The 57,671-nt window shown below is 53.0% G+C and carries 52 protein-coding genes (1 of these 52 only partly in view); 35 read left to right on the forward strand and 17 right to left on the reverse strand.

The genetic code is table 11. The features are described 5' to 3' along the window. The first annotated feature begins 62 nt into the window (after positions 1–62). The 4 genes from FD25_RS03890 to rihA all read left to right on the forward strand — a co-directional run bounded on the left by FD25_RS03890 (position 63) and on the right by rihA (position 2,863). Positions 63–407, forward strand: coding sequence for a hypothetical protein (locus tag FD25_RS03890; RefSeq protein WP_057801528.1), 345 nt, complete (start codon positions 63–65; stop codon positions 405–407). Between the two features lie 255 nt (positions 408–662). Beyond that, positions 663–983 (forward strand): hypothetical protein, encoded by a 321-nt coding sequence (locus FD25_RS03895; RefSeq protein ID WP_057801530.1) that lies wholly within the window; start codon positions 663–665, stop codon positions 981–983. 100 nt (positions 984–1,083) lie between these two features. Then, entirely contained in the window at positions 1,084–1,800 is a 717-nt protein-coding gene (locus tag FD25_RS03900; RefSeq protein ID WP_057801532.1) for a class I SAM-dependent methyltransferase, read from the forward strand. Between the two features lie 130 nt (positions 1,801–1,930). Further along, a complete protein-coding gene (rihA, locus tag FD25_RS03905; protein WP_057801534.1) occupies positions 1,931–2,863 on the forward strand; it encodes a pyrimidine-specific ribonucleoside hydrolase RihA in 933 nt (310 codons plus the stop codon). A 116-nt stretch (positions 2,864–2,979) separates the two neighbouring features. On the opposite strand, the gene FD25_RS03910 is transcribed toward rihA, so the two are convergent. Continuing rightward, positions 2,980–4,710, reverse strand: coding sequence for an aryl-sulfate sulfotransferase (locus tag FD25_RS03910; RefSeq protein WP_146999923.1), 1,731 nt, complete (start codon positions 4,708–4,710; stop codon positions 2,980–2,982). Positions 4,711–5,067: 357 nt separating this feature from the next. Between FD25_RS03910 and FD25_RS03915 the strand changes: the two genes are divergently transcribed. Together FD25_RS03915 and FD25_RS03920 are read left to right on the forward strand one after the other, a co-directional pair. Beyond that, positions 5,068–6,312 (forward strand): AMP-binding protein, encoded by a 1,245-nt coding sequence (locus FD25_RS03915; RefSeq protein ID WP_057801536.1) that lies wholly within the window; start codon positions 5,068–5,070, stop codon positions 6,310–6,312. Between the two features lie 258 nt (positions 6,313–6,570). Beyond that, on the forward strand, positions 6,571–7,698 hold the full coding sequence (locus FD25_RS03920; RefSeq protein WP_057801538.1) for a glycerate kinase family protein: 1,128 nt from the start codon (positions 6,571–6,573) through the stop codon (positions 7,696–7,698). Positions 7,699–7,944: 246 nt separating this feature from the next. Here the strand turns inward: FD25_RS03920 and FD25_RS03925 are convergent, their stop codons facing one another. The 4 genes from FD25_RS03925 to FD25_RS03940 all read right to left on the reverse strand — a co-directional run bounded on the left by FD25_RS03925 (position 7,945) and on the right by FD25_RS03940 (position 11,770). After that, positions 7,945–8,739: a hypothetical protein gene (locus FD25_RS03925; protein ID WP_057801541.1), complete on the reverse strand. Its 795-nt coding sequence runs from the start codon at positions 8,737–8,739 to the stop codon at positions 7,945–7,947. A gap of 232 nt (positions 8,740–8,971) precedes the next feature. Then, positions 8,972–9,952, reverse strand: a complete 981-nt coding sequence (locus FD25_RS03930; RefSeq protein WP_371862417.1) for a DUF5776 domain-containing protein — start codon at positions 9,950–9,952, stop codon at positions 8,972–8,974. 91 nt (positions 9,953–10,043) lie between these two features. Beyond that, positions 10,044–10,892 carry a C39 family peptidase gene (locus FD25_RS03935; RefSeq protein ID WP_057801545.1) on the reverse strand — a complete coding sequence of 283 codons (849 nt, stop codon included), beginning with the start codon at positions 10,890–10,892 and terminating at the stop codon, positions 10,044–10,046. Between the two features lie 323 nt (positions 10,893–11,215). Continuing rightward, positions 11,216–11,770 carry a cysteine hydrolase family protein gene (locus tag FD25_RS03940; RefSeq protein WP_057801547.1) on the reverse strand — a complete coding sequence of 185 codons (555 nt, stop codon included), beginning with the start codon at positions 11,768–11,770 and terminating at the stop codon, positions 11,216–11,218. A gap of 169 nt (positions 11,771–11,939) precedes the next feature. Between FD25_RS03940 and FD25_RS03945 the strand changes: the two genes are divergently transcribed. From FD25_RS03945 to FD25_RS04000, 12 genes are all read left to right on the forward strand, one after another. After that, on the forward strand, positions 11,940–12,260 hold the full coding sequence (locus FD25_RS03945; protein ID WP_057801549.1) for a PadR family transcriptional regulator: 321 nt from the start codon (positions 11,940–11,942) through the stop codon (positions 12,258–12,260). Continuing rightward, positions 12,253–12,876 carry a DUF1700 domain-containing protein gene (locus FD25_RS03950; protein WP_057801550.1) on the forward strand — a complete coding sequence of 208 codons (624 nt, stop codon included), beginning with the start codon at positions 12,253–12,255 and terminating at the stop codon, positions 12,874–12,876. The genes FD25_RS03945 and FD25_RS03950 overlap by 8 nt, the downstream gene beginning before the upstream one ends. Next, positions 12,873–13,832 carry a DUF4097 family beta strand repeat-containing protein gene (locus tag FD25_RS03955; protein ID WP_057801553.1) on the forward strand — a complete coding sequence of 320 codons (960 nt, stop codon included), beginning with the start codon at positions 12,873–12,875 and terminating at the stop codon, positions 13,830–13,832. Before FD25_RS03950 ends, FD25_RS03955 begins: the two co-directional genes overlap by 4 nt. A gap of 413 nt (positions 13,833–14,245) precedes the next feature. Continuing rightward, positions 14,246–15,244 carry a tRNA dihydrouridine synthase gene (locus tag FD25_RS03960; RefSeq protein ID WP_057801555.1) on the forward strand — a complete coding sequence of 333 codons (999 nt, stop codon included), beginning with the start codon at positions 14,246–14,248 and terminating at the stop codon, positions 15,242–15,244. A gap of 340 nt (positions 15,245–15,584) precedes the next feature. Then, positions 15,585–16,037 (forward strand): flavodoxin domain-containing protein, encoded by a 453-nt coding sequence (locus FD25_RS03965; protein ID WP_057801557.1) that lies wholly within the window; start codon positions 15,585–15,587, stop codon positions 16,035–16,037. A gap of 18 nt (positions 16,038–16,055) precedes the next feature. Further along, a complete protein-coding gene (locus FD25_RS03970; RefSeq protein ID WP_057801558.1) occupies positions 16,056–16,622 on the forward strand; it encodes a GNAT family N-acetyltransferase in 567 nt (188 codons plus the stop codon). Positions 16,623–17,165: 543 nt separating this feature from the next. Next, positions 17,166–18,530 (forward strand): amino acid permease, encoded by a 1,365-nt coding sequence (locus FD25_RS03975; RefSeq protein WP_057801560.1) that lies wholly within the window; start codon positions 17,166–17,168, stop codon positions 18,528–18,530. A gap of 13 nt (positions 18,531–18,543) precedes the next feature. Beyond that, positions 18,544–19,206: a hypothetical protein gene (locus FD25_RS03980; RefSeq protein ID WP_057801561.1), complete on the forward strand. Its 663-nt coding sequence runs from the start codon at positions 18,544–18,546 to the stop codon at positions 19,204–19,206. Positions 19,207–19,413: 207 nt separating this feature from the next. Then, positions 19,414–20,040 (forward strand): WxL domain-containing protein, encoded by a 627-nt coding sequence (locus FD25_RS03985; protein ID WP_225428546.1) that lies wholly within the window; start codon positions 19,414–19,416, stop codon positions 20,038–20,040. A gap of 262 nt (positions 20,041–20,302) precedes the next feature. After that, complete coding sequence (locus tag FD25_RS03990; RefSeq protein ID WP_057801565.1) at positions 20,303–21,355, forward strand: WxLIP family cell surface protein; 1,053 nt, start codon at positions 20,303–20,305, stop codon at positions 21,353–21,355. A gap of 83 nt (positions 21,356–21,438) precedes the next feature. Beyond that, on the forward strand, positions 21,439–23,148 hold the full coding sequence (locus FD25_RS03995) for a WxL domain-containing protein (RefSeq protein ID WP_235807913.1): 1,710 nt from the start codon (positions 21,439–21,441) through the stop codon (positions 23,146–23,148). A gap of 256 nt (positions 23,149–23,404) precedes the next feature. Continuing rightward, the gene (locus tag FD25_RS04000; protein WP_057801568.1) at positions 23,405–25,534 is read left to right on the forward strand and encodes a WxL domain-containing protein; all 2,130 of its coding nucleotides are present in this window, start codon (positions 23,405–23,407) and stop codon (positions 25,532–25,534) included. 149 nt (positions 25,535–25,683) lie between these two features. Here FD25_RS04000 and FD25_RS04005 read toward each other — a convergent pair whose 3' ends face one another. Then, positions 25,684–26,919: an ArgE/DapE family deacylase gene (locus tag FD25_RS04005; RefSeq protein ID WP_057801571.1), complete on the reverse strand. Its 1,236-nt coding sequence runs from the start codon at positions 26,917–26,919 to the stop codon at positions 25,684–25,686. A 383-nt stretch (positions 26,920–27,302) separates the two neighbouring features. On the opposite strand from FD25_RS04005, the gene FD25_RS04010 reads away from it, so the two are divergent. From FD25_RS04010 to FD25_RS04025, 4 genes are all read left to right on the forward strand, one after another. After that, on the forward strand, positions 27,303–28,250 hold the full coding sequence (locus tag FD25_RS04010) for an ABC transporter ATP-binding protein (protein ID WP_057801572.1): 948 nt from the start codon (positions 27,303–27,305) through the stop codon (positions 28,248–28,250). After that, positions 28,237–29,763 carry an ABC transporter permease/substrate-binding protein gene (locus tag FD25_RS04015; protein ID WP_057801574.1) on the forward strand — a complete coding sequence of 509 codons (1,527 nt, stop codon included), beginning with the start codon at positions 28,237–28,239 and terminating at the stop codon, positions 29,761–29,763. The genes FD25_RS04010 and FD25_RS04015 overlap by 14 nt, the downstream gene beginning before the upstream one ends. 544 nt (positions 29,764–30,307) lie before the next feature. Beyond that, on the forward strand, positions 30,308–31,435 hold the full coding sequence (locus FD25_RS04020) for a vitamin B12 independent methionine synthase (protein ID WP_057801576.1): 1,128 nt from the start codon (positions 30,308–30,310) through the stop codon (positions 31,433–31,435). Positions 31,436–31,606: 171 nt separating this feature from the next. After that, entirely contained in the window at positions 31,607–32,299 is a 693-nt protein-coding gene (locus FD25_RS04025; RefSeq protein WP_057801577.1) for a glycerophosphodiester phosphodiesterase family protein, read from the forward strand. Between the two features lie 57 nt (positions 32,300–32,356). On the opposite strand, the gene FD25_RS04030 is transcribed toward FD25_RS04025, so the two are convergent. Both FD25_RS04030 and FD25_RS04035 read right to left on the reverse strand, forming a co-directional pair. Beyond that, positions 32,357–32,878 carry a GtrA family protein gene (locus FD25_RS04030; protein WP_225428547.1) on the reverse strand — a complete coding sequence of 174 codons (522 nt, stop codon included), beginning with the start codon at positions 32,876–32,878 and terminating at the stop codon, positions 32,357–32,359. Positions 32,879–33,019: 141 nt separating this feature from the next. Beyond that, positions 33,020–33,574 (reverse strand): NADPH-dependent FMN reductase, encoded by a 555-nt coding sequence (locus tag FD25_RS04035; RefSeq protein ID WP_057801579.1) that lies wholly within the window; start codon positions 33,572–33,574, stop codon positions 33,020–33,022. Positions 33,575–33,652: 78 nt separating this feature from the next. Between FD25_RS04035 and FD25_RS04040 the strand changes: the two genes are divergently transcribed. After that, the gene (locus FD25_RS04040) at positions 33,653–34,090 is read left to right on the forward strand and encodes a MarR family winged helix-turn-helix transcriptional regulator (protein ID WP_057801581.1); all 438 of its coding nucleotides are present in this window, start codon (positions 33,653–33,655) and stop codon (positions 34,088–34,090) included. 88 nt (positions 34,091–34,178) lie between these two features. Here the strand turns inward: FD25_RS04040 and FD25_RS04045 are convergent, their stop codons facing one another. Further along, the gene (locus FD25_RS04045; protein ID WP_057801583.1) at positions 34,179–34,583 is read right to left on the reverse strand and encodes a hypothetical protein; all 405 of its coding nucleotides are present in this window, start codon (positions 34,581–34,583) and stop codon (positions 34,179–34,181) included. A gap of 201 nt (positions 34,584–34,784) precedes the next feature. Between FD25_RS04045 and FD25_RS04050 the strand changes: the two genes are divergently transcribed. Together FD25_RS04050 and FD25_RS04055 are read left to right on the forward strand one after the other, a co-directional pair. Next, entirely contained in the window at positions 34,785–36,206 is a 1,422-nt protein-coding gene (locus FD25_RS04050; protein ID WP_057801585.1) for a hypothetical protein, read from the forward strand. Positions 36,207–36,645: 439 nt separating this feature from the next. Continuing rightward, complete coding sequence (locus FD25_RS04055; protein WP_057801587.1) at positions 36,646–37,494, forward strand: aldo/keto reductase; 849 nt, start codon at positions 36,646–36,648, stop codon at positions 37,492–37,494. A 21-nt stretch (positions 37,495–37,515) separates the two neighbouring features. On the opposite strand, the gene FD25_RS04060 is transcribed toward FD25_RS04055, so the two are convergent. Beyond that, positions 37,516–38,115 (reverse strand): hypothetical protein, encoded by a 600-nt coding sequence (locus FD25_RS04060; RefSeq protein WP_057801589.1) that lies wholly within the window; start codon positions 38,113–38,115, stop codon positions 37,516–37,518. A 138-nt stretch (positions 38,116–38,253) separates the two neighbouring features. Next, entirely contained in the window at positions 38,254–39,462 is a 1,209-nt protein-coding gene (locus tag FD25_RS04065) for an MFS transporter (protein WP_057801591.1), read from the reverse strand. A 793-nt stretch (positions 39,463–40,255) separates the two neighbouring features. Between FD25_RS04065 and FD25_RS04070 the strand changes: the two genes are divergently transcribed. From FD25_RS04070 to FD25_RS04095, 6 genes are all read left to right on the forward strand, one after another. Then, the gene (locus FD25_RS04070) at positions 40,256–43,012 is read left to right on the forward strand and encodes an HAD-IC family P-type ATPase (protein WP_057801593.1); all 2,757 of its coding nucleotides are present in this window, start codon (positions 40,256–40,258) and stop codon (positions 43,010–43,012) included. Positions 43,013–43,142: 130 nt separating this feature from the next. Further along, positions 43,143–43,778 (forward strand): HAD family hydrolase, encoded by a 636-nt coding sequence (locus FD25_RS04075; protein WP_057801595.1) that lies wholly within the window; start codon positions 43,143–43,145, stop codon positions 43,776–43,778. Between the two features lie 512 nt (positions 43,779–44,290). Continuing rightward, positions 44,291–44,530 (forward strand): hypothetical protein, encoded by a 240-nt coding sequence (locus tag FD25_RS04080; RefSeq protein WP_057801598.1) that lies wholly within the window; start codon positions 44,291–44,293, stop codon positions 44,528–44,530. Between the two features lie 14 nt (positions 44,531–44,544). Further along, complete coding sequence (locus FD25_RS04085) at positions 44,545–44,784, forward strand: hypothetical protein (RefSeq protein ID WP_057801600.1); 240 nt, start codon at positions 44,545–44,547, stop codon at positions 44,782–44,784. Between the two features lie 92 nt (positions 44,785–44,876). Beyond that, positions 44,877–46,301, forward strand: coding sequence for a C69 family dipeptidase (locus FD25_RS04090; protein ID WP_083484076.1), 1,425 nt, complete (start codon positions 44,877–44,879; stop codon positions 46,299–46,301). 372 nt (positions 46,302–46,673) lie between these two features. Further along, positions 46,674–46,922 carry a hypothetical protein gene (locus tag FD25_RS04095; protein ID WP_057801601.1) on the forward strand — a complete coding sequence of 83 codons (249 nt, stop codon included), beginning with the start codon at positions 46,674–46,676 and terminating at the stop codon, positions 46,920–46,922. 96 nt (positions 46,923–47,018) lie between these two features. Here the strand turns inward: FD25_RS04095 and FD25_RS04100 are convergent, their stop codons facing one another. Next, positions 47,019–48,023: an NAD-dependent epimerase/dehydratase family protein gene (locus FD25_RS04100; RefSeq protein ID WP_057801603.1), complete on the reverse strand. Its 1,005-nt coding sequence runs from the start codon at positions 48,021–48,023 to the stop codon at positions 47,019–47,021. 133 nt (positions 48,024–48,156) lie between these two features. Between FD25_RS04100 and FD25_RS04105 the strand changes: the two genes are divergently transcribed. Then, positions 48,157–48,801 carry a TetR/AcrR family transcriptional regulator gene (locus FD25_RS04105; RefSeq protein ID WP_057801605.1) on the forward strand — a complete coding sequence of 215 codons (645 nt, stop codon included), beginning with the start codon at positions 48,157–48,159 and terminating at the stop codon, positions 48,799–48,801. 77 nt (positions 48,802–48,878) lie between these two features. On the opposite strand, the gene FD25_RS04110 is transcribed toward FD25_RS04105, so the two are convergent. Both FD25_RS04110 and FD25_RS04115 read right to left on the reverse strand, forming a co-directional pair. After that, on the reverse strand, positions 48,879–50,918 hold the full coding sequence (locus FD25_RS04110; protein ID WP_057801851.1) for a heavy metal translocating P-type ATPase: 2,040 nt from the start codon (positions 50,916–50,918) through the stop codon (positions 48,879–48,881). 62 nt (positions 50,919–50,980) lie between these two features. Then, entirely contained in the window at positions 50,981–51,427 is a 447-nt protein-coding gene (locus tag FD25_RS04115) for a CopY/TcrY family copper transport repressor (RefSeq protein ID WP_057801606.1), read from the reverse strand. A gap of 218 nt (positions 51,428–51,645) precedes the next feature. On the opposite strand from FD25_RS04115, the gene FD25_RS04120 reads away from it, so the two are divergent. The 3 genes from FD25_RS04120 to FD25_RS04130 all read left to right on the forward strand — a co-directional run bounded on the left by FD25_RS04120 (position 51,646) and on the right by FD25_RS04130 (position 54,968). Beyond that, positions 51,646–52,911 carry a D-alanyl-D-alanine carboxypeptidase family protein gene (locus FD25_RS04120; protein ID WP_057801609.1) on the forward strand — a complete coding sequence of 422 codons (1,266 nt, stop codon included), beginning with the start codon at positions 51,646–51,648 and terminating at the stop codon, positions 52,909–52,911. A gap of 176 nt (positions 52,912–53,087) precedes the next feature. Continuing rightward, entirely contained in the window at positions 53,088–53,390 is a 303-nt protein-coding gene (locus tag FD25_RS04125) for a hypothetical protein (RefSeq protein WP_057801611.1), read from the forward strand. Positions 53,391–53,912: 522 nt separating this feature from the next. Then, a complete protein-coding gene (locus tag FD25_RS04130) occupies positions 53,913–54,968 on the forward strand; it encodes a glycosyltransferase (RefSeq protein ID WP_057801613.1) in 1,056 nt (351 codons plus the stop codon). A gap of 100 nt (positions 54,969–55,068) precedes the next feature. On the opposite strand, the gene FD25_RS04135 is transcribed toward FD25_RS04130, so the two are convergent. The 3 genes from FD25_RS04135 to add all read right to left on the reverse strand — a co-directional run. After that, positions 55,069–55,926 carry a polysaccharide deacetylase family protein gene (locus FD25_RS04135; protein WP_057801615.1) on the reverse strand — a complete coding sequence of 286 codons (858 nt, stop codon included), beginning with the start codon at positions 55,924–55,926 and terminating at the stop codon, positions 55,069–55,071. 70 nt (positions 55,927–55,996) lie between these two features. Continuing rightward, complete coding sequence (locus FD25_RS04140) at positions 55,997–56,821, reverse strand: phage integrase N-terminal SAM-like domain-containing protein (RefSeq protein ID WP_057801617.1); 825 nt, start codon at positions 56,819–56,821, stop codon at positions 55,997–55,999. Between the two features lie 91 nt (positions 56,822–56,912). Beyond that, positions 56,913–57,671, reverse strand: partial view of an adenosine deaminase gene (gene add, locus FD25_RS04145; protein ID WP_057801619.1) — the 3' portion only. Its footprint extends 279 nt past the window's final position; only the last 759 of its 1,038 coding nucleotides appear in the window; the start codon falls outside the window, past its right edge; it ends in the stop codon at positions 56,913–56,915.

A 57,671-nucleotide genomic window follows, 5' to 3' on the forward strand; every position in this document is an offset into this window, starting at 1 on the left:
GAGATAGTCGTTGAAGCCGTGTGCTTCAGCGGCTTTTTTTGTAGGAAAGGATCTGAACAACGATGGCGCCTAAAAAAATAGCAACCTGGGAATGGGTGGTGGCGGTTCTCATTCTGAGCGGCCCCTGGTGGTTGATTGGCGAAGGAATCGTGGGCTTCTTGACCGCCGATCCGAATCATCCGGACGTAGTGGTGCTTTTAGGAAGTCTTCCGTTAGCGCTATTTAGTCTCGTGGCGGTCCTTAGTTATCGGACCATGTGGAAACGCGCCACCCGACAGGTCCAACCACAGTCTCGCCGCCGATTATGGCGGATTTATTGGGGTAATTTTATCCTAGGCGTGGGACTGACGTGGTTGATGAGTGATATTCCGGATTGGTTGTTACGCTTCATTGGGTATCAACATTAGGCAAGGAGACGGTTAAGTATGTAGCAATGGGCTAGGTTTGGGGAAATCGACAGTTACCTTCTGTTGGCCAGCGGTCCCCTTGGGCTCATCGGTGAAGGGGCGTTGGCACCTTGGTCTTACTCGGGCTTCCGGTGTGGTTGATATTCTTGGGCGTCTTGCCCATTTTTTAAGCAATACTTGGCAGAAATTGCCGTCAACGGGACTTGATGCCTCAGCTTTGGTATGCTGAAGCCATAAACGAGGGGGAACGTTGACGTGAAAAAATGGCAAATCTGCTTAGAATGGGCCTTAAACGTGGGCGCGATTAGTTTACCGTTGCTGATTTTGGGCAGTGGTCTGCGGGGCATTATCACCCAAAGCCCGCTTCATCCGGATGCTGCGGTGGTCCTAGGGGGCTTGGGCTTGGCCATCATCAGTTTAGGCGGACTGCTGGTTTACGGAACTCGGCCAATGCGGCGGGACCAACGCTGGTTGCGGTGGGGGTATGGGGGCCTATTCGTCGTTGGCGTGGGGTTAGGCGGCCTAGCGCTCAATCCACCGGAATGGTTGTTGCGTTGGCTCATTCCGGGATATTAATCAATTAATCATAAATTTCGTTAAATTAATTCTTTAGCCTGTTCACCATCTCTTCCTTCCGGTATACTCAATGGGCAGAAAGTTTTAGGGGAGGAACGAGATGAAACGCATTCGCGAAAATGGGATTGATGGGGTCTTGGGGCTCATCATGTTTTATGGGCTAGGTGTGGTCTGCCTGATTATGTGGGTCGTCACCCGGTTTCAGCAGGGGTGGTTGATCGCCACCGTGATTTACCTAGTCATGGGCAGCTTCTTTTTACATACGACGTTGGTGGGCAAGGAACTGATCTGGGATCGCGTCCTGCGCGACGTTTCGCTGACCAAAGAGACCCGGGCGTTGGACGTTGGTTGTGGTCATGGGTTGGTGATGTTTAAGATTGCCCAGCGGTTGCCCTTAGGCGGCCACGTGACGGGCATCGATATTTGGCGTCAACGGGACCAGACCCATAATTCCCAGGCAGCGGTGGAGCGCCGCTTGGCGGTTTCTCAGCTGACCCAGGAAGCAGCGGTCCAGACCGCCGACATGCGGCAATTGCCGTTTGCGCCCCAGACGTTTAATCTGGTGGTGTCTAGTCTGGCGATTCACAACGTTAAACCCAAGGCCGGTCGCTTACAAAGCCTCCAGGAATTGAGCCGGGTGCTGCGTCCCGGGGGGCAAGTCGTGTTGGTCGATCTCGGGTTTTCCTGTCAGGAATACAAAAAGGCGCTCCAACAGTTAGGCTTTACGGACATTCACGTGACGGGCAACGGGTTAAACGGCTGGTGGGGTGGCCCTTGGATGCCGACCCTGACGTTACGCGCGACTAAACTAAAATAACCGAACATACATGGGGAACCCGCGCTGATTGCTGCGGGCTCTTTGCGTTTCCGGGAAAATCACGCATTCCCACGGCCACGGAGTCTATGGTACGATGAAAGCGTACCCATCATTCAAGGAGGTTCTTCCGATGTCCACTAAAATTATTCTCGACTGTGATCCCGGTCACGACGACGCGCTCGCCATGATGTTGGCGCTGGCCAATCCCGAAATTGACCTGTTGGCCGTCACCACGTCGGCCGGTAACCAAACGCCCGAAAAGACCTTACATAATGCCATGCGACTCTTAACGTTGATGCACCACCAAGAGATTCCCGTGGCGGGGGGCAACCGCACGCCGCTGTTAAAACCACTGGAGACCGCAGGCAACGTCCACGGCAAGAGTGGCCTCGACGGGGCTGAGCTGCCCGAACCGGACTTCGCCGTTCAACCGCTGACTGCCATCGAACTGATCGCCCAAACGTTACGGGCCAGTGCCGACCCGATTACCCTGGTCGTGACGGGGCCGATGACCAACATCGCCCTGTTCTTGCGGGTCTATCCAGAATTAAAGGCTAAGATTACGCAAATCGTCTTCATGGGTGGCGCCATGGGACTGGGGAATTGGACGCCGTCGGTCGAATTTAACATTTACGTCGATCCTGAGGCGGCGAAAATCGTGCTTAACGCCGGGATTCCCCTGGTGATGGCGCCGTTAAACGTGACCCACAAGGCCCAAATCATGAAACCCGAAATCGAGGTCATCGGCCACATCAACAATCCCGTGGCCCACGCCTTTACCGGACTGTTGAACTTCTTTGAGCTTTACCACGAAAATCCTAAATGGGGATTTCAGGGGGCACCGCTACACGATCCCTGCACGATTGCCTGGTTGATCCATCCCGAATGGTTCCAGACCGAAAAGATGGCCGTCGACGTGGAAACGACCGGCGAATTGACCCGGGGCGAAACGGTCTGCGATTACTACGAACTGACCGGTAAGCCTAAAAATACGGAAGTCCTCTTGAACCTAAACCGTGAGGCCTTCATTCAACTGATTGCGGACTCGTTGAAGACGTTTTAGGGCAATACCGGCGTAGGGCGTCACCGCTGTTTTCTAGTAAGTTTAACTCAATTAGAGTAGCTAAAAAGCGCGTAACCATAACGGTTACGCGCTTTTCTAATGGAGAAACTGAACGCTTATTTTGTCGCATCAAATTGGTAATTCCCGTTGTAGAACGGTACCCGGTAAGCCCGGTAGGCGTAGGCTTTAGAACCGGCGTTTTTCAGCGTGACGTTGAAGACTTGTTGACCGGACTTGGTGACTTCGATGACGTTACTTTCTTGGCCGCCATTCTTGAACCCAAAGTCAATCAAGACGTTGCCGTTGCTTTGCTTTTCGGCGTACCCGATGACCGGCGTGAAGTTGGTCTTACCCAACGACTTTCCGTAGGCCCAGGTTTGTTTGATGGTCATGTTCTTGGTATCCACGTGGTACTGAACGGCCTGCGAGTACTTACCCGAAGTCTTCTTGTTCCCGTTGGTGACGGCAATGTTGTTGTCGTAGAGCATGAAGTCTTCGCTGGAGGCCTTGGCCCCGTTCCCGTTGTTCAACAGGTACAACCCGTGTTGGCCCCCGGTGATGGTGGTGCCCTTAGTTGGCTTCAACAGGTATTGCCGGTAGGCTTTCGGCCAGGTTGAAGCCTTCTTGCCACTGTAGATCCACTTGATGTGGTTGGTCTTGTAATCCAGCTTCATGATCATGTCTTGATTACGGCTGGAAATCACGATACTCTTGTCGTTTTTGTCGTAATCGACGGCGTTTTGATGGAGCCAATCGACCTTACCGTCGCCGCCCTTTTTGTAGGTGGACCACATCGACTTAGGTAGGAGTTTCTTCATATCAATGACCTTGACGATTTTACCAGTGTTGTGGTCGACTTCGATCATGGTGTCTTCCTTGTATTTTGACCCGTCGGACACGGTGGCTAAGAAGTTATGGTTCGGCAGTTCGACCAGGTCGTGGTGAATGACCGTAGTTTCGGTGTTGGCCTTGGCTTCCTTCTTGCTGACGCTGGAGGAGTCCGAGCTACTGGTCTTGTTGGCGAACCCGTATTCTTTGTACACGCGGCCCAGGTAGTCGGTTTCGATCAGGTCGTTGTAGACGTCGGAATCGACGTTTTTCTTGGACAGAATCATGATGTGGCCGTTGGACCACTGTTCGATGGTGTGTTGGGAATAGTTGGTATCGTACCAGCGGACGTTCCCGTCGGCGTCGATGGCCAGCGGTTGCTTGGTGGTCCGGTTAAGAATGGTCAGTTTGTTTTTACCGATGCTCATTTTCGATTTATCGTTTTTGGTGACCGTTAGTGTGGCGTCCTTGATGTATTTGGGCAGGGCGCCGGTCTTCATGGACAGGGTCTTAGTTTGCGTTTCCCCGTTCTTATTAGTGGTCGTAATCTTGACCGTGTTGGTGGTGTCGGCGTACAGCCCGACGACCGGCACTTGGTGGGACTTGGTGTAGCCGCCCTTGACCGTGTTGGTGATCGAAGTGTGATCGGTCTTACCCACGACCGTGTAGCTGACCTTCTCGGCGTCACTGGTGGTAAACGTGACTAACGCGGACAACGGGGAGGAGCCGTAGGGGTTAACCTTGACGTACGGGCTATCCAGCGTGTACTTGGTATTTTCGGCGGCGGCCTTATAGGTTGCCGTCAACTTTTTTTGCGCGTCTTGGCGGGTGGTAATCACCTTGACGTCGAGATTTTTCTTGATCTGGGCCGTCGTTAACGAGGTCTTGTTGTCCTTGATCCCGTAAGTTTTAGCTGCCTCGGATTTAGCAGAACAGCCGGCCAGACCGACCGTGACCAGGGCGAGTGAGGCGATGACGAGTCGTCGCCAACGCCGGTGAGTAGTTTGCAAATGAGCCATCTCCTTATAAAATCGCCATAAAAATGGGGGACTGGTGGCGTGAGCCACTTATCCCCCAAGATATGTAACACTTCCAATATATCACGGCTATAAATCAGTAACGTTACAGAATTCTGATGAATTTCCGAAAAAAATGTGACGAAGTTGTGAAGTTCGGTTGGTGACCTGCTAAACCGTGACCCTTTAATTGATTTTTCTAAAGTAATTTTCTAAGAGAATCATATTTTTCCCTTAACAAGCCATCAGGACCCTTGGACGGTTGCGTGCTATAACTAAGGAACACGATAATGACGTAGGTCACCGGTAGCTTGAGGGCACAAACGTCCTAAGAAGCGCCGGGGAAAGGAAGGCATCCCGATGTCCAAAATTACACTAAAACTCACACAACAATTAAAGCAGGCGTCAAACCGAAAATTGATAAAAGATACCACCCTGGAACGGTGGTTTACGGGTGGCGAGTTAGCCGCCGACGTTGACCAATTGACCGACCATTTACGTGGCTTAAAAGTGGGTCACGGGGACGTGGTCCTGGTTTGTCTTCCCAATACGGCGGTTTATCCGGTCTTAGCCCAAGCTATTTGGGAGGTGGGGGCGGTGATGCATCCGGTTGCTGCCACGTTGCCAGCCGTCAAGCTGCAAAGCCTCTTAGGGGCCCACGACTACGTGGCGAGCGTGGTGGCACCGGGATTAGTGGACGCCGTGACAGTGGCCCGGCAGACGACGGTGGCGAAGCTCCAACTAAATACCGCCCCGGAATTGAGCCTGATTCGGGACCTCAACGTCACGAGCCACGCCGCGGCCACGCCGACCGACGAAGACCTGGCGCTGATTCTCAACTCGGTGGGGGCCGCTGGTCAGCTTAAATGGGTGGGCCTGACCCACAACCACTTACGGCACGGTGCGGAAGATACCCTTATCAGTCAGCGCCTGACGCCCCACGACACGACGATGATTGTATTGCCGCTGTCGGGGGTCAACGCGCAGGTGACGTCGGTCTTAGCGACGCGGTTATCCGGTGGGAGACTGGTGATTACCCCTAAGTTTTCGGTTCATCGTTTCTGGCCCCAAGTGCACGCCAATCACGTGACCTGGATCTCCGTGACGCCAGCGCTCTTAGACCGACTTTTACTGGATCCGGCGGCACGTGCAAGTTACCCCGGTCGGACGAATTTACGCTTTGTCCGGTGTTCGACTTCACTTGCCGGCGACAAATTGATGCAGTTTGAACAGCGTTACCAAACGCGGGTTTTAACGGGGTACGGGTTGGCCGAAACGGCGAATCAGGGAACGCTTAACCCGTTTGCCGCACCGAAGATCGGGTCGGCTGGTAAGCCGGTGGGGACTGACGTGGCCATTTGGATCGACGGCCACGTGACCCGTGCTAGCCGAGTCGGCGGTGAGATTGCCGTGCGGGGCGATCACGTGATCCAACGTTATCTGGAGCCACAGCCGGAGGCCTTTTACCACGGCTGGTTGCTGACCGGTGACCGTGGATATTTCGATGAAGACGGGTACTTATTTATTAATGGCCCAAAAAAGGCTATGATGAATAGAGGTGGTGAAGGGATCGCTCCGACACACGTGAACAACGCGTTAGGCTAATTACTGTTCGTCAAGAATCCTTGGTGATACGGTTGTCGAACGACCCGGATGGTGAAGCGAAAATTGTGACGGTAATTAGCTATTCCGAAAACCCAACCAACAACGGGCAGCTTTAGTGCCGGCTGAACGGTTGCAAGGCAGCTTATTCGGTCACGATTATCCGCGCAACACCACCGAAAAAGGCGACCGGCCCCAATTAAAGCGACAATTGATCGCCCAACGGAGCGTCGGCTAATTTGACTAAAGGATCGTGACGACATGACGCGAGTAGTAATTGCGGCGGATTCATTTAAGGGTAGTGCCACTTCTACGGAAGTGAACCAATATTTGGCAGCGGGGGTTAAACAAGCGGCCCCGGACGCAACGGTTCAGACGGCGGCCATTGCCGACGGCGGTGCGGGCACCGTTAAGGCAGTCATTGACGCGGTGGGCGGTCAACTGCTGACCACCTCGGTGTTGGGACCACTGGGCAAGAACGTGGACGCGCAATGGGGGATGCTCGACGACCAGACGGCCATTATCGAGGTGGCCGCGGCCGTGGGGCTGACCTTAGTGGGGGACACGTTAGTCCCGGTTTCATCTAGTACTTACGGTGTCGGTGAATTGATCAGCGCCGCCTTAGACCACGGCGCCACCACGATCTACGTGGGCTTGGGCGACAGTGCCTCCACGGACGGCGGCGCGGGAATGTTGGTCGCTTTAGGGGCGGGCCTCATCGACAATAACCAACAAAAACTCGACTTGGGCGGTGGTAGTCTGATGCGGTTAGGCCACGTCAGCTTCCGGGGCCTCGACGAACGCTTAAAACACACTACCCTGATTGGACTGACCGACGTATCCAACCCGTTAACGGGGCCGGAAGGGGCCGCCGCGGTCTTCGGCCCGCAGAAGGGCGCGCAACACGAAATGATTGCTCGCTTGAACCAAGGATTGGCCCGGTTACGGACCTTCGTGCCGATGCCGGATGGGTTAGCGGCGAGTCGCCAAGCGGGTGCCGGGGCCGCCGGGGGCACTGGCTTTGGGCTGTTGGCTCTGGGTGGCCAGCTGAAATCCGGTGCCCAGACGGTTCAAGTGCTGACCAAGCTCGATGAGCAATTGGCGACGGCCGACTTCGTGATTACCGGTGAAGGTCGGGTCGATAGCCAATCGTTGAGTGGGAAGGCCCCCATTGCGGTGGCGAACCTGGCCCAAGCGCGCCAGTTGCCGGTGGCCTTAGTTGCCGGTAGCGTGCAGGGCGACGTGGCCCCGATTCAGGCCACGGGCGTGACCGATGTCATCGTCTCGACGCCGGAGGGCATGACCGTGACCGATGCCATGGCGCAAACGCCCAATCTGTTAGCGCAGGCGGGGGCTAAGGCCATGTTGACTTACTTAGCAGAACACTAATTTAAGACAATTAAGGGCGACCCAGTTTAATTGGGGTCGCCCTTTATGGAATAAATTTACATTGAAATGCAACAAACGTTGTATTTTTTGAATTTATCTGAATTTGATCACTAACAAAAAATAGAAATGATTCTTTGCAGACACTGCGAAAAAGGACGCCATAAGTAAACTACACCCGACTAATCATAAAGATTGATCATTTAAATTACTGTAATTCCAGAGTTTTAGGCATTAGTTTCTACCCAATCACATATTTTTAAGCAAATCGGTGAATTGTTCCGTGAAAACACGTACTTTAGCTACTAAAGCATCTTTATCATTTTGTTCGGCAAGGCGACTATTTCTGATATCAGAAGCCATAGCGTCTAAGCTAGATTTTTGAGTCGCTGTTCCTGGAAGACGATTCTTCAATAGATCGTAGATATTCATCAAAACGTTTCTATCTTTTTCTGCTCCCTGAAGATCATTGCTACCATAGTCACCGATACTATCTCCGTAAAATGAAAACAGATTCGTAGCCAAACTTGGATAATCTACTAATCGACTGAACGTGTCCCCGTTAATTTGGTCTTGAAGATTTGGGGTCCCATGCATAATCATCTTTCTAACTAAACTTATATCATTGAGAACTGCATTTTTAGTTTTAGAACTATTATTTTTAATTTTGGTGTTTCCTGTAACTTTAGCAGCAGGGGCTTTGCCAGCCATTAAATATTTACTGTAGATCCACCCCTTCTTTTTGCCAGCCGTAATATAAGTCAATGAGACCTTTTTACCATGTTTTTTAACGATGGCTTGCTTAGTCGCATGCCAATTGGTATGTGGATACGACTTCATATGATAACGTTTCTTTGTCAGCTTGTCTGAGCTGTAGATGTTTCCTTTTTGACCGTGATAGATTGCCTTAGCAATTTTAGTAACGGAGAGAACACGTACTTTTTTCGTTGAAGCACTGGCCGTTGTAGAGACTAACAAAGGACTTGCTACACCTGACAAGGTTAACCCAAGGCTTGCGAGTGCCGCGTAACGTTTAAAATTCAACAGAATCGCTCCTTTAGAATATAATTACGGTACAGACCAATCATACTCAGGGCAAAGCACTTGGGACAAGAGGTTAGCTCATTTAAATATTTATAATATGTTGTTATCTTGAATTGCCGTGGATTCACGTAATTTTAAAAATTACCAATTTGTTGTATTTCAGTTAAAGATTTGGCGGATAAAAATAACCCGGGAAATCACAACGATTTCCCGGGTTATTTACGGTTAAATTTTAATTGAAGACGCGGGCGATTCCCGCAACGTCAGACCGTTGACCGTTCTTGATCGGTTGGACCATGATCCGTGGTGGCCAGCTCTCGATGACTCGGTTGTGTCCCAAGTAGAGGGCCACGTGCCAAATCGTTCGGGTGCCAGGTTGGTAATAGAAGACTAAGTCGCCGCGTTGCCGGTTTTGGTAAGCGACGTGCTTAAATTTCTTGCTGGCCCAGAGGTTCCGGGAGTTCCATTCGTTGCCCGGATAGGCGTGGTGAATTGAACTGATGGGAGCCGGGTTGATGCCACCGGCGTATAACGCCTGCATGACTAAGCCCGAGCAGTCGGTGCCGTAGACGGGTTTGGATGAAGAGCCGACCAGGTACGGGTTGCCCTTGTACTTGTAAGCCTGCTTGATCATGGCTTCGATGTGCGCGGAACGACCGTTCCAGGCGTGGGCGCCGAGTGGGGCAACGTAGCTATCGATGCTCTTAAAGCTCGACTTGGAGAAGCCCAGCTTGACCCAGGTCTTTTCGTTGACGTTCCCCGTAACCTTTAGGCCGTGTTTGCGTTGGAAGGCCTTAACGGCATTGTAGGTGGCCTGGTTGTACTTGTTATACCCGTTGGCCGTACCTAAGCGCCGCATGATCTTCCAGGTCTTGAGGCCTTCGTAGTTGCGCTTGACGGTGTAGCCGACCTTGCCGTAAGGCTTGATCTGGTGGTAGTTGACCTGGTAGTAACGTTTCGGGTTTTGGTAGCCGGCCGTTTTGGCGACGAACGCCTTGTTGGCCGTGACGTACTTACCGGTGTTGGTCTTTAAGACCGGGGCCTTACCCTTGGGCGTAACCACCTTAGAAATCTTGGCGTAATGGTCCGCCTTGATGGTCTGCGCCTTTTGGGTCCGCGCGGCGTTTTTGTAGTAAACGACCGTCTTTTTGGTGCGGATGATTTGGGGGTTAGTGGTGTAGTAGTCGCTCTTAGCGGCCGCGGGGGTAGCGATGAGGCTTAGCCCGAAGACGGCGGTCAAGGCGAGACTAGCGGCCCCGATAACTGACTTATGTAACACGTGAATTCCTCCTCCGAAAAATAGATTAATAACTTAATGCCCGGTAGGCATCGTGTTGCCGATGATTAGCCAGACCAACCTGCGTCATGCTGGTCTTTTTGTGAGTCCAGGGGTCGTTGTAGTAAGCCCGGGTGGCACTATAGCCGGAAAGGGTGATGGCGTGGTTGACGAAACCATCCACCCCGGCGACCCAGACGACCACGGGGTGGCCCTGATCGATTTTGGCCTTGAGTTGCTTAAACGACGCGCCGGTCAGATCCTGGGCACTCCCCACGTGGTGTTGCACGAGTTTCAGTAACGCCTTGGGATAGATCCACCAGCCGGACTTCGAATAGGGACTGCCCACAAAGCCCTTGTTTCCGTCATGGGTCTTGGTCTTGGGCATTTCCTTGGCCAGGCTCATTTTGGTGACTTTAGCGCCAGCGTACTTGAGCATCATGGTAGTGGCGGTGATTTCACACCCGGTCGGCAATTGGGGCCGTTGGGCAATTAATGGAACGTTTAATTGGTGGCGACTTTTAACGGTGCCGTTGCGATGGATCCACCCCGTTTGGGTGTGATTGTATGTAAATTTGAGCCAGAGGCCGTCGTTGAGCCGCTCCTCACGGGTGATGTGGACCATTTTGCGAGCGTACTGCCGGCCTGTGGCGATGGGGATCAGGTTCTTCGCACTGGTCTTCGCCCCACCCGTGGCGTAGACCTGGTAGTTGTGCGTCAAATTCGACCCGATCTGGGTGTAATAGTTGACCGTGGTCTTCGCCAGAATGGGCTGGTAGGGGGCAGTGGCGGCCTGAGCGCTGATAGCAAAGGTCAAACCGCCAATCACGGCCAGTAGACCACTCAGGAAACCACGATAGAGTCGGTGATGCGACATAGGAATCCTCCTTTATTAAAATGATGGTTTAACTTCATCATTATAGGGCTAAACGGTTCAAACAACAATGCGGCTGACAACGAGATTGGCCGTTAAGCCAACGCAAAAATTACGAGAGTGGGACAAAAGGCGATTAGCTGGCGAGCATGAACGACGGTTCGTAAGGCGGATAATCCCGAACTTGGATTATCTGACTTACGGGGTTAAGCGGAACCAACTGCCCTTTGGCGCACGTTTCGGCACCAGCTATTCGGAGACACAAAGGGTCTGGGACTTTTATCCCAGACCCTTAATTTTAAGCTCTTAGAAAAATTAATGATGGATTAAACGATTTGGGCACCCAACGCCGTTTTAAAGTGGCGGAGAGCCCAGTCGTGACCAGCCGCATCGAAGCTGGCTACGCCGTTTTGGTGAATCACCAGCTGATAACCCAGGTTATACGCATCGACGGCGGTGTGCAACACACAGATGTCGGTGCAGACGCCAACGAGATGAAGGGTGGTCACGTGGCGTTCGCGTAAGCGTAGATCGAGGTCGGTGCCGGCAAAGCTGCTATACCGGGTCTTGTCGAATTGCCACACGTTGGAAGCCGCTTGGTGTTGGTCATACCAGTCCTTTAAGGGGCCGTATAATTCTCGCCCCCAAGTTCCGCGGACGTTATGCGGCGGGAAGAGCTGACTTTCGGGATGGTAGGGGTCGTGCGGCGTGTGGACGTCGGTCGGCAGTAGGACCCAATCCCCACGAGCCGCCATGGTCTCGGCGAGCTTGACGATGGTGGGCGCGAGGACTTGGCCCGGTTGCCCACAGGTTAAGGCCCCCTTATCCGCGACGAAATCGTTGGTGTAATCGATAATCAGTAAGGCTTGATCGGTTGCCATTGGAAAACCTCCTTCTCAATTGGGTTTAGTATGCGGGGGTGGCCCCGCCCTGTCAACGAGTCGGCTCATCAATTTATTTATAAACGCCAGTTGACAGTGGCCTATTTACCACGCTATACTGTTGATGAATTGATATTATACGTCATATAGTATAGGGGGCCACGAAATTATGGCGATTCAAGTACCCACGGAACTCCTGGACGGTTGTGTCTTGGGGGTGTTAACGCGCCAGGATTTTTACGGCTACGCGTTGACGCAGGAGGTCCGGCAACGGTTACCAATTTCCGAATCAACTTTATATCCAGTTTTACGGCGGTTAAAAAAGAACGGTTGGTTGACGACCTATGATGAACCCTTTCAGGGGCGCAACCGCCGGTATTACCGTTTGACGCGGACGGGCCAGATTCAGCTGACCGTGATTCGTGAGGAGTGGGGCGACTTTAGTCAGGCCGTCACGACTTTGTTAGAGGGGGATCAAGCAGATGACTGAATACATTCAGGCGCTTCAAAAGCTACTTTTACAGCTGACGACCGCCGAACAACAAGACGTGGTTGAGTATTACCGCGAATATTTGCAGGAAGCAAACATCACCACCTACGAGGCGGCCGTGGCCGAATTGGGGACGCCGCAAACGGTGGCGCGCAAGGTTTTGGCCGATTACTCGATTAAGATGACGGAACAACCCGCAGGTCGTCAATCGGCGCCGGCCGGGACTAAGGCCAACGTCAAGATGATCTGGTTGGTGATTTTGGCCCTGTTGTCCACGCCCGTGACCATTCCACTGATCTTAGTGGTCGGCGCGTTGGTCGTGGCTGCCGGGAGCGTGGTATTTGCCGGCGTGGTCACCGTCTTGGCCTTACTGGTCGCCGGTTTCTTGGGCGGGGTAACGGGCGTGGTGGTGGGCCTCATGGCGTTATTTACCGCGCCGTGGACCGGACTATTTTACCTGGGCTTAGGGCTGATTGCGTTAGGCATTAGCTGGCTGGTCATGGTCGTGGTCGTGCGCCTGGTTCAGTGGTTAATTCAAGTGCTTGCAGAAATGGCTAAATGGGCCTATCGCCGGTGGGTCACGGACCGCACAGATAAACGGGGGGATCACGCATGAAACGGTGGAACATTGCAAGTTTAGTGGTCATCGTAGTAGGGATTATTTTAGTTATCTTCAGTGTGGGGCATCACGGGGCTAAGGCGCTGACCTGGAATGCGGGGGGCTTTCAGGTCGATAAACGCGAACGGACCGTGGTGCATCCGGGTGACTACGACAAGTTGGTGGTCAACACCAAATTACCGGTCACGGTCAAACCGGGTAACGTGAATCAAATCACAATTCAACAACAAAGTCTTAACCGGAAGAAGCACCCGGTCACGGCCAAAGTGGCCAACCATACTCTGACCGTTGCGGGGGGCGATAACCGGCAAAATAGTTTCCGAATTCACGGTCTTTCCGTGGGTTGGGACGACGAGGCTTACGATAGTAACGGGAAAATCACCATTGTGGTGCCCAAGACCACCACGGTGAAGACGGTGACGCTCCAACGTAACTGGATCGTGCGGTTAGAAAATCTGACGGTGAAAAACGTTACGGGGTCGCACGGCGGGAGCTTTCAAGCCAAGAACGTCACGTTTACCCAACCTCTGGATTTAAGTCGCGGGGACGCGGATATTTTCTTAACGAACGTGACGACGCCACGGGTGACGGCTAAGACCGGGGATGGCGACATCACGATCAAGCAGAGCCACTTTAAGCAAGCCAATAACGTTTTTCACACGGCGGATGGGGACGTCAGTGTGAAAAATACACACTTGGGGAGTGCGGACGTGACCAGTAACGACGGGGACCTGCATATTGGGCATAATCAAGTGACCCAACGCGTCAAGGCGCACACCGACGACGGGGACGCTTACGGGATCGTGAGTGACACGGCCGGGGTGTCCGTGCAGACGAATGATGGCGATATTCAGTTGATGGGGCGGAGCCGCAAGAGTGGCACGCACCTGCGCCCTAACGCCAAGGTCCAGTACGCCTTTAGCACCGACGATGGCGACATTACCGTGCGTTAAGCCGGCCAGGACTTGACGGTGATGGTAGAATAAAGGGACTTATCGGAGTATTGACTAAGATAAAACTGGTCGCCTTGCGGCGCTCAGGGGCTGGAACGCCTGCGGGCACGATTTGAAGCCCCGTAAAACCCACGGGTCTTCAAACTCGACCTTATGGTAAGCTGACAAAGAACGTCGACTAACCATAATTTCGCGGGCTGAGCCCCTGAGCCCCTGAGCGCCTCCAGGCTGAAGTAAGTGGTGACCACGACGAAATCGTTAATGAATTTAAGCGTGGTAAGGCTTTCCAGTTGCTCAGTGAAATCTTACGATAAGGTGAGTTCTATTTTAATCATATTACGTGTAACTCTTGTGCCGCAGTAGCCAGCACCGTGGCACGGACTATCTTATAATTAAACAAGGAGATTTTTATCGTGTCTGATGTAACCAACTACTGGCAAACCATTGCCGCACACGCCAAGGCCCAGAACCGGCCGTTCTTTTCGTTGGCGCCCATGGAAGCCGTCACCAACGCTATTTTCCGCCGGGTCGTTGCGAAAGCGGCCGCGCCCGACGTCTTTTTTACCGAATTTACCAACGCCATTAGTGTGACCCATCCCAAGGCCAAGTTTACGGTCCAAGGCCGGCTCTACGTGGCGCCGGAAGAGGCCCACATGCCGGTGGTTCAGCTCTGGGGTAACCAACCGGCAGCCTTCGAAGCGGCCGCGGCCGACGTGAAGACCCGGGGTTACCAGGCCATCGACTTGAACATGGGGTGCCCGGACTCTACGGTCATTAAAAACCACGGGGGCAGCGACTTAATTCGTAATCCCGAAGACGCAGCGGCCGTGATTGCGGCAGCTAAGACGGCGGGCTTACCGGTCAGTGTCAAGACGCGACTGGGCTACAGCCGGTTAGACGAATGGCCGGACTGGTTGCGTTTCTTGTTGGAACAGGACATTCCGTTATTAACGGTGCACCTGCGGACTAAGAAGGAAATGAGTCGGGTCGGCGCCCACTACGAATTGATCGACGATATTGTGAAGCTTCGCGATGAGGTTGCCCCCGACACGCTGCTCCAACTCAACGGTGACATCGATAACTACCAGGACGGGTGCGCCTTAGCAGCCGCTCATCCCGGGGTCGATGGGATCATGATTGGCCGCGGGATCTTTACCAGCCCGTTTGCCTTTGAACCCACGCCGCGAGAGCACAGCGTCAAGGAGTTGCTGGGTCTCTTGAACTATCAATTAGACTTATACGATGATTTTGCGGAGCGGTTCGACACGCAACGGTTTGCCTCGCTGAAGCGGTTCTTTAAAATCTACGTGCGTAACCAACCGCACGCCGCGGAGCTGCGGAACGCGATGATGGAAACCCACAGTACCGACGAAGTACGGCAACTGTTGGCGGACTCACCATTAACTAAATGAATTTAGCTCAACGCCGGTCAATCTGATCGGCGTTTTTTCGTGGTCTGAATGTGTATTTTTTGTAACAAGCAAAATTAACAACCCTATCAGCCAAAAGTGGTAAATTAGACTGGCAAGCAAGCTTTTGACCACTAGATTCTGGAAACTTAAACCGAACCAAAACGCGACAGGTCGGGATTAGCGACATGTAAGCGATTTTTATCAATAAGCTAGGTAATATAGGATTGATAAATTATTTGAGTTCAGGTATGATAGCTAAGGATTTTTTTCTGATCCGAAATTACCCCGACCGGCCCACTAATAACCGGGTCGTAACTTAGATTGAGGAGAACAGTGTTTTATGACGCCTACAATTCAGATTATCTTCGCCAGTCTCTCTGGCCGCAACCAAGCTATCGCGATGCATTTACAGGCCCATTTGGCGGCGCACGCGCAGACCGTGGTGACGGAGATCTCTCAAGCCGACGCCTATGCTGCGCCCCAAGCGGATGCGGTGATTTTGGTCAGTTACACCTACCACGACGGTGAGTTACCGGACGAAGCCCAGGACTTTTACGAAGATTTAGCCGCGGTGGACCTGCAGGGGACCTATTTTGCGGTCTGCGGCTCAAGCTCGACGCAACACGTCCATTACGGTCGCGCCGTGGACCGGTTGGCCCAACGACTGACCGAACAAGGTGGGATGGCCGTGGCCCCGGTCTTAAAGATCGACGGAGACCCCAGCGAGGCCGACCGGCAACGGTTGGACGCTCTCGCCGCGCAAGTTTTAACTACTCTAGACTCAGGAAATTAAAGATGAGGTGAAGTCAGCATGTATTTACGGAAAGCAAAAGCAGACGAATTGGATTTAGTATGTGACATTATCGAAGACGGCAAAAAACAATTGGCCGATGCCGGGATTGATCAATGGCAGGATAATTATCCGAACCGCGATACCATCCAAACGGATATCGATTTAGGTCGTGCCACGATTTTTAACAGTGACGACCACGAAACCTTAGGCGTCGCCGCGGTGGTTCAAGCCCCCGACAATTCCTATGACACGTTAATCGGGGACTGGTTGAAGGATACGGAGAAGTACGTCACGGTACACCGGGTTGCCATTTTCTCGCACCATCAAGGGAAGGGTTACGCGTCTAAGCTATTCCAAGAACTCTTCACGTACATCGCCGAACATCACCCAGAGGTTGAAAGCATTCGGATCGATACGCACCGGGACAACACCAAGATGCAACACCTGATCGAAAAGTTCGGGTTCACGAAGGTGGGGCGGATCGTCGGTGTTTACCAACCAACGGACGAATGTTACGTTTACGAAAAGTTGATTAAAAACACGCAAGTGGGCACCGATACGGCTCATACGCCGCACGTGGCCTAACGATTGAAAAAGTTGCTTGTGCGTGATATTTGTCGGCGCAGTCCGGGCAACTTTTTTAGGTTCGCGAAAACAGCAAAATTTAAACCATTAAAAATCTTTTATCATGACGGGTCGTTACCGCGAAATCGCGGTGGACGGCCCGTTTTTTCGTGAGCGGCATTTGAACGGTCCGGGGGCTTGCGCGATAATATAGATTATGTCACGGGGATTAACCCTTGCGTTTAAACGCATAACCGGGTAACCTATGACATAATCTTATTGTTTTATCATAATTGGTGCGCGGCAGATTTCAACGGCGACTAACTGAGAGTCGTCGCTAGCCTGGCAGCAGATCGGTACAACCCCCAATTAGCTAGAGCAAAAAGACATTATGCGTGGTGCGGGTTCGGTCAGACAACGGGACCTGCTCTCGCTGAGGAGGTAGGGCATCGGCGCCTAACCGCTCGGCGGCATGTCGCGTCAGTTTTTTAACTGACGAACGTGCGTCACGCTTCCCATTGACAATTGAATAGCTGACATCGTCAGTAGAAAGAAGGAATTAGATTGCAGAGAAGACTAAGCTCTCGCCAAATGCAGATGATTGCATTGGGCGGAACCATCGGCGTCGGATTATTTATGGGGTCTGGTTCCACAATCAAGTGGACGGGTCCTTCCGTCCTCATCGCTTACATTATTTCTGGTGTATTTCTGTACTTAATCATGCGGGCCTTAGGGGAAATGTTGTACGTCCACCCGACAACCGGGTCGTTTGCAACGTTTGCCTCCGAATACATGCATCCCGTTTTCGGGTACCTGACCGCTTGGAGCAACGTGTTTCAGTTCATCGTCGTTGGAATGAGTGAAATGATCGCGTTGGGCGGTTACTTTCGGTTCTGGTGGCCAAACCTGCCAGACTGGATTCCCGGGTTAGTGGCGATTACCTTCCTGTGTATCGCCAACTTGATTTCCGTGAAGATGTTCGGGGAACTTGAATTCTGGTTTGCCCTGATCAAGGTGGTTACCATCGTCTTGATGATCATCGCCGGACTAGGAGTCATCCTCTTTGGGTTCGGGAACGGGGGTCACGCGGTCGGCATCAGTAACCTCTGGAGTCACGGTGGGTTCTTTACCGGGGGCGCCAAGGGCTTCATTTACGCGTTAGCCATCGTGTTGGCGTCTTACCAGGGAATTGAGTTGATTGGGGTCACGGCCGGTGAAGCGGAGAATCCGCAACACACGCTGGTCGCCGCCATCCAATCAACGGTTGCCCGAATCTTGATCTTCTACGTCGGCGCGATCTTCGTGATCGTCAGCATCTACCCGTGGAACCAATTGAACCAGATTGGTTCGCCGTTCGTGCAGACCTTTGCTAAAATTGGCATCACCGCCGCCGCTTCGATCATCAACTTCGTGGTGATCACCGCCGCACTGTCCGGGTCCAACTCCGGTATCTACAGTGCCAGTCGGATGACCTTCACATTGGCCGAGAATCACCAATTACCGCGGAAGATGACCCTACTGAACCGCCACGGGGTCCCATTTTACTCCGTGCTCGCCATTTCGTTAGGAATCGCGATTGGAATTGTGCTGAACGTGGTCTTGCCGATGTTCTTCAAGGACGCCAGCCAGATTTTCGTGATGGTTTACAGTTCCAGTGTTCTTCCAGGAATGGTGCCGTGGGTTGTAATTCTGATCAGTGAGATCGAATTCCGCAAACAAAATCAACAGCACATGGCGGAGCACCCGTTTAAGATGCCGCTATCGCCGTGGTCTAACTACGTCACGTTAGCGTTTCTCGCCATTACGTTGCTGTTCATGTTCATGAACCCCGAAACGCGAATCTCCATTCTCGTCGGGGTGGTCTTCTTGATCGTGATGACCATCGTCTACTTCAAGAAGTACCAACCGCGTGAAGCGGCGAAGAAATAAGGGGGACTGCAACGTGAGTCGTCCAGGAAAATTTGCAAAGTCCAGTCGGGTAAAGCAGTTGCGGCAGTTCAACCGGCGTAAACAACAGCAAGCGGGGGCCACTATCGCTTGGAATCGGGTGACCGACTTCATGCTGGGACGCTACCAACTGACTCAGGGACGGAAATTACCGGCAACCGTGGCCGCGACCATTCAACGCTTCTTCAGCGAATGGCTAGCAACGGCTCAAGCCGCTGGCGTTCAACAGGTCCAATGGTCGGTTACGGCCTTCACCACGGCCACGCTCAAACGAATTGGCAATCAGGTGCCGTGGCAGTTTTACGCGGTGCTGGTAACGCAGTTTGGCGCCTGGCAACGGTTTATCCGGCGTGAAGGCCCGGTACTGCCGATCGAACCCCGGCGGCAAATCGTGGCGTTGTGCGAGCCAGCGGCCGTGCAGCAGCTCGTGGCCCGGCAATTAGCGGTTAACCTATTGGCCGTTACCGCCACACCGGTGACGGCGGAGCAGGAAACCCAGCTAGTTCATAGCCTGCTAGATGGTGACCAGGTGAACTGGACAGCCGTCAGCGCGTTATTTACCCCGCTAGGCTTCCAAAACACCGCCGAAAAACGGAGCGACACTTATCAGTGGCTCAACGATTTACAAACGTTAACCGTGAGCGACTTCCACCACTAAATCCCTAGATACGAAAGGTCAGCTAATCGCTGGCCTTTTTTTGTGGGGCCGACTACTATCTAAAGTGAATCACCGGTTCAGGTGAAACTTTTGGAATAAGTTAGTTTTTGATTATGCTTTGGAAGATTTTACGACAGATTAATAATTTACGTGCAAACGCGCAAATCATGAGATCTGAACTTCATTTAAATTATAGGAGTTGAGATTATGAAGCGCACATTACGTGTTAGCTTGTTTAGTGGTATTGCGGCGTTGCTATTAGGTGTCGGTGTCGCGGTTCCCGCTTCTGCGGCAACCACAACGACTGGGACAACCCAATCAACAACGAACGCAACAACTGATTTTACGCCATCAACGCAACCTTTGAATCTGGATTCGGCGCCTAACATTACCTTCGCGGCAACGACGGTTCCTGATACTAAGGCTAACGGTAGCTACGAACCAACTACTGTTGATAATCCAGTCGAAGTTTCTAATCCTGGGTTAGCTAGTGGCTGGAACGTCAAGGTCGCAAACTCAGAATTTAAGAATTCCGATACCACGGCAACGGCCGGTGACGGGACTGTGCTGGGTGGCGCGGTTTTGACGTTACCTGCTGGTTTAGCTTCAGCGGCGAACGAAGGTAACCCTTCCGTAGGTCCAACTGGGTCTTCGGTTAAGTTGGATGGTTCCGGGACTAGCCAAGAAGTCTTGAGTGCCGGTGCTAACGACGGTTTAGGTGTTTGGGATGCAACCTACGCACCTGCCGACGTTAACTTAGCGGTACCAGCTGGGCAAGAACCAGGGAACTATACGTCAACGTTGACTTGGACGTTGGGCAACACGGTTCAATAAAATCGCGCACCAACATCGAGGTTATCTAGATGAACCGGCGATGCGAAAGGCCGGTACCATGACTCATGGTACCGGCTTTTTGGGACCAAATAATCATTATTCCCATTAATGATGAACTGATGTGACGAAACTCGGGTGACCGAGCATGGGCACGATCAGCGTGTGGTCGCTGGACCGATGACGTGCTGATTGGTGGGCAAATCCGGCAACGCTTCCTTTCGGGAGTTCATCAGGACGGGAATCGGAAAATGGAGGCAGCAACATGAGAAAGCTTTTGAAATGGGTCGTCATTTTAGGTGGCTTACTCTGGGGCAGTCTGCAAGGCGTCCCAAGCGCACACGCCGCTAAAATCAACCCCGCGGTTGCCGGGGCGGGTTACACGGTACAGATGGTCAAACCCCGTAACCAGATGAATACGGCTTTGGGGTATTTTAACCTCAAGGTCCAACCGGGTGAGCAACAGCGATTAGTTGTGATTCTTCATAACTTGCAGGCTCAGCCGCAGAAGCTGACGTTATCCGTGAACCAGGCTTACACTAACGCCGACGGGGTGATCGACTATGATTTAGCCACCAAGAAACCGGACCCAACGTTACAGGTTCCGTTGAAGCAACTCTTTAAGACCCCGCAACGGTCCATTACGTTACCGGCCAACGGCACCGAACGGGTCGGGTTATCCTACGAAGTTCCGGCCGATCCCTTTAAGGGCACCACGCTGGGTGCGGTCTACGTGTCCCAGACTAAGCCGGGAAAGAAGTACGGTAAAGGAAAAATTACCTTGCAAAACCTCTACGCCTACGCCATCAGTATTGAAATGCGGGAAAGCTTGAAGGCAATTCAACCGACCATGCTGATGCATCACGTAGGGATCGGGCAAGTTGACCGGCAAAATATGGTCACGGCTAACTTGCAAAATTCTAAGCCAGCCGTTATGGAAAAGTTACGAACACAGGCGGCCGTTACCAAGCGGGGCTCTGCGACGGTCCTGATTCACCAGACCAAGCAGAATATGGCCATGGCCCCGAACAGCAACTTTAATTATCAGATTCCGTGGGGCAAGACCACGTTAAAGCCGGGCCAGTACACGTTACATCTCAGCGCTCAGGCGACGAAGGGGTCGTGGCACTTTACCAAGAACTTCACGGTCACCCAGAAGCAACTGAATCACTTAGCTAACCTGGCCAAACAACCACGACCAAATTACTGGTTATACATCTTATTAGCCATCGTGATTGCCTTGTTGTTGGCGTTGGTAGGCTATCTGATTTACAAGAATCACAAGAATAAGCAAGCGTTACAAGCTCAGCAAAAGTAACCGCAGGAATGGTTAGCAACAAGTTGATTGAATGAACAGGGGGCAGTCATTTGCTCAAACGCTGGTTAAGTGTTGGTGTTGTCATGTTAATCATGGGTCTGACTAGTGGTGTGACTGCACATGCCGACAGTGCTGAAGATCACGCACTAGCCACGGCCCCGGCTGGAATGACGTTGACGGGGGACGACGCATCCTTGACCACGTCCGACCAAGCGGCCAATCAGGCGGGATTTGTGCCAATCCGGCACGGTCAAGCCGTGGCCCTGACCACGGGCGAGGCTCAAGCCGGTGCGGTCTGGTCGACGAACACCCACGCCTTTCATTTGACGCAAAATCAAACCATTGCGGCGTGGGTCTACCTCGGGTGTGGTCAGCAAGCCAGTGACGGACTGGCCTTTGTTCTGCAGAACGATTCACGGATGGTCAACGCCACACCGCAATTTGGCGCAACGCCCATCGGGGAAACCCTGGGTGTTTGGGGCATCGATGCCGATCCGTTTCCGGCTACCGCGACGGCGCTTAGTCGCACGGCGATTCAAAATAGCTGGGCACTGGCGTTATCGACCGGACGGCACACGCAGGCCAACGCGACCGCCCCGGGCCAAGCCAACTCGTTTGACTTAGGTGCAACGACGCCCTACCTGGCGGCCGGTTATCCGGGCAGTGGCACGACCTATCAACGCCACAAGGTTTCCGGCACGCTTGGCGGCTTGCTAACACCGAACCGTTACTACTATAGTTTGGCGTTACAGGGACGCTTAGCGGTTCCCAACTTGGCTAACGGTCAGTGGCACCACGTCACGTTGCGGTGGCGAGCAGCTACGCACACGATGACGGTGATCGTCAACGACCGTCAGGCCACAACGAATGCGGCCGAGTCCGGGACTCGGCGGACTGTTAACGTTGACTTAAATCGGGTTGATCCCAACCATACGGGGTATGCGCGTTGGGGACTGACGGCGGCGACCAGTACGGGAGTTACCGCGCCCACTCTGGCCGTTTTGACGCAGAGTCCGCGTCAACCGAAGCAGGTGACCTCGGCGGTTAAACCGCAGTCGAAGCCTAAAATGACCACCCGTGCGACCAACGCCCACGCTGCCGTAACCGTGACGAGTCACCGGTCCGTTCAAGTACCGAGCACGCACCCCACGACCGTCACGGGTCGGGTGACGCCGACAGGGACGGCGTCGGCCCGGCCGACCGTGCAGGTCACGTTGAACGGCCAGCGGTTAGCGACGACTAAGCCGCAACCCAACGGAAAGTTTGCCGTGACGATTGATGCGGCTCAGTTGCGGCCCGGAACCGATCGAGTCAAGTTAGTGGCTCAGACGGCGACTCGCCGGACCGAACCAACGACCGTCGCCTTACACGTTGCGGGAAAGTTAACGTTTGCGGCCTTATCGACGGCGCCGGGGTTTCAAAAGATGCCGGTGGCGACCAAGAACGAACTGGTTACGCGGCAACCCGGCTGGCAGATTGTGGTGCAAGATACCCGGGGAACCGGGAGTCGATGGACGTTATCGGCGCAGTCCGGGACGTTTGTGAACGAGACAACCGGGCGGCCGATGGCGGGCGCACCGGTCTACGTGACGGATGGCACGATGACGCCGTTGAGTCGGGTGCCGACGACCATCATGACGCACACCACCAACGATGCTCAGGCCGATGGGAAGACTAACGTGCTGGCCCAGTGGTCGGCGAAGACGGGAATTTTACTACACGCCCAGCCCGGGACAGCGGCTGGGCGGTACCACGGCACGATTACCTGGACGTTAAATAATGCACCGGAATAACCAGGTGCGCGAAAAATGGTCTTAAATATTGATTTTAATTGCGTTAAGTCCGTAATTAAACTTGAACGCGCTATGATAAGAATTGTGATTAGTTTACATGATCGGCGGTTGCCATTTGGAAATCGTCGCACAAGCCGGTTAATCGACCAATTGGCCGGTTTGGCGGGCAACAGATGTTAAGTATGATAATTAACCCGGACACTGCCGTGAGCAACGGAACGCTTCGGGCGGATTGATGAAGAAGGGGGAATTAGAAATGCTGAAACGGTGGTTATGCGTTGGCTTAGCAGCCATTATGGTGGGACTCGCTGGTGGCAGCCAGGCCCACGCCGATACCGACTTTGATCAGGCCTTAGCGACGGCCCCGCAAGGTATTTCGTTGAATAAAGCTAATTCGATCATCGCCTTGGGAACGGCTCCCATGAGCACGGCGTCGGTGGATGACGTGACCAATCCGGATTCACCGGGGACCCAGGCGGTCGTCGTCAATACCGCCCCGTATCAATTTGGGACGGCGTGGTCGACGGATGAGAATTCCATTGACCTGACTCACAATCAAAGCATTGGATTCTGGTTTTACTTTGGGAATCAGGGCATTAATGCTGGTGACGGCATGGCCTTTGTTCTCCAGAACGATCCGAAAGGGATTGCCGCAACGCCACAGTTTACGGACCGACCAATCGGTGAAACGTTGGGGGTTTGGGCCGTGGATACGGATCCCGATCAAGCCTACGTCAGTTCCTTTGCCAAGACGGCGATTCAAAATAGCTGGGCTTTGGAATTCGATACGCACTACAATGGCTTGTCCGGTAAGAGTGCTTTAGGAACGGCGAACGCCTTTGATATTGGTGATCCGGCCGTGCATATTGCCTCGAACTATCCGGGCAGCGGGGATACCTACGTCAAGCGGACCGTTTCCGGTGGGTTGCTGGGCAAGGATCACTACTATTACAGCATGACTCATAACGGGGTCATCTCGGATAGTAGCCAGCCCAACTTCCTGTCAAATGGGCAGTGGCACCACATGACCTTGAAGTGGGATGCCTCGGCGAAGACCATGACTTATACCTTTAACGACCGGAACCCGAAGACGGGAGTCGCCCAAAGTGGGACTAGCCAGACTGTCCCAATCGACCTCAGTAAGATCGACCCCGACAACACGGGGCACGCACGGTGGGGCTTTACTGGGACCACGGGTCAGGACTACGAAAATAACCTGATTGTACTGGATAACACGCCGGGCCTGGTAGACGGGACCGCGGACGCCAGTATGCAGGATCTGACCCACAATCACGCTATTACCAAGGACAGCCAGATTGTTAGTGGCGACCAGGTCGAGTTGGACTATAAGTTACATTACAATGGCGGGCGACAATCTTGGTCGAACATCAATAGTCGGTTGAATCTGCCGAAGGGGATTACCTATAAATCGGCCGAAATCGATTACGCTAAGGGGTCGAAGCAGACCTTAAACGTTAGTGATATGAGCAATAACAAGTTGACCATGACGTTGGCCCAGTCACTAGACAGTCAGAATAATGAAGCGACGGTCAAGTTACTCGGTCAGGCGAACGACGTGCCGGAAACGGTCTATAATCCCGCGTTATCGAGTACCTTCTCGTCTAACGCGTTGGTAACCAACGCTGATACACCATCGTTTGCGATCAACCCCAACGTTGACTTGGATTTGAAAGTCACGTCGGGTAATCCGGTGACCTTAAAGACCAAGGAAGACACGACCGTTACGGGGAACGTGGCCATAACCACGACGGCCAGCACCAAGCCGACCGTTAACGTGCAAGGCAAGCTGAACGGTCAGGCGCTACCGGATACGCCGGTTGCCAGCGATGGCACCTTTAAGTTGAACCTGACGGCGGATCAACTGCAAATGGGGACGAATACGTTAAAGTTGACAGCGACGACGCCCCACGGTGATACGTCTAAGACGGTGACGGTCTTGATTACCGTGGTGGGCACCCTGGAATTTGGGGACGTTGACGGGACCAGTAGTTTTGTCACGAGTACCTTGACGGGGACCCAGCAGCTGGTTTCGCGGAACAAAGATTGGGGTATCGAGGTCAAAGATACCCGGGGAACCGGGCAGCAATGGTCGTTAAGTGCCCAGAGCACGTCCTTTACCGACAATTCGGGCCACACCCTAAGTGGCGGACCGGTGTACGTCGGAAGCTACGGCACGCAGCCACTCAATGGTCACGCCGTGCAGATCATGACGCACACGACCAACGACAGTACCGACGATGGTCAGGTGAACGTGGCCAATGACTGGGGAGACCGTAGCGGGGTTTTGCTGGACGTTGGTGGTGACACGTTATCCGGGACGTACCACGGCACGATTACCTGGACGTTAGCCAACGCGCCGAGCTGAGTCGTTTAAATTTGAGAAGCGTAACTGACTAAAATAAACGTTCCGTACCCGGTAGTGACTGAGTAGGGAATATTAAAAGAGCCTGGAATGATCTCCAGACTCTTTTTTAGGTTCATTAGTTAGAAAAATCAGTAATTTAGGAAGCTAACTTAGGATAACAGCCGGGTAACCATCCGTTCATAGATGTCGATAAACCGGTGATACATGTCGAGGTCGACGTATTCGTTGACCTGGTGCGCGGTGATGTTGCCGGGTCCAAAGACGACCACATCGATGTCGGGATTGCTGGCGAGGAAGGACGAGGCGTCGGTCCCCCCGGGAACCCCAACCATTGGCAGAGCTTGTTCCAAAACGGCCTTGCCAATCGTGTTGGCGGCCTCGATCAGCGGGGTGTCTTCGGCGGTGTGCATCGGCCGAAAGTCGCTAATCATTTCAAACGATAATTCGGCGCCCCCGGCGTTGAGCTCCGCGATGATGGCCTGAATGGCCGCCGTGATCTTGGCGTTGGGCAGTTCGGGGATGGTCCGAATCTTGACGGACATGTCGGCGCTGGCCGGGACCGTATTGACCTGTTCGCCGCCCTTAATCATGGTCACCACGGGGGTGACGGGACCGAGGACTGGGTTATGGTAAGTCTTAATGGAATCGAAGTAGGCTTTTTCACGTTCGTAAAAGGCCATGAGGGCGTCGATGGCGTTCTTGCCGATTTCGGGCATGGAACTGTGGGCGGCGACCCCCTTGGAATGAATCGTGAAGGTCAAAGAGCCCTTGTGTGCTAATTCAATAAAGTGTTGTTCGCGGGTGTGATTGACGGCGGCGAGTTTAGTGGCCGCATCGCCATCGATGGCTAACATTTGTTGAAGCTCGGGTTTTTGCAGTAGGCGTTTGTCGGCCCCACTGGGTTCGCCGACGATGAGAGCGGTGAGGTCCTGCGCGTAACCGGCGTCGGCGAGCTGCCGGGCCCCGTATTGACCGTATTCTTCACCCACGGTGGCCATGAACCGGAACGTCCCGTGAAGCGGGACGCCGGCTTCCTTGAGCCGAATCATGGCCCAAGCTCCGGCCATGAGACCGGACTTCATGTCGGAAGTGCCCCGACCATACATGTTATCGTCGTCGATGGTGCCAGACAGGGCGTCAACGCGCCACTTGGTGGCATCACCCAGGGCGACCACGTCTTCGTGACCGTCAAAACCGATGACGGGGCCTTGGCCGTCACCAATCTCGGCAACTAAGCTGATCCGATCGGGCTTGTAGGCCAGTTGTTTGCAGGTAATTCCGTGTTGTTCAAAAAGTTTAACTAAGTAGTCGGCGACTAATTTTTCCGTGCCGTTAACGGTGTTGAGCTTCACCACATCTTGAAGTGTTTGCACGACTTCATCCATAATTGTCCACCTCGTTTGGTTTATCAGCTCAGTTCGGGGCTGGCCCCCGGATGAACCGCTTACCTTGATTACAGCACTTTTTAATGAGGGGGTCAAGAATTGACACGGGGGTTAATCATTCCCTGACTGGTTTAAAGGCGGCACGACTTTGGCGGAAGTCGTTTTGGTAGGTAATTAGCGGAGAAAACGTATAATTGTAGGTGATTACCGCCGTTGGTAAGAAAATTATCAATCGGAAATCGAACAAACGTTCTGCAAAAGTGATAGACTTAAAGAACCACTTTTTTAAAATTGTTGAGTATAATCAGTTCCTTTTACAGGGGAAATCGATTGTGGTAAAGTATTACTTGTAATTTATAAAGTTACTTGTCAGGAGGCTCTCAATGATAACGTTTGAACACGTGCAAAAACAGTATACCGATAAGCTGGCCTTAGACGACCTGAATCTCACCATCCCCACCGGAGAGTTCTTCGTGCTGGTGGGCCCCAGTGGGAGTGGCAAAACCACGACGTTAAAGATGATCAATCGGCTGATCGAACCCACGGCCGGTGTCATTAAGGTCGATGGTAAACCGCTGCAGGACTATGATTTGCGGGCTATGCGGTTACGGATGGGCTACGTTTTGCAAAATATCGCCCTGTTTCCTAACCTGAACATTCAAGAAAACATCGCGATTCAACCGGAATCTCTTGGCTGGTCGCGCAAACAGCGCCTGGAACGGGCCCGAGCGTTACTGACCCAGGTGGGGTTAGCGCCCGACCAGTACGCGACCAAGCTGCCCCACGAGCTTTCCGGGGGCGAACAGCAACGGGTCGGTATCGTGCGGGCCTTAGCCACCAAACCCAACGTGGTGTTAATGGACGAACCGTTCAGTGCGCTGGACCCGTTGTCGCGTAAGCAACTGCAGGATTTAGTCTTGCGGCTCCACCAGGAACTGCAGATGACCTTCGTGTTCGTGACCCACGACATGGGGGAGGCGTTGCGCTTGGGGCAAACCATTGCGGTGATGCGTAACGGTCATATTCAACAAATCGGGACGGGGACGGATATCATGCAACACCCGGCCAACGATTTCGTGCGCGGCTTTTTTGAAAATCAGAAAACGCCGCGGGTCGAAACGGTGCAGAACTTAGTTTCCCAAGGGTACGGGACGAGCACCACGGCGGCGGCCAGCCTGCAGGCCACGGCCACGGTCAGTGCGTTAGCGCAAGCCTTACAGGGACAATCGCCGGTGGTCGTGGCGACGGCTCAGGGACAAGTCGCCCTGAGTACGGCGGACTTACTGGGCTATTTAGCCGCAAAGGAGGCGACGAGTCGTGCAACAGATTAACCACATCCTGCAAACGCAGGGCGGTGAGATTGTCCAGTCGATCGGCCAACATATCGGCTTGTCGCTGATTTCGTTACTGATTGCCGCTATTATTGCGATTCCGTTGGCCATCGTCTTGATGCCCCATAAACGGGCGGCCAACGTGGCGCTACAGGTCACCAGTATTCTCCAGACGATTCCTAGTCTGGCGTTGCTGGGAATCCTGATTCCCCTCGTGGGGATTGGGACCGTGCCATCGATCATCGCGTTGGTGATTTACGCGGTGATGCCGATTTTTCAAAATACTTATTCGGGATTGACCACCATCGACCCCGACCTCGAAGAAGCCGCCGAAGCCTTTGGGTTGTCGCGGCAAAAGAAACTGGTCCGAGTCGAACTGCCGTTGGCCATGCCGATGATTATTTCCGGGATTCGAATCGCCATGGTGATGATCATTGGGACCGCCACGCTGGCCGCTTTGATTGGCGCCGGGGGCTTAGGGACCTACATTCTATTAGGGATTGAAACCAACAATAACGCGTTACTGATTATCGGGGCCGTCTTGTCGGCAGCCCTGGCGCTGCTCTTTGGGGCGGCCATCGATTGGCTGGGGAAGCTGTCGTTCAAGCGCGCCGGCATCGTTTTAGGGGTCGCCGTAGTTTTAATTGGTGGCGTTGCGGGGTACCAGAAACTAGTTCGACCGCAAACCACGATCACCGTGGCCGGTAAACTGGGCGGCGAACCCGAAATCCTGATCAACATGTACAAGGATTTAATCGAGCAGGATCACCCCAACATTAAGGTCCAGACTAAGCCAAATTTCGGGGCCACGACCTTCCTGTTTAAGGCCCTCCAATCCGGGTCGATCGATATCTACCCCGAGTTCACGGGGACCGTCTTGGAGTCGTTGGTCAAGGGCCAGTCGAGTGCCAATCACAACCCGCAGGTGACTTACCGGCGGGCTGCCAAAGCGTTAAAGACTCAGTATCAGATGACGTATTTAAAGCCCATGGCCTATCAAAACGGATACGCGATTGCCGTGACGCGCCAGTTTGCTCAGCAGTATCATTTGAAGAAAATTAGTGATTTACAGCGAGTTGCCGGCAAAGTCCACGCCGGGTTCGACCCGGACTTTTACCAACAGAGCGCTGGTTATCCGGGCTTGCGCAAGGCGTATGACTTTAAGTTTGGCACCATCAAGACTATGGAGCCGTCGATTCGTTACCAGGCCATCGCGAACAAGCGCGTTAATCTGGTTGACGGCTACACCACTGATCCGGAACTAAAAGAGTATCACTTGGTCGTCTTAAAGGACGACCGGCACTTCTTCCCACCGTATCAGGGCGCGCCGTTGATGACCGAGAAGTTTGCCACGGCGCATCCCGAGGTCCGCGAGTCGTTAAACAAGTTGGCGGGGAAAGTCACGACCGCCGACATGCGGAAACTTAATTATTTGGTGACGGTCAAGCACGAAAAGGCTGCCACGGTGGCCCGGCAGTATCTGCAACAAAAGGGGCTATTGTCCAAAAATTAACCAGGTACGCTTGACAATTCTGTGAATCACGCTTAAGATTACCCTTAATTTCTAATGCATTTGTCATAAACAGCTAGGAGAAGAGTAGTGGTGCCTGGACCGTCACAGAGAACCCGGGTCGGTGGAAGCGGGTCGATCGCGGCACCATGAAGATGAACTCCCAATAGCTATCAAGCGGTCAACGCTGCTTGGTCGGTAGGAACCGTTAACTTTCCGGGTATTGCGCTGCAGTACCGTTGAGGCCCTTCGTGTGAGCGGATGGCGAATTAGGGTGGTAAAACGACGCGTTCGTCCCTAGAACTAAGTGATTAGTTCTGGGGACGGGCGCGTTTTTTATTGGCCGGCAAATGGGTTAGAAAAATAATAAGGTGTTTAGCCGTCGCCCTCCGGTGCTCAGGGGCTGGAGATGGTGAGCATTGAGTTTTTACCTTGTTGAAGACTGGCAAGTACCGTGAATAACACAAGGTACGTTTCCTGAAGTCAGTAACGGGATAGCCATTTTAATCAAATCAATCGAGTTTTAAATTTTAGGAGGAATTTTATTATGACAACCACTACTCAAACTGTTTATCCTTACCGCTACGACGTTGTGGGGAGTTTATTGCGGCCCGCTGCTTTGAAAGATGCCCGGGGGAAGTTCTCCGCCGGCAAGATTGGGGCCGACGAACTCGCCGCCGTACAACACGACGAAACCAAACGCGTGGTCCAAGAACAACTGAATTTAGGTTTAAAGGCCGTGACCGACGGCGAGTTTAACCGGAGTTGGTGGCACCTGGACTTCTTGTGGGGTCTGACCGGCGTGGGGCATTACGACTACAAGCAGAGTTATAAGTTCCACGGCAGCAAGACCCGGACCGACAACGCCGACCTGGTGGGTAAGATTGCCTTTAACCCGGATCACCCGTTCTTTAAGACGTTTAGCTACTTACAAACGCTGGTGCCGGATGACGTATTGGTCAAGCAGACCATCCCATCACCAACTATGTTGTTCCGTGACAACCGCAGTGATAATTGGTCCCAATTCTACGACAGCTGGGACCAATACCTAGACGACCTGGCCAAGGCCTATCACGAAACCATCGAACACTTCTACGCGTTGGGATGCCGCTACCTGCAATTAGACGACACCACCTGGGCCTTTCTGATCAGTAAGCTCAACGAAACGGCTGACGACGCCACGGCCCACGCCAAGTACGTGAAGTTGGCCGAAGATGCCGTCCGGGTCATCAACCAATTGCTGGCTGGCTTACCGGAAGACCTGACCGTGACCACCCACGTTTGCCGGGGGAACTTTAAGTCGACCTACCTGTTCTCGGGGAGCTACGATGACGTGGCCGACTACTTAGGACAACTGCACTACGACGGCTTGTTCCTGGAATACGATAGCGACCGGGCCGGAGATTTCACGCCACTCAAACGCATCTGGCACAACGACAGCCATAAGCGCATCATCTTGGGGTTAATCACGTCCAAGTTCCCCGAATTGGAAGATCCGGCGGCCATCAAGGACCGTATCCAACAAGCCAGTCAGTACGTCCCGTTAGACAACTTAGGGTTATCGACGCAGTGCGGGTTCGCCTCGACCGAAGAGGGGAACCAACTAACTGAAGACCAACAATGGGCCAAGTTGAAGCTGGTCAAGCAGATTGCGACCGACGTCTGGGGCCACTAACCTTTACCCAATTTTTACCGAAAATTAAGCGTGACGCGACCTGCTTTTGCTAGACTGAAGATGGTTTAGTGACCAGTGAACCGACCGGAAAATGTGGGCATTCCGGTGGCAAAAAGGCTACACTGAGGTTAACAACTAGGCCGGAACTTTCCGGCGAGGAGGGAACGCGTCATGACGAAAACAACCATGGTGTTCGGGCACCGCGGGTATCCGGCGAAATTTCCGGAGAACTCGTTAGCCGGTTTTACGTACGCCGTGCAGCACCACATTGAAGGGTTGGAGTTTGACGTGCATCTGACTAAGGACAACGTGCCGGTCATCATGCACGACGAGAAGATTAATCGCACCACCGACGGTAAGGGCTACATTCGCGACTATACGTTGGCGGAATTACAACAGTTTAAACTGGCCAACGGCGATAGCCTGCCGACGCTTGCGGCGTTCTTGCGGGTGGTCGCTAACCAGGACGTCCATCTAAATTTGGAGTTTAAGACCGATAAGATTCAGTATCCCAACATCGAAAAAATCGTGTTGGGGATGGTCCACGCCACGCCGCTGGTCCACCCGGTGATCTATTCGTCGTTTCACCTGCCGACTTTAAAGACCTGTCAGACGTTGGCACCGGACGAAATCTATTGTTGGTTGACCGATAAGCGGGTTAAAAACGCCGCATCCTTTGTGAAGAAAGAGGGGCTGGCGGGCCTGCACCTGAGTCACTACCAGGACGATATTCCAGTAGTCGAGCGTATCTGGACCGTCGACAGCGTCAAACAGGCCACTAAGTTGTTCAACGACCACGTGGCGGGCATCTTCACCGATGACTTCGAGACCATGATGGCGTTGAAACGGCAATTACAGGGTTAACTAAAAAAATCGTCATCATCCGTTACGGACGATGACGATTTTTGCTCGACTGTGAAATTAGTTAGCCGCTTTTTCAGTTTTCTTGTTAAAAATGAACCACTTGGAGAAGAAGTAGTTCCCGAAGATGGCCAAACCATGCCCAATCACCTTGGTAATCGTGGCGTGGAAGGACAACAACGAAATCCCGACGTACAGAATTAAGGCTTCCAGCACGTAGGTGAAGACCCGGGTGCCGTAGAACTTGCCCATATCACGGAAGGGGTGGGCCGAGGCGTGTTTGAAGACCAACTTCTTATCGATCCAAAACGACGCTTGCACACTGAAGACCCAAGCAATCAGGTTAGAAATTTGGTATTCCACCCCGAAAATGTTGTTGAAGAGGTAGAAAACGGAGATGTTAACGACCACGCCAAGCGAGCCCCAGAGGAGATAGCGCTGAATTTCTTTGTGCGCTTTTTCCTCCACCGCGTCGAGTTGTTCGGCAAATTCAGCTTCCGTTTCGGTGAGTTCGGCTTCGTATTCGGACTCCGTTGCGGGGTAATGATCGTGTTGTAGGGGCGTATGATTTTCGATTTCCATAAAATCCGCAGACCTTTCTTAGTGCAGGTAATGCCTTAATTATAGCGTTTTTAGGAGGGCCTGCAATGGTGTGGACCAGTTTTTTAGGAGGAAAAAAGACCAGCCCATGCCGGTGAGGGGCACGAGCTGGTCTTTTTAAGCTTAACCCAACACGTGGGTGAATTCGGCGCTGAGTTGCCGGACGTCAAACTTGTACGGCGCCAGTGACTTTGCGGGGTCCTTGAACTGTCCCTTATCGTCGAGTTCGGCGGCGGGCAGACTGATTTCCAGGTTGTTACTCAGGCGGTTAAATTTCAAGCCGCGTAAGACTAACGACAGGGCGAGGGCGGCTTGATACCCACCGCGACCGCCGTAAGAAACCATGCTGACTGGCTTACCGCGCCATTCGCTGTAAAGGTAGTCCAGCGCGTTTTTTAACGGTGCTGGGTAACCCCAGTTATATTGGGGGAAGAGCAACACGAAGCCCTGGTAACCCTGAATCAAGTTGCTCCAATCCTTGGTGTGTTTGAGTTCATAGTGACCATCGCTGGGCATGTGCGTTTCGTCCAGGAGGGGCAGGTTGATTTTAGCTAAGTCGATGATGTCGACGTTTAGGTCGGCCGTTTGCAAATTTTGTTTTAACCAAGTCGCGATACTGGGTCCGATCCGGCTAGGCCGGGTCGAGCCGATGATGATGCCAATTTTGGCGACACTCATAAATTCGTCAGCTCCTTATTTGAGAAAACAATTCGTGCAACGTGCACATGGTAGCATGCCTCTGCTATAATCACAACTATGGATAACGATATTTTTGAGGCCTTATTTGAAGTGTTGACGTTCTTCCATCAACCCCAGGACGAACGGCAGCAGTTGCGCCAAGCGGGGACGGCCTTGGAGCCGGCCGCGATGCCGATCATTGTCCGCGCCGGCCAACAGCCCGGTGTCAGTGTGGGAGAACTGGCCGGCTGGATTGGCCGGAACCATTCGTCGATTAGTCGGCAGGTGGACCGGTTGATCAAAACGGGCTGGCTAACGGAAGTCGAACGGGATGATCAACGGATTCGGCGCATCAAACTGACAGAAAAGGGTCAACGCGGGTTGATGCAATTAAAGGTCGCACGTGAAACTGAATTTAGCCAACGCATTCAGGACTACACGCCACAACAACGGGCAGATTTATTGCGGACGTTACGGCTACTGGCCAAGACGTTACGACGACCGAAGGAAGACTGAGACGTCATTGGAAATGATTAAGGACGATAGAATTTTAAAAATGGTCCCTCTGAAGAAAATTCGGAGGGCCACTTTTTAGGTTGATCCGTTATTTATAGTAATAATGATATGAATAAGGATGGGCGTAATTTCCAAGGTTACTAATCTTTTGAAGCATAACGGTGCGGCCGTGTCGTTTAGTCCGCTTGAATAATCCGGTATTATCTGTAAAGTTCTCGCCAATCGTCCAGTAACCGTGGTATTTGTGTTTGCTAACGTAAAGCTGTGAGCCGTTCAGATAATCACCCTCTGGACCGACAAACTGTTTCTTACCACTAAATTGACCGAATCGATATTTAGTGACTTTTAATTGGTGACCGTTGCGGTGCCAAGTTCCCCGTAATGATTTAGGGGTCGTAGTGTAGTGCCAAGCATAGGCCGTTGTGGTGTTGAAACTAATTCCCCCAAGAAAAAGCGCCATACACCCGATAATAATTAATCTAATTTTAGTCATGTTGATCTCCTCCTAGTTTTGATTATACAGAAAGATGATCCTAGAAAGAAAATTTATATGAATTCTTTACATGATGACCACCCAGCATAATTCAAATCCTAAAATTTCATTAACCTCAGGCTATTTTTAAGGTTCAGACGGTACAACTAAGCTAAAGCAAGCGCACGGCGCCTGCTGACTGATGTAAAGGGAGGAATTTTTATGTTAACCACCAAACGAAACATCACCATTGCTTTAGCTAGTACCATCGTCTTAGGGGGCCTAGTGGCGGCGCCCCAACTGTTAAGTGACCAATCCGGTACGGGTAACCCGCCGCAAGCGCAGGCCAAGACTAAGCCGAGTGGTAAACCGGGGAGTAAACCGAGTGGCACCGCAGCGCCGGGGCAGACCAGTAGCAGTAGTGCGAAACTTTCCGGGGCCAAGACCGTGACGAGCACCAAAAGTCTGACCAACGCCACGGTTAAATCGAGCACGGCCAATCAATCGGCCGTTTACGTGAAGAAGGGCGGGCGGTTAACCCTGACCGGTAGCCAGGTCACTAAGAGTGGCAACACGACCAGCACCGATAACAGCAATTTCTTCGGCCAAAACGCTGGGATTTTGGTCACCAAGGGTGGTAGTGCCACGATTAATAAGTTGACCGAAACCACGAATTCAATTGGATCGAACGCCATCTTCGCAACCGGTAGCAATGCCAAGGTTACCGTGAAAAATTCGACAATTAAGACCAGTAAAAGTTCTTCGCGTGGGTTGGACGCGACCTATAAAGGTAAAATCACCGCTAGCAACGTGAACATCACCACCAAAGGCAGTCACTCCGCGGCCTTAGCGACCGATCGGGGCGGTGGGACCGTTAGCCTCAACAAGGGGACCCTGAAGACCGCCGGGGATGGCTCACCCGTCTTATATTCGACGGGGGCCATTACGGCCAACAACGTGACCGGGACCGCCACGGGGGCCGAGGCCGCCGATATCGAAGGGTCGAACAGCATTACGGTTAAGAATTCAAAGCTGACCGGCGAGAAGAATAACGGCGTCATGCTGTATCAAAGTATGTCCGGAGATTCCGAGGTTGGCACGTCGGTTTTCACCATGACCAACGGGAGTCTGACGTCTAAGGTCAAGAGTGGCTCAAAGGGGACCTCTAACCACACCGGGGCCTTATTCTACGTCACCAACACCACGGCCAAGATGAACCTGACCAACGTGAAACTCAGTAACGCGTCCAACACCTTGATTCGCTTGTCCGGCGACCGGTGGGGGACCAGCGGCAGTAACGGTGGGAAGTTGACCTTTAACGCCAAGAATCAAACCTTGAAGGGCAACATTTTGATTGCTAAGGGTAGCACTCTAAAGCTGAACTTAACGTCCGGTAGCACCCTGACCGGGGCCATCAACAGTGCTAACACGGCCGGTAAATCGACGGTGACGTTAAAGGGCAACAACCGGTGGAACGTCACCAAAAACTCACACGTGACCGCGTTGATCAGTACCAAGAGTGCCCTGAAAAACATCCACTCTAACGGTCATAACGTGTACTATTCTAAGAGTAACAGTGCCAATAAATGGCTCAACGGTAAGACCTACAGCCTGACGGGCGGTGGCAAGCTCATTGCGGAATAGGGCTCATTAATTGCCCATTAAAAAATGTTCGGTTACCCCCATCATCGGGGAATAACCGAACATTTTTGTTGTGGTGGCCGTTAGAGCGCAACCAACAATTAACCCCATTGAATCAAACTGGGATTTAGTCTGATTCAATGGGGTTATGGACATGATCACCGGTGAACGTCGTGGTAGTTTCCGGGTACCACGGGGTCGGTCATCAAAAAGCTTTAGTTTGTCGTCTGTTTGTTAAGCAATCTTTACGACAGATTTATCATAACAGAGAAATGGCTAAATTTGGGCGTTCTGGACGATTTGTAATATTACAATTTTACCCGCCGGAAAAATAACCCTTGACGAACAATAAAACTATTTGTGAAGCCGTTACCAAAATCCTTGCCTTCCAGTGGGGCGAAGGGACTATACTAAACACAAGTCACAAATTGGAGGGTTATCAATGTCAGTTTTAACGGATAAGTTTAGTTTAGCTAACGGAACCAACATTCCGCAAGTTGGGTTTGGCACCTGGCAGATTCCGGGCGGGCAAACCGCCTACGATGCCGTGGCCAACGCCTTGAAGACCGGTTATCGGCATATTGATACCGCGAAGGCTTACGCGAACGAATCGAGCGTGGGTAAAGCGGTAAGGGATTCCGGCCTCGATCGTAGCGACGTCTTCGTGACGACCAAGTTACCGGCCGAGACTAAGTCCTATCAAGGGGCGTTAGCCGATTTCAAGACCACGCTGAAGAATCTGGACCTGGACTACGTGGACCTGTACCTGATTCACGCGCCGTGGCCGTGGAACGAGATTGGCAAGGACTGTGACGCCCAGAACTTGGAAGTTTGGCAGGCAATGGAAGAAATTTACGCGTCCGGTAAAGCCAAGGCCATCGGGGTTTCGAACTTTAACGTCCATGACTTGCAAAACATCCTCCACCACGCGCAGGTAGCGCCGATGGTCGACCAGATTCAATACTACGTTGGCTACACGGAACCGAAGATCACCAAATTTGCTCAGGACCACGACATGTTGGTGGAAGCTTATTCACCACTAGCGACCGGGGACATGTTGAACAACCCGGCCATTCGCGAAATGGCTAATAAATACCACGTTTCGCCGGCCCAGTTGGCCTTACGGTTCTGCCTGGAAAACGGCGTCTTGCCGCTGCCAAAGGCGACCCATCAAGACCACATCGAAGCGAACGCGCAACTGGACTTCTCAATTAGCGCTGCCGATATGGTGACGTTGAACGGGATGGCCGACACCGCGGCGAACCACTTCCACAACGGGACTCAAGGCTAAAACCTGATTAAAAAAGGACGCTTAGGCGTCCTTTTTGTTTACGGCAAGGTGTTGATTAAAGTGAGCCAGTTCGGCGGCGTCAACGTAGACCATCGTAAGCGATTGTGCGTGGTCCAAGGGGCCTTGACGGCGATACAGGGGGATCACCAGTAAGGTTTTAGCCGGAACGGCGGTGGTTAGCGTGCGGACTTCGCTGGTCTTGAACCGTAACGCTTGCCGGTCCAGGGTCAAGAGGTTGAGGTTGGCCGCTAAAACCTGACTGTGGGCGGTGCCGGCAGGAGCGTCGGGTTGTAGGCTAGCGACCAGTTGCCGGACGAACCGGCGTTGCCTGGCGCGCGGGGCGGCTTGGCAGATGACGCCGCCGCCTACTAAGACTAAGGCCAGAAAAGTCAGCAACAGGATCAGGGCTTGGGGTTGAGCCAAAACGAGGCTGAGCGGTAGGCCGCTGAGCCGTGTGACGTCGCCCAGGACGAAGCCAATCAGGCCTAATAAAAGTAAGGTTAAGAGAATGTAGAGATTACGATAAAGTGCAAAGCGCCGACCAAAGATGGTGCGCAATAGGGGACCTTGAGCGTGAACGTCGTGTTCAACCAGCGGCGTTAAATCGGGGGCGGGGGTCATTGGAATCTTCCTTTCAAACGTGAATGGGTTAACCTTAGCATATCTCGTGGTAAGACACCATGACGGCTTGAACGAGAACGACGACGCGGGGCAACTTAAAACCGCCACCGAAATTTTTCCGGTGGCGGCTAGTTTGAGCTATTTCACTTTTTTAGTTGCCAGGTCACGTTGTCCTTGGCGTTGTTCCAAGCGTTGCAGGATGACCGCCACGCCGATTCCTAAGACCAGCATCCCAATCCCCAACCACGGGGTGTTCACCAGCTGACCTTGGGCCACGGCTTGACCGCCCAACCCGGACCCTAACATGATGCCGATGTTAAAGGCCGAGATGTTCAGCGCGGAGGCTAACGACACTTCGTTAGGCGTGTAGGCTTCCGCCAATTGAACGATGTAGAGCTGTAAGCCGGGAACGTTCATGAAGGCAAACAAGCCCATGATGACTACGGCTAGCAATCCCCAGAAGTGCAGGTTGACGGTCAAGCGCACCAGTAATAATGCGATGGCTAAGCCCGCAAACATCTTCATGATGGCCGGTAACGGTTGCCGGTTCGCAAACCGACCGCCTAAGGTGTTGCCAATCGCTACGGCAACTCCGTAAAAGATCAAAATAACCACAATGGCACTGGTGGACCAGCCCATTTGCTGGTTCAGAATCGGGGTCAGGTAGGTGTAAACCGGGAACGTTGCCCCGTAACCTAAGGCCGTGATGATTAAGATTAACAGGAGTTGGGGTTGCTTTAAAATTCGCCAGATGCCCTTAACGCTGGTCGGGTTCGGTAAGGGTAGATCGTTAGGGACGACCAATAAATTAGTCACCAACCCGATCAACCCCAGGAGGATAAGGAAGACGAAGGACGCACGCCAACCCAAGGTTTGACCGATAAAGGTGCCCAGCGGAACGCCGGTCACCGTGGCCAGCGTCAGGCCGGTAAACATCACGGCAATCGCGGAAGCCCGCTTTTCGGGAGCCACCACGTCCGCGGCAATCAACGACGCAATCGCCATGAAGATGCCGTGGGCCAAGGCGGCCAAGACCCGTCCGGCTAGTAAGATGCCGAAGGTCGGGGCCGCCGCGGCTAACAGGTTTCCTAATAAGAAGGTCACCATGATGGCAATCAAGAGTTTTTTACGGTTCCAGCGGTTGGTGACCAGGGCCAGAATCGGGGTGCCGACCGTGATGCCGGCGGCGTAAAGCGAGACGGTCGCGCCACCTTGGGCGAGGGAGATGTCGAAACTCTGGGTTAACAAGGGCAATAAGCCAACACTAATAAATTCGGTGGACCCGATGGCAAAAGCGCTAATGGCTAATGAGAAGAGAATCCAACCTGATGAAATGGTACGCTGCATAATGGCGTGACCTCCTTTAAATGATTAATTGATGTTGCTTAGTATACGGGCCTGGCGTGTCGCTCACAAGACGGCACTTTAAAGTGCGCTAGGCACCTGGAGGTAACCTTGAGGTGTGCACTTCCGGATCAGTCAAAAACGGGCTGGAACGGGGTGGGCACGGATTTGAGCCCGAAAACCAGGTCTCAAATACCGACCTTTGTCTAGGTCGGCTAAAAAACGCCGGCCAAGACAAATTTCACTCCTGAGCCCATTTTTGACTGGTCCTCCAGTTGAGAGTGACTGCGTTGCCAGCGCTACTCATGTATTAGGCATTATTGAATGGTTATCATTTCGCATGAGTTGACGGTTTGGTAACTTATAAACGGGTGATTATTGTGTTGCCACTAAAACGATTGTAATTTGATTCGCTAGTGTTCAGCCTGGAGGCGAGCAGGGGCTCAGCCAGCGAAATTATTCTTAGGTGGCGTTTTATGCCGCCTTAGAATAAGGTCGAGTTTTGAAACTCGTGATTTTTGCGAGGTTCAAAATCGTGCCCGCAGGCGTTCCAGCCCCTGATCGCCGGAAGGCGGCCAGTTTGATTCTGATGGAATGGTATATGCTAAACCCCATAAGTAATTGTGAAGTTTTCAAGACTTTCAGGGTCAGATTGTGCAGAGAGTGAACAAACCTGATAAAATAGGTTTACTCAAACTAAGTAAGGGGGTGGCCGTCTTGTACCACGGTTACGAGACCTTCCGCATACCAGACCGCTAATTCACGAGTTTTAAATTTGAAAGGATGATTTTTATCTATGGCAGAACAGCCGAATCAAAGTAACACCCCAATTTCCGAAACACCCGACCCCGGACCGGCCACGCCACTGTGGCAGCGTAGCACCGCGCAACTTCAGACCGACTATGACACGGACGTCACGACCGGTCTGAGCGCAGCCGAGGCGAAAGCCCGTTTGGCGCAAAACGGACCCAACGAGCTGACCGCTAAGCCGCAGTCCAACCTGTTGCGGTTTTTAAAACAATTCAATAACAGTATTATCTACATCTTAGCGGCCGCCGCCATCATGACGTTCTTCATGCACCACTACTCCGACTCAATCGTTATTGGGTTAGTGATCGTCGCTAACGCCTTCATCGGCTTTTTCCAGGAACGTTCCGCCGATAATGCGCTAGCGAGAATCAAGGCGTTGCTGGTGTCCGAAGCCGTCGTGATCCGGGACGGACAGAAACTCACGATGCCGTCGCGCGACGTGGTCGTCGGCGATCTCGTGCAACTGGAAGCCGGGGATACCGTCCCCGCCGACTTACGGTTAGTGGACGCGGACAATCTGAAGATTCAGGAATCCGCGCTGACCGGGGAAACCGACTCCGTGTTGAAGGGCGAAGACCCGTTGACTGCCAGTGACCTGGCGTTAGCCGATCGGTCGAACCAAGCGTTTGCCTCGACGGCCGTGACGAACGGGTCTGGCCGGGGAATCGTGACGGTGACCGGAGCACAAACCGAAATTGGGACCATCCAGCAACACGTCGCTAAAGTGAAGGCCCAACCCACGCCGTTAATGCGGAACTTAAACCGTTTAGGCCTGGGCTTGTCACTGGCCATCCTAGTGGTGGCGGTCTTGCTGTTTGTTTTAGGGATGATTACCCACGTCTACAGTCTCCCGACCTTGCTGATCGCCGTGATTACCATGGTGGTTGGGTCGATGCCGGAAGGCCTGCCCGCTAGTACCTCGGTGGTGCTGGCGATGGGTACCCAACAGATGACTAAGCAAAACGTCATTGTGAAGACCTTACCCGCGGTTGAAACGCTGGGGGCTGTGGACATCATCAACACCGATAAGACCGGGACGTTGACTAAAAACGAAATGACCGTGACCGACGTGTTGACCCCCAAAGCTACCTACACGGTGACTGGGGTGGGCTACGACGCGGCCGGTCAGGTCCAAGACCAGCAGGGACAGACCGTGGCCTGGCAAGACGATGCCAACCTAGAATGGTTGGTCCAGATCGCCGGACAGACCTCCGACGCCGAATTCCACGAGGAAGACGGTCAGTGGGTCTTAACTGGGGAACCGACCGACGGGGCGTTGACCGCGTTGTATCACAAGTTGACCGGTCAAGACCCCGACCCGCAAGAAATTGATTCGTTACCGTTTGATTCGGCGATTCGGTATTCCGCACGACTGGTCGACCACCGCAACCAGCGTTGGTTACTGGTCAAAGGGGCACCCCAAACGTTACTGCGTCTGATGCAAGATCAGGGCCAGACCGTGGATACGGCCGCCTGGCAGGACCGGTTGTCGCAACTGACCCGCCAAGGAAAACGGGTGGTAGCCTTAGGGTACCAACCCGTCCCCGCCGATGCGGACGAAGTCGACGATTTACCAATCGGTCAAAATTTGCATTTAGCCGGAATGACCGGGATCATCGACCCCCCACGTCCCGGGGTGGCCGACGACGTCAAACAATTGCGTTACGCCGGTATCAAGGTCAAGATGATTACCGGGGACGACCCGGAAACCGCCGCGGCAATTGCGGCACAGCTAAACTTGGCCGAACAACCCAAGGCGATTACCGGACCGGAATTGAACCAACTGAGCGACGCCGAACTGGTGGACAAGATCGACCAGTACACGGTGTTTGCCCGGACTACGCCGGCCGATAAACTGCGGATCGTGCAGGCCCAACAGAAACGGGGCCACGTGGTCTCGATGACCGGGGACGGCGTGAACGATGCGCCGGCGTTGAAGCAGGCCGATATCGGGGTGGCCATGGGGATTCGGGGAACCGACGTCGCCAAGGACTCCGCTGACATGGTCTTAGCCGACGACGATTTCACCTCGTTACTGGGCGCCGTACGGGAAGGCCGGCACGTCTTCGATAACATCCGCAAGACGATTCGCTTCCTGTTACCGACCAGTTTTGCCGAAGGCCTGATCGTGGTGCTAAGTATCCTGATGGACCAGACGTTACCGCTGTTCCCGACACAATTGTTGTGGATCAACATGGTCTCGGCCCTGACGATTCAGTTTGCCTTCATCTTCGAACCCGCCGAAAGTGGCATCATGAAGCGGGGTCCCCGGGACGTCACCAAGGGGATCTTGGGCAAGTACGACATCTTCGAAGTGGTCTACGTGTCGTTACTGATCTCGGGACTGGGGATGTTTGCCTACGACCTGTTGACGAGTCAGGGGCTCAGCGCCGTGGTCGGCAGTACCATGACGTTAAACGTGATCATCTTCGGCAAGATTTTCTACCTGTTCAACCTGCAAAACGACCATCCGGTCCTCTCGAAATACTTCTTTAGAAATAAGATGAGTTTCGTGATTGTCGCCATCTTGCTGGCGTTACAAGCCATGATTATCTACTGGCCCGCCATGCAAGGCGTCTTCCACACCACCAGTGCGAACTTCACCTACGGCTGGGGCGTGCCGATTCTTGCCGGCATCGTGGTGCTTGTGGTGACCGAAATTGCCAAGGCGTTACGCCACCGGTGGCAACACTTGGTGCAGAATAAGGAACAACGCGTGACGGCCGACCGTCAGGCGGATTAAGTCACGTAAAAACACGCCGCCAGTTAGGGGCGTGTTTTTTATATGAGCTTCTAAAAATTCTGTTCAGGTTAAACCACCGTACTGGCGTTGAACCGGCACGACAGAGTACACTAAAACCCGAGGTGATGACATGCAGAACTTTTTCTTCGATTTTGATAGTACCTTAGCCGATACCAAGCGGGTCGCCGTGGTGGCCACGCAACAGGCCTTCTTAACTAAGGGGTTGACGGCGCCCGCCGCCAACGTAGTGGTGAGCTACATGGGCGTGCCCATCGAGGTGTCGTTTGCCAAGATGGCGGACCGTCCGTTGACGCCCGCGGACTTAGAGCCGTTATTTCAGGAATTTCGGCGGCAGTACGCCTTAGCCGACGGGGAGATTCAGCCGTTCGATGGTATGTTAGACACGCTGGCCGCCCTGAAGACCGCCGGAAAACGGCTGTTCGTGGTCTCCAGTAAACACTCGACGCCGTTACGCCGGAACCTGGCCCAGATTGGGATGGAGACCACTTTTGAGGCGTTATGCGGGTCCGACATGGTGGCCCACTACAAGCCGGCGCCCGACGGCATCTTGAACCTACTGGACCGGTTTGAGCTAGACCCGGCGCAAAGCGTGATGATTGGCGATGCGATTTACGACATTCAAATGGGGCAAAACGCGCACGTGGCGACGGCGGGCGCGCTGTGGGGCGCAGCTGATCCCACGGCCGTAAAAAATCAACAGCCGACTTACTTACTCCGGCACCCAAAACAGCTCCTTATCATTTGATAAGTGCTAAATTTTAAGTTGAATTTAAACAAAAATATAGTATGATGTGGTTACAATCATTTGGGATGCAAATTATTATTAAATTAATAAATCGTGTCCAACTGGCTTTAAATTTAACTTAAAATGGTCTGACAAAGGTTGGGCCACCGTTTGAAAGGGAGTATGCCCCATCAAAACCGAAGATATCCAGACGTGGACTGCCGCTGAATTAACGCGTCGCGGCCGCGATGCTAGTAAGTGGCAGTTGTTTGCAACGTCTGCTGAAAAAGACGTCTATTTGTTTCGTAATCCCATCAAGAATGAACAGATCACGGTGTATCAACATGCCGATGGTCAACGGATTATGGGCAACGTGTGGGGTTCTTAAGACTACTGTGAAGTTAACAGTTTAACGACCGATTCACCGAACTTTTCCGGCGAATCGGTCGTTTTTAGATTGTACTAAAAGCTGTAATGCGGGTAAACTGATTAGGGAATATCAACGTCAGGGGAGACGTGGGAGGAAGTTGATCATGAAATTACGAACACACGTGGACCGCACGCATTATTCGCGGTGGTTTCACTTTTGGGACCAGTACAAACGACTGACCAGTTGGGAACAACTAATTGTGGTCTTAGTGGCATTTGTTTATCATCCGTGGTGGTTACTGGTGATCATCGGCGTGGGCGCTGGTTGTGATGTCATTTGGATGCTGAGTATGGTGGTAGAAGACTGGCGGCATCACCGAAAGGATGACTTTCGGTACCGTTAAAGGAGGATGACTCGATGCAAACTAAGGGACGCGTTAACCGCGAACATTACTCGCGGTGGTTTCGCTTTTTCGACTGGTGTGAACAACCGGTCTCGTGGATTTTTCTGGTCGCGCTGGTGGTGATGGTCTTCGCCAACATTGGCTGGTTAGCCATCGTGGTTGAGGTCAGCTTCGGGTTTAACCTGATCTGGTTGATCTCGTTAGTGGTGGAGGACCTGATTCATAAACGCCGGGGAGATTTTCGTTATTATTAGTAAGTCACCAACCTTTTTACCGAATTTTACGGAAGTGGCTGGTCAGGGTCGGTTCTGACTCCTATACTATTAAACAAAGGGGGCGGAACAGTTTGAATAACAAGAGTTCCGATTGTACCGAAATTTTAGTAGGTAAGGCCGCCAGTATGGACGGTTCCACGATTGTCGCCCGTAACGAAGATGGTTACGGTCCGGTCAATCCGATTAAGGTTGTGGTGCACGCCGCAACGGATCAACAGAATGCGTCATTTACGTCGATCACCACGGGCGTCCACGTCCCGCTGCCGGATCACGCGTACCGCTACACCGGCACGCCGCAAGCTGACCAGAGTGATGGTCAGTACGAAGAAGCCGGGATCAACGAATTTAACGTGGGCATGAGCGCCACGGAAACCACGGCGACCAACGCCCGCGTTCTGGGGTACGACCCGTTAGTTAACGACGGGATCAACGAAGAGGCCATGGTCACGCTGGTCTTGCCGTACATCAAGAGTGCTAAGGAAGGGGCCCAACGTCTGGGTGCCTTACTAGAAAAGTACGGTACCGGTGAAAGCAACAGTATTTCCTTTAACGATAAAAATGAAATCTGGTACCTGGAAACGGCCGGTGGTCACCACTGGGCCGCGATGCGGATTCCGGATGACTGCTACGCCATCGCGCCGAACCAGACGTTGATGCAAGAAATCGACTTGACCGATAGTGCCAACTTTATTGGCGCCAGCGATTTGAGTGACTTTGTGGCGCAACACCACCTGAACCCCGAACCAGGACACTTCAATTTCCGTGAAATCTTTGGGACCCACAGCGAAGCCGACGCGTACTACAACACGCCGCGGACCTGGTACGGCCAGAAGCTGTTTAATCCCGAAATTGAACAGGTGCCAACCAGTCAAGACATGCCGTTTACCCGTAAGCCGGCCAAGAAGATTGCCATCGAGGACGTGCAGTTCTTCCTGTCGTCGCACTATAACGGCACCGAGTACGACCCGTTTGGCACCTACGCTTCGGGCACGGCTAACCAACAACGGAAGTACCGGCCAATCGCCATGGACCGTAACCAGGCCTCGTCCATCCTGCAGATTCGTAACGGGGTTGATGACGCGCACGCCGCGATTCAGTGGGTGGCGTTAGGGTTCTTCGCTTACAGTCCGTACATGCCGTTCTTTACCAACATCAACGACACGCCGGAAGACTACAAGAACACCACGACCACGGTCTCGACCGACAACGTTTACTGGTTGGAAAAGACCTTATCCGTGATCATCGAACCGCACTTCCACGAGTACGTTGAAGCCATCAACGCCTACCGCGATGCTTGCCAATCCTACGCTCGTGGTCGGGTTGAAGCCACGGATAACGCCGTTGCCGATGCCACGGACGTGACCGAATTTCTGACTCAGAGCAACGCCGAGACCGCCGGAGAGATTTCCAAGCGGACGCACGCGTTATTCGACCAACTGGTCAAGCACGGGTTGAACCTGTCACTGACGGCTTGGGAAAAGGGTCAAAACCTGTAAGTTAACGATCTCATCAATTAAAAAAATAAGCGTTGCCCCGCAATTGTGGGACGACGCTTATTTTTGCGGCTTAGTGGTCAAGCGGCAAAATTTTCTTACTAACGTTACTGACCAAACTGGTGGGGGGTTCCGGGAGTTGGTGGGTAAACTGTAGGAAAGATGTGAACTTTTCTTTTCCATCTTTAATGATCAACAAATTTATGAGACGGGTTATTCGACGGCTACCATCAAGCTTTGAATCCCTTCTATCATGAGTGTTGAGCGGGTCTTCGCGTTGGTGCGAAGGCCTTTTTTATTACGGAGCTTGTGAAAATTGGGATTGACGGAAGATGGTTAATCCGCTGTAATGTTAGACAGGGAGGGGAAGAGGGAATGGCAAAGGAGTCGGAAAACCTAAATTACGATCACGCAAAACGAACTGCTCAGGCCTTCGTGACGCGGCACGCTCAAACGCGAGATTTACGCGCATTACGCACGATGATCAATCATCGGTTACGGGGACGATGGCGGTGGCGCTTCGCAACGTTGCCAAACGAATCATTGGTCATGGTGATTGCCGCCTTGTTAGCCGCGGTAGTGACCGTCGTTCAGATCGTCATGTTTTTAACACTGGATGCCTAGTGTTAGGCGTGATACTTAGCGGGTAACGGTGGCCTTATTTTAAGCCGGAGTTCGGACGAGTCGTCGGGACTCCTTTTTTGTCGGGTAAGTCAGGGATTATTGAGCCAACCCAAATTTCTGTAGAGCCCGTGCGGCCGCTAACACCGTGTCTTCCGGTCGGTGTTGAGTCCACCCCAGGTCGTGTTCTGCGGCTGCGGTGGTGTGGTGATATTGCCGGTCCAACATGGGCACCAGTGAGCGCATATTGGGGATGAACCGCGCGGCCAACTTGGTGCCCCAGTTAGGAAGGGCCCGTACCTTGAGGTGGCGTTCGGGGAAGTGAGCCTGGAAAAGGCGTTCCACGTCTATCATTTGCAGCGTCTGGGAGGCGGCGAGGTAACGGTTTCCCACGGCAACGGGCTGTTCAAAGGCCAAACGGTGTAAATGCGCGAGGTCTCTGACGTCCGAAATTTCTAGCGGAACGTGGGGAATCAGGGGCATTCCCTGCAGTAATTGTAAAATGATTCGGTTGGAGCTAACGGCCTGTGGTGAGAGGATGGGCCCAAAGATGGCTCCCGGTAAGATCGTGGTGAGTGCGAGGTCGTTGGCGCGTGCGTAGTCCCAGGCCGCCGTTTCGGCCGCAACCTTGGAGCGGCGGTAGGGGTCAAGGTCGGGATTTTTAGGGTCGGTCCAAAAGCTTTCGTCCAGCGTTGCGGTAGTATCGCGTAGTGGGGTTGAAACGGCCTGGGAACTGGTCATGACCACGCGTGAGACGTCCGCAGCCTTGGCCGCCTTGAGAACGGTCAAGGTACCGTTTTGGGCGACGGTAACCAGTTCGTTGACACTTTGCGTGCCGTTTCCCATGGGGGAAGCCACGTGAATGACGCCGTCCGCGCCACGAAGGTTGGCCACCCAATTGTGGTCACTCGTGAGGTCGGCTTCAAAACAGCTGAAGTGCGCTAACTGGGTCGGCGTCACGGCCGTGGCAATTTCGGCGGTCAGGGCCGGTGCCTTCTTGAGCGACCGTACGCTGGTCGCGACTTGATACCCCGCTTGTAAAAATTCGACAATGACCCATCCGGCAACAAACCCGGTGCCCCCGGTAATAATTACTTTTTTCATGAAATCAGTCCTCTAATCGATTTAGTTAGACAAATAAAACGTAAAAGTGTCTATTTTTAATTTAGACAAATCATACTATTTATTGTCTATTTTGTCAAAATAAATGGTATAATTAATTTCGAGGAGGTGGCTCATGGACCCCAAAGAAGACTTAACAATTAGGTTAAATCACATTATTTTAAGCCAAGGGTTTCGACAGCTTTCCATGGTGGATTTAGCCAAACAGGCCGGTGTTAGCCGGGCCAAATTATACATCTACTTTAAGAATAAGGACGAAATTGTGGCGGCGGTCGTGGGACGGCGGTTACAATTTCTGCAGAAATATCCGGTACCGACTCAGGCAACCGCCACCACGCTGGTGCCGACCATTTTGAACGCGTTATTGCTGATGGGCTCGACCACGACGCGGTTTGAACGAGAATTGTTGGCGGTGTACCCGCAACAGTACCGAACGTTTATGCACGCCTATGAGACCTATCACCGGCAGTTAGTGGACTTTTATCAAGACGCCCAGGCGCACCAATTGTTAGTGGCGGATTTGTCGGCGGAGTACCTACTGTTTCAAAGTCAGGTCAGTGTTCGGGGGATTTTGCAGGGCGTGCAGACGGGCCAATTAACGCTAGATCAGGGGGAACGGTACCTGCGTGAGGGGTTCACCTTCCAGCTGCGGGCGCTCCTGGTAGATTCCCAATTGGCGGTGACACCGGAGACCCGGGCGTTTGGTCGGGTGATTATTCAGGAGTATTACGATACCTATGCCCGGACTCAAGTGAAATGAAGATTAACGCAAAATCGGCAATTATTCCTGGATTTGGAATAATTGCCGATTTTATGACCCGCTAGTTATTTTTTAATCTAAGCGGTCTTCTTTAAGTGTAACGTCATCGCGTTAATCGCGACAATCACGGTACTTAACGACATCACGATCGCGCCGACCATGGGATCCAGCATGAAGCCAATCGGCGCCAGAATCCCGGCGGCCAGAGGAATCGCAATCAGGTTATAGCCGGCTCCCCACCAGAGGTTTTCGGTCATCTTCCGGTTGGTTGCCCGGGCTAAACTTAAGAATTGAATCACGTCACCGGGTTCACTGGCGACCAGAATCACGTCGGCCGCTTCAATGGCCACGTCGGTCCCGGACCCAATTGCCATGCCGATGTCCGCCCGAGCGAGGCTAGGGGCGTCGTTGACCCCGTCACCGATGAAGAGCACCTTCCCTTGGTGTTGATACTTCTGGACTAAGCGTTCCTTGTCCTCGGGTAAGAGGCGGGCTTGGACTTGGTCGATCCCAACGGCTTGGGCGACCTTCTGAGCGGTTTCTTGGTTATCCCCGGTCAACATGACGGGGGTAATCCCGTGTTGCTTCAGGTAGGTGACCAACGTTACGGCGGACGGTTTGATTTGATCGCCTTGGGCGACGACCCCTAAAACTTGGTCACCGCTGACCAGGTAACTCAGCGAGTTTCCTTCGGCGGCTAACGTCTTGAACTGGTCGTGGTCGTAGTCTAAGTGGTGTTGTTCCAGGTAGTTGACGGCAACGACCCCGTAAGTGGTGCCATCAATGGTCCCAAATTGCCCCATTCCGGTCACTTGATGGGGATCACTGGCGCCGGTCACGGTCAAATGAGCCCCGTTCGCGGCGGTTAAGATCCCGGTAGCCAGGGGGTGACTGGACCCATTTTCCAGGTCGGCCATCAGCTGTAAAATCTGTTGGTCATTATACTGAGAATCTAGGCTTAAGAGGTGGTTAACCTTGAAGTGGCCTTGCGTTAAGGTCCCGGTCTTATCCATTAAAGCGAATTTCAACGTCTTGACCTGTTCGACGGCGTCTCGGTTACGAATCAGTAACCCGTTTTGGGCGGCAAGTGCCGTGCTACGGGCAACGACTAGTGGAACGGCCAACCCTAAAGCGTGGGGGCAGGCGATCACGAAGACCGCCACGGCCACGGGCAAGGCGACCGCCAGACTAGTAATATTTAACCAAATAATGAAGGCTAAAATGCCGACGAACAACGCCGCGTAGAAGAGGTACCCTGCGACCCGGTCGGCCAAGTTTTCGGAAGCGGACTTGGCTTCTTGGGCGCTTTGAATCAGGTCCATCACCTGAGCCAGATAACCGGAATCCCCGGTCCCGGTAACGGTCGCGGTGAAGGTCCCGGTCCCGTTGACGGACCCCCCAATTACGGCATCGCCGACCGTCTTTTTAACGGCGGCCGCTTCACCGGTAACTAGGGACTCGTTCACGGCGGAGTTCCCGGTTAAAATGGTGGCGTCGGCCGGAATCTGTTCTCCGGCCCGAACAACCACTGTTTGCCCGGTTTGGAGGGTATCCAAACGAACGTCACTGACGTGTCCGGCCGCATCCTGAACGTGGGCAACTTGCGGTAATAATTTACTTAACGCGTCGACGGCGGACCCCGCGTTCATCACGGTGTTCATTTCAATCCAATGCCCTAACAACATGATGTCGATCAACGTGGCCAGTTCCCAGAAGAAGTCGGTCACGACCGGCGTTACGTGGAAGAGGTTATTAGCGATGACCGCGTAGATGCTGTAAATGTAGGCGACACCGATCCCCATGGTGATCAACGTCATCATCGCGGGTTTCTTGGTTACCAGCTCGCCGCGCGCACCACTGAAGAATGGCCGGCCACCATAGAAGAAGAGGACCGTGCCAATCACCGCAACGACCCAGTCACTGCCCGGAAAGGTTAGTTGAAAGGGTAAACGCATTCCCATCATGGGGGACATCAAAATAATTGGAATGGTGAGAATCAAAGATACCCAGAATTTTTGTTTAAGGTTGCCCATGTGCATCATTTGACCGTTCCCCATGTCCATGTCGCCCATGGTATGGTCCTGATGTTGGTGCGGCGTTGGGGCCGTTTGATGCATCGGCATTGGCATCCCGGCCATTTCGTGGTCGGTCATCTTCATCGTTGACTTCTTATCAGTCATTATGCCTCACAACTCCCTTCGCAATCGTCGGGCAAGCAATCACACGGAACGCTTGCCGGGGCGGTCGCCAACTGTTGTTCTAAATGCGTAATTAAGGTTTGCACGTCGGCGTGACTCAACTCGAGTTGGTCCACCACGTGCGTGAGCGCCGTGCCCCGGTGCATCGCACACATCTGGTTGAGTTCGCCTAACAAAGCGGCGTCCATCGCGGCCTGCTCCTGAATTTGGGGGGTGTAGATGAACTGGCGTCCCTGTTTGGTGGTGGCCAGGGCCCCCTTCTTGACCAGACGGCCAATCAAGGTTTTAATTGTAGGGGCCTTCCAATCGTGTTGCTTCTCCAATAGGGCAATGATGGTGCGACTATCGGCTTGTTTTAAGGTCCAGACTACGCGCATCACCCGCCATTCAGCGTCGGAAATTGTCGCGGTAACTTCGGTGGTTGCCATGTAACTCACACCCCTTTACTGACTACAAGTGTAATCTTAATTTCTGTACCTAGTCTACAACCCATTCTTGGGGGTGTCAAGCAACACGATGACGGTTATGACAAATTATTCTTTAATAGGTTAAAATTTCAGCAAGATTCAATGAATTTACGCTATCATCGGGTACACTTTGTATAATTAGAAGGAGTTTTTGATTGATTGAAAGGAGCGTTTGACTCGTGAAAAGTTTAAAACGCTGGTTAGTGCGGGTCAGTCTCGGACTAGCCGTCTTGGCGGGATTCGCGCCAGCCCTCACCGCGCAAGCCGCTAGTGGGGTGACCAAGGTCCCGGCCCGAGCGGCCTACGTGATGGACGCGCAAAGCGGGCAAGTACTGTACCAACAGAATGCTAATAAACGTTACCCCATTGCTTCATTAAGTAAGCTTTTAACGGTCTATCTGACGGTTAAGGCCATTGATCAGGGGAAAATTAAGTGGACGGATCAGGTGCCCATTGATCACAACTTGATTCGGTTAAGTCACAATTCCGTTTTTTCATCGTTGCGAATGAAGAGCAGCGATCAATTTACGGTTAAGGAGCTGGTCGTGGCCGCCATGGTCGCTTCTTCGAACAGTGCGGCGTCGGCGTTGGGTAATTACGTGGCGGGCAACAATGCCGCGTTCATCCAACAAATGAACCAGCAGTGTGCGGACTGGGGCATTAACGCCCACTTTATCAGTTCTTCGGGATTAGATAATTCCGATCTGAAGAGTTACGGTTATCGGCTTCCCGGGACCGGGGCCAGTGAGGAAAACTTAGTTTCGGCTAAGGCCATTTCAATCGTGGCCCAACACCTCTTACAGGCCGATCCGGAAATTACCCAGATTGCCAGCAAGACCGAAGCCACGGTTAACGGGACCACGATTTATAATGAAAATAGTTGTTTACCGGGGAAGTCCCAGTATAAGAAGGAAAGTCAAATTGATGGGCTAAAGACGGGGTATACGGAGAACGCCAAACTCTGTTACACGGCCACGTTTTGGGTGAACGGTGAACGGATGATCGCAACCATCTTGGGCGGCGACACCACCTTTTCGGCGATGAATAAGCTGATTAAGCAGGTCAAACAAACCTACCAGTTACAGGCGACGGCTTTAAATAGTCGCAACGTGGTGTTAGTGAACGGTGCCTCGGTACTCGCGGCACCCAAGACGGCCCAGGTTGGGTCGTGGACGCAGGGGAACCAGACCGATACGGTGACCACCCAGTTTAAGCCCCAACTGACCACGACTGAACTGCAGACCGGTCAGGTGCAAAGTGGCGATCCGGTGGGCGTGATGACCGTGGCGGACCAACAGACCGGTATCACCCAGCACGTGACCTACTACGCGCAAAGTGACGCCACGCTATTCACCAGTTACCAGGCCTTCCAACCGGCAGCGACCCAACCGGCAGCGTTACTGAAGACCTTAACAACGCAAACGGCGGTCTTTGACGCGAATTAGTCGGACTGGTACACTAATGATGCAACATTATTTGAGATAAACCTGTTATAGCGTTGAGAAGGGGGACCGTTGTCGCGGTCCCCCTTTTTGTCGGGTTAAAGGTAGTCGATGACCATTGACCGGTAGCGTCGTTGCGTGATAGACTGTCTCCCATTTGCGAAAAAGGGGGTGACGAGTTGAAGTGGTGGCAGGCACGCCAGCAAGCCTTTGCGACCCAGCTAAACGACCGAGAGTTACGTTTGGTTCGTTACATATTGATGGGGTTAGTGATCGCCAGTGTCGGTTTAGCGGCGCTACATCGAACCGAACTCAGTAGTGGCGCCGTGGGGGTGTGGATGCTAATGGTCGGTGATTATTGGGCCGTTCGGTTGGCCCAACGCCGCGTGAATTTTTTAGTGAGCCTCTTGCTTGGTTACCTGGGCGCCTTGGTCGGGGGCCTGGGTTTATTATTGGGCCTGGGATTGATCTTTCGGTGGTAAATCGGAGACTTCAAAAAGACACGGTCGGGAAATAAACCCTCCTGACCGTGTCTTTTTAGGTTGCCAACCGCTGAGGCTAAAACGTGCAACCAAGGTAGCCGGTCGCACTTATCCCGCCGGACCTATTCTGGTGCCGGAATTAATGCCGAAACATGAAGATTCCTCGAACAATTTCGCCGCCAATCAACAGTAACATGACGGTCCAAGAGACGATGGTTAACGTGCTTCCCATTTGAAAGGCCTCCTCGTGAAATTAATAACTATATAAGCTTAGTTTAAGCTCAATCCCAGTTTAATGCAATAGGAACCGCTTACAAAAAAACAATTATAGTGGGTCCCGGTTGGGTATGATATGTAACTAATCCATCTGACTAATTTCGAGGGTGATTGATTGTCGGGCGACATGGGTGTCGCTATAGTGAAGATAATCCGAGCTAGGCTGAGGGCCTCCACATGACGTAAAGGGGGCGTCGGATGACCTGAGCGCTAGTCCTAAAATCAGTTGGTAGGGGGAATTTTCTCATGAAAAAATGGATTACGGATATCGTTCAAGAACAGACTTACGACGCCACGCGCCAGGCGAAGTTCGATATTGCCACGATTGGTCAGTCGATGGGGTATCAAGTGGTGAACCTCTTTCGCTACAACGATCTGAAAGAATCTAACCAGGCGGTGCGTTCCCGGATTGACGGCATCACGGAGGCCGTGGCGGCCGGTGATTTGTTAGTGTACCAGTATCCATCTTTGAATAGTGGGCGGTTTGAAAACTTTTTTGTAGAACGGATGCATCAACGTCACGTGAAGTTTGTGTGCCTAGTGCACGACGTCGAAACCCTGCGGGACCAGCGCCCGCCGAAGTGGATTGACGAGGTGGCCTACTTTAACAAGTGTGACGTGCTCATCGTGCACAACCACCGCATGGCGGCCAAATTGCGGGAGATGGGTGTCACCACGCCGATGGTCTACCAATACCTATTGGACTATCTGGACGACAACCACGCCCCGGACCGCTACGTCGCGACCCCCGAGACGTTTAAGCGTGGCGTCGTGTTGGCGGGCAATCTGATGAAGTCACGCTACATTGCCCACTGGGACCACGCGACCCCGATTACCGCGTTTGGCAACGCCAGTCCCGAAGTTGAAGAGGAATTTGAAGCCAATCCTCAAGTGGACTACCAGGGGAAGTTTTACCGTTGGGAATTAATTCAGCGGTTACCGCGGACTTTCGGGCTGGCCTGGGATGGTGACACGTCGATTTACCGTTACGACGACTATACGCGCTACAACCATCCCCACAAGGTCTCCATGTATTTGTCTCACGGGTTACCGGTGATTGTCTGGCGGGATGCCGCCGTGGCCAAACTGATTGTGACCAACGGGTTGGGGATTGCGATCGATAGTTTGAGCGACATTGACGCGGCAATCCAAGAGATCAGCGACCACGAGTTGGCCCAAATGCTGAGTAACGTGAACGCGTTTGGGTACCTGATTCGGGACGGGTGGTTCACCCGGCAGGGGCTGCAGGCGGCCGAGCAGAAGATTATGTTACCGAACTTTAAAATTCCACAAGACGATTAACCAAAAAATCAGTTACCACCATAAAAATGGTCGTAACTGATTTTTTAGTCGCCGTTAAAGTGGCATTCGGGCGGTTGAGTTCCCCAATTGGTGTGAACCGTTAGGAATTGGTGACTTGAATCAAGGTAGCAAAAGTGGCGGTGGTCATGCCCGGTGTGATCCGTAGTCGTTCCAGGTTGTAGCGGCCCTGGCTCATCTGGGCCAGACCTTCCTGGGTGGTTAAGGCCAATTTATACCCGGCCTGTTTCGCTAATTTACGCGTGGTGGCATCCGCTCGGCCGGCTGGGTAACACAACATTTGCGTGTTCTGGTTCAGCTTTTGGTCCAACCATTGTTTGGACGCCACTAACTCGGTCTTCTGTTGGGCCGCGGTCAGTTCGTTTAAGTTTAAATGTTGAACCGTGTGGCTGGCGAAGTCGACGTGACCGGTCCGCTGCATGCGCGTCATCTCGGCTAATGAGAGGTGATTGGACTTATGTGTAAAGCCGGTGATGACGTTGATGGTGGCGTGCAGGTCGTAGCGCTTAAGAACCGGTAACGCCTTGGTCAGATTGTCCTTGTAGGCGTCGTCAAGTGTGATCCAGACGACCTTTTTCTGGGGCACACTGTTGGTTTCTAAAGCCTTGATGGCCTCGGCCGTGGTCAACGTGCGGTAGTGGTGGGCCTTGAGGTAGGCCATTTCCTGCGCAAACTGGGCTTGCGGTACCCGCAACTGATTTCCCGTCGAAATACTATGGTACATCAGGATCGGTAACTTTAATTGATGCTTGAGCTTGAGCCATTGCGGCTGCGTGACCGGCTTAGCCTTGGCCTTGGACGCGGAACTAGCCGCGGACTTGGTCACTTTAGTGGTGCGGGGAGCAACGGTCGTGCGGCGACTTTGCCGCCAGACGACGCCCCCGAAGATGGCGATGATGATGAGCAGACAGCTTCCCCAAATGAGTCCTTTGCGTTTCATGATAATTCCCCCAACTTTTTCGGATAGTTCCATTATAGTATAGGGGGTTCAACTTAACCGACAATTAAATTTAATCGGCGCGCTGAGCTAGCCGTCGATAGTAATCAATTGAGTCGGGTTCGAGGTGTAACGCGGCAATCACGTCGCGGTCGGTCAATCTGGGATGGCGGCGCAGATAGTTAACTAAGTAACCTTGGTACAGGACGGTCGGGCTCAACTTGAAGTTGGTGACGGCCTCATCGGGACGAAGGTATTTGTGCAGGCCGGGGAGGGTCAGGTGCGGATCGGCGGCGGCCCGTTGTTTTAAGAACCAATCGGCACACTGAAAGCGGGATTGTAAGGGCGCCAGAAAGGCCCGAAATTGGGTTAGGAATTGCTGCTCGGCGGCGGGCCAGGCGGTCGTATCGAGTTGGGCCGTGAAGTTGGGCTTGAGGTAGACCTGAACGGGATAGCCCTTGGTGGTCAGCAGCATGGCGGCCCGGGTATAGACGTGTAACCGGTCGTCGGCTAACCAGGTGGTCAGGTCGTCAACCCACCGGAAGTTCACCGGGCGAGTAGCGGCCTTAGGCTTACTTTTAAGGTCGAGCGTCGGGAGGTAGGGCGTCCAGTTGTGTGAGAATAGGAACTTGAAGTAGACGTTGAGGTGGGAGAGTACCTTGTTGTAGGTTTGGTTTTGAATCTCCCGACTATTAGTCAGCATGGCCAGGTACTGTTCCACGTCGGGGGTCTGGAGCTGATTCACGCGGTGGTCGGCCTGATAGGTCGGGTTAAAGTTTTCCAAATAATGGAAGAAGTCCTGCAGGGTGGTGGTATATTCGTCGCGGGTTGCCTGGGCAATGTCGCGTTTAGAGAGGTCCCGTTCGAAAGCGTCCTGATAGGGATAAAGTATTTTCATGTGATGACCTCCTGACAAGAGTTACTTTAACCATAACATGCGCCCCCGGTAAAGTAACCGGGGACGCACGTTTAATTCAAGTTTATTCGCGTTAATTGTTAACGTGTTCTTTAGCCCGCACCTGTTGGCGCAAAGCAGTTTTTTCCTCTTCGGAGATGAAGGCGCCGTTAATGGCGTTTAACGTTAACTGTTCCATTAACGACCAGCCGAGGCCGTAATGGTCGTGCAAGGCCATAAATTCGCCGGTCAAATCAACGTCGGATACCGTCCGGTCGTCGGTGTTGATGGTCACACATAATCCGGCGCTGAGAAATTCGCTCAACGGGAAGTCGTCGTAACCAGTCACGGCCTTGGTTTGAAGGTTACTAGTCAGACACATCTCAATCGGGGCGTTGGCCGCTTTGGCCTGGGCAATAATTTTAGGATGCCCGCTCATGTGGACCCCGTGGCCAATCCGGCTGGCACCGAGGTCGAGGGCCTCGGCCACGTTACTGGCCGGACCGGCCTCCCCGGCGTGAAATGTGAAGGGTAATCCCGTGGCTAACCCGGCGGTAACGGCGGGAGTTAGGTCGTGAGTCGGGTGGTTGTATTCGTCACCAGCGAAATCAAGACCGACGACACCTTGATCGGTAAACTCGGCAGCCGTTTGAAAGACGTCAATGCATTCGGCTAACGGGCGATCCCGCATGGCACACACGATGGCGTTTACGGGAACGCCGAATTTTTGCGTCCCGCGATGGAGACCGATCAGGACGTGATTGAGTGCTTCTTTAATGGTTAATCCCTTGGCCGTGAAGATGGCGGGCGCAAAGCGGGTTTCCATGTAAATTAAACCGTCTTTAGCGGCCGT

It is taken from the genome of Levilactobacillus acidifarinae DSM 19394 = JCM 15949 (assembly GCF_001434835.1).
Taxonomy (GTDB): Bacteria; Bacillota; Bacilli; order Lactobacillales; family Lactobacillaceae; genus Levilactobacillus; species Levilactobacillus acidifarinae.

Bases quoted from the DNA above. Each gene is read 5' to 3' on its own strand.
- FD25_RS03985 (WP_225428546.1), top strand. From the start codon at position 19,414: ATGAAGCGCACATTACGTGTTAGCTTGTTTAGTGGTATTGCGGCGTTG.
- FD25_RS03900 (WP_057801532.1), top strand. From the start codon at position 1,084: ATGAAACGCATTCGCGAAAATGGGATTGATGGGGTCTTGGGGCTCATC.
- FD25_RS04075 (WP_057801595.1), top strand. From the start codon at position 43,143: ATGCAGAACTTTTTCTTCGATTTTGATAGTACCTTAGCCGATACCAAG.
- FD25_RS03970 (WP_057801558.1), top strand. From the start codon at position 16,056: ATGTATTTACGGAAAGCAAAAGCAGACGAATTGGATTTAGTATGTGAC.
- FD25_RS04100 (WP_057801603.1), bottom strand. From the start codon at position 48,023: ATGAAAAAAGTAATTATTACCGGGGGCACCGGGTTTGTTGCCGGATGG.
- FD25_RS04070 (WP_057801593.1), top strand. From the start codon at position 40,256: ATGGCAGAACAGCCGAATCAAAGTAACACCCCAATTTCCGAAACACCC.
- FD25_RS04085 (WP_057801600.1), top strand. From the start codon at position 44,545: ATGCAAACTAAGGGACGCGTTAACCGCGAACATTACTCGCGGTGGTTT.
- FD25_RS03910 (WP_146999923.1), bottom strand. From the start codon at position 4,710: ATGGCTCATTTGCAAACTACTCACCGGCGTTGGCGACGACTCGTCATC.
- FD25_RS03940 (WP_057801547.1), bottom strand. From the start codon at position 11,770: ATGGCAACCGATCAAGCCTTACTGATTATCGATTACACCAACGATTTC.
- FD25_RS04060 (WP_057801589.1), bottom strand. From the start codon at position 38,115: ATGACCCCCGCCCCCGATTTAACGCCGCTGGTTGAACACGACGTTCAC.
- FD25_RS04105 (WP_057801605.1), top strand. From the start codon at position 48,157: ATGGACCCCAAAGAAGACTTAACAATTAGGTTAAATCACATTATTTTA.
- FD25_RS04135 (WP_057801615.1), bottom strand. From the start codon at position 55,926: ATGAAACGCAAAGGACTCATTTGGGGAAGCTGTCTGCTCATCATCATC.
- FD25_RS03890 (WP_057801528.1), top strand. From the start codon at position 63: ATGGCGCCTAAAAAAATAGCAACCTGGGAATGGGTGGTGGCGGTTCTC.
- FD25_RS04130 (WP_057801613.1), top strand. From the start codon at position 53,913: ATGAAAAAATGGATTACGGATATCGTTCAAGAACAGACTTACGACGCC.
- FD25_RS03950 (WP_057801550.1), top strand. From the start codon at position 12,253: ATGACTGAATACATTCAGGCGCTTCAAAAGCTACTTTTACAGCTGACG.
- FD25_RS04115 (WP_057801606.1), bottom strand. From the start codon at position 51,427: ATGGCAACCACCGAAGTTACCGCGACAATTTCCGACGCTGAATGGCGG.
- FD25_RS04095 (WP_057801601.1), top strand. From the start codon at position 46,674: ATGGCAAAGGAGTCGGAAAACCTAAATTACGATCACGCAAAACGAACT.
- FD25_RS04080 (WP_057801598.1), top strand. From the start codon at position 44,291: ATGAAATTACGAACACACGTGGACCGCACGCATTATTCGCGGTGGTTT.
- FD25_RS04050 (WP_057801585.1), top strand. From the start codon at position 34,785: ATGTTAACCACCAAACGAAACATCACCATTGCTTTAGCTAGTACCATC.
- FD25_RS04025 (WP_057801577.1), top strand. From the start codon at position 31,607: ATGACGAAAACAACCATGGTGTTCGGGCACCGCGGGTATCCGGCGAAA.
- FD25_RS03920 (WP_057801538.1), top strand. From the start codon at position 6,571: ATGACGCGAGTAGTAATTGCGGCGGATTCATTTAAGGGTAGTGCCACT.
- FD25_RS04030 (WP_225428547.1), bottom strand. From the start codon at position 32,878: ATGGAAATCGAAAATCATACGCCCCTACAACACGATCATTACCCCGCA.
- FD25_RS04065 (WP_057801591.1), bottom strand. From the start codon at position 39,462: ATGCAGCGTACCATTTCATCAGGTTGGATTCTCTTCTCATTAGCCATT.
- FD25_RS04110 (WP_057801851.1), bottom strand. From the start codon at position 50,918: ATGCATCAAACGGCCCCAACGCCGCACCAACATCAGGACCATACCATG.
- FD25_RS04140 (WP_057801617.1), bottom strand. From the start codon at position 56,821: ATGAAAATACTTTATCCCTATCAGGACGCTTTCGAACGGGACCTCTCT.
- rihA (WP_057801534.1), top strand. From the start codon at position 1,931: ATGTCCACTAAAATTATTCTCGACTGTGATCCCGGTCACGACGACGCG.
- FD25_RS03935 (WP_057801545.1), bottom strand. From the start codon at position 10,892: ATGTCGCATCACCGACTCTATCGTGGTTTCCTGAGTGGTCTACTGGCC.
- FD25_RS03955 (WP_057801553.1), top strand. From the start codon at position 12,873: ATGAAACGGTGGAACATTGCAAGTTTAGTGGTCATCGTAGTAGGGATT.
- FD25_RS04020 (WP_057801576.1), top strand. From the start codon at position 30,308: ATGACAACCACTACTCAAACTGTTTATCCTTACCGCTACGACGTTGTG.
- FD25_RS03995 (WP_235807913.1), top strand. From the start codon at position 21,439: ATGTTAATCATGGGTCTGACTAGTGGTGTGACTGCACATGCCGACAGT.
- FD25_RS03945 (WP_057801549.1), top strand. From the start codon at position 11,940: ATGGCGATTCAAGTACCCACGGAACTCCTGGACGGTTGTGTCTTGGGG.
- FD25_RS03965 (WP_057801557.1), top strand. From the start codon at position 15,585: ATGACGCCTACAATTCAGATTATCTTCGCCAGTCTCTCTGGCCGCAAC.
- FD25_RS04010 (WP_057801572.1), top strand. From the start codon at position 27,303: ATGATAACGTTTGAACACGTGCAAAAACAGTATACCGATAAGCTGGCC.
- FD25_RS04005 (WP_057801571.1), bottom strand. From the start codon at position 26,919: ATGGATGAAGTCGTGCAAACACTTCAAGATGTGGTGAAGCTCAACACC.
- FD25_RS04055 (WP_057801587.1), top strand. From the start codon at position 36,646: ATGTCAGTTTTAACGGATAAGTTTAGTTTAGCTAACGGAACCAACATT.
- FD25_RS04040 (WP_057801581.1), top strand. From the start codon at position 33,653: ATGGATAACGATATTTTTGAGGCCTTATTTGAAGTGTTGACGTTCTTC.
- FD25_RS04035 (WP_057801579.1), bottom strand. From the start codon at position 33,574: ATGAGTGTCGCCAAAATTGGCATCATCATCGGCTCGACCCGGCCTAGC.
- FD25_RS03990 (WP_057801565.1), top strand. From the start codon at position 20,303: ATGAGAAAGCTTTTGAAATGGGTCGTCATTTTAGGTGGCTTACTCTGG.
- FD25_RS04045 (WP_057801583.1), bottom strand. From the start codon at position 34,583: ATGACTAAAATTAGATTAATTATTATCGGGTGTATGGCGCTTTTTCTT.
- FD25_RS03915 (WP_057801536.1), top strand. From the start codon at position 5,068: ATGTCCAAAATTACACTAAAACTCACACAACAATTAAAGCAGGCGTCA.
- FD25_RS04000 (WP_057801568.1), top strand. From the start codon at position 23,405: ATGCTGAAACGGTGGTTATGCGTTGGCTTAGCAGCCATTATGGTGGGA.